Here is a 57,671-nt window from a genome sequence, read left to right as displayed (position 1 = left end):
CGGTCAGTTCCAGGCTGACGCTCCCCTTGGACTTCGTGCAGCTGCTCGTCGACTTCGACGTCAGCCCGGAGACGCCGATCACGGGCAGCCCAGGCAGGCCGATGTTCGCGTCGGCGACGGTGGCGGTCGACGTGGCGCTGCTCGGGCCGGTCCGGGTGGCGACCTTCGCGCAGAGCGCCTTGACGTCCAGGACGAGCGCGTCGACGCCCTTCACGCACTCCGGTCCCTCGGTCTCCGCGCCCGCCGCGCGGACGGGGCCGGTGTCCGGCGTCGGGTCGATGTTCACCGGGACCAGCGGGAGCGGGACCTCGGCGGAGAGGCCGTAGGAACGGCCCTCCACATGCTGGAGCTTGAGGTCCGCGTTGTCCTTGGACTTCCCGTACGAGCTGTCGCCCTTGAAGGTCGCGGTGAGCGGCACCTCGGCGTCGTCCGTCAGCTTCTGCCCGGTCACCGGGACCGGGCAGGAGGCCTTGCCCTTGGCGTCGGTCTTGTCCTTGCAGGTCTCGGCGGATTCACCCGTACCGAGCTTGAAGGACACCACGCGGTTCTTGACCGGCTTCTCCGACTTCTTGGTCTTCAGTACGGCGGAGAGCTTGGCGTCCGAGCCGTTGGAGATGCTCTTGTCCCCGGTGTACTCGAGGGTGGTGGCCTTCGGCTCGGGGCCTGGCTCACCCGGGTCGTCGCCGTCGCCGCCGCAGTTGGAGCTGACCAGTTCCTTCCGCTCGCTGTCGTTCGGGGGGTAGGGGTAGAGGTTCTTGCCTTCGAGGTGGACCTCCACGCCCTTGCCGTTGAGGCGCTGGTCGAAGTGGAGGTGCGCCAGCGGGGCATCTCCGGTGTTGCCCAGCGTGCCGATCCGGTCGCCCTGCTGGACCTTCGCGCCGTCCTTGACGGTCTGGCTCTGCAGGTGCAGATAGCGCGTCTGCCAGCCGCCGCCGTGGTCGATCTCCACGTACTTCCCGGCCTTGCTGTCTGTCGCGACGTTCACCTTGCCGCCGGCCGAGGCGAGGATCGGCTCGCCCAGGTCCGAGTTGCCCGAGCCCTTGTTGATGTCCAGTGCGCCTGTGTAGTCGTGCCCGCCGAAGTAGGTCCAGCCCTTCTCCTTGCACTGGTAGGGGGCCTTGAAGTCCGGGCGGTCGGCGAGCGGGTCCTGCGCGGCGGCCGTGGGTGCGCTGAGCGCGGCCGCTGCCAGGACCCCGCCCAGTAGCACAGCCATGCTTCTCTTCACTTGGTTTCCTCCCCGTTGTGGCATGCCACCTGGTGTGGCCATGACCAGTGGTGCCATTAGAGGAGACGGGTTGCGGCCACGGCCAGAAGGTTTGGCCCTGAGGCAAACGGACCTCCAGGCTCCGGCGAGGCTTCAGGAAGGATGTGCCGCCCCGCGCCCCGACAGTTCCGCGCCCACGGGGCGCGAAGTGCTGCACCTCGCCGCCGTGCCGGATGCTGGTGATCAGGCCCGCCTCCCGGAGCGCCGTCCGCGTGCCTGCCGGCCCTCGCCGCGGACAGCCCGATGTGCAGGGCGAGTTCGCCGCTTCGCCGGGATCGTCCACCAGCGCGCCACGTCGCGCCGCGGACGCTGCGCTCGGTCCTCGGGGGGACATGCGACAGCCCCCGGAGGACGGGCTCCGGGGGCGCACCTCCCCGGGCGATGTCCACAACAAGGGGAGGTAGCCAGGCCAGGACACGGATGACCTGAACCGGCCAGTGTGGGCTTCCGCTCCTCGGACGGGCCTTGTAGCTCTCTTTCCGGAGAGCCCGCAGGCGCCAGGGCTGCCGGTGCCGATGAGCGGAAGTCAACTCAGGTCAGCATTCGCCGCCCCACTGCGCATAGTTCAGGACCACACCCGTATAGGTCTTCTTGCTGTTCGGGGTGCTTCCGGGGTAGTGCAGACAGCCCGAGACCTCCTTTCCGCCAGGCTGGTAGGTGTACTTGTAGTAGATGTGGTCTGCGCCCGGGTAACGCGTTCCGTTGTTGAGGATGGAGATCCCGTCGGCCGAGAACACGTCCCTGTTCAGGTTGCCCTTCGACTTCCATTTCGGCTTTCCGGAGAACGAGTTGTTGTTCCACACGCACACGTACCCGTCGGGGCAGCTCGACTTGCCCTGAACTTCGAACCGGGCCGTGGTGTCGCTGTTGGTTGCCTGAGCAGCTGTGGCCATGCCGAGGGCCAGTAGGCCGGCAGCGGCTGTCACCAGTGTTTTCCTCATCAAGAAGATCCCTCCCGTTTGGTGGTTGTCGGCGGACTCGCCGGAACCGGACGTGTCAGGCGTTGGCGCTGACGGTCTTCCCGCAGCGGTCACCGTCCCCGCCGTTGTCCCGGCAGGCGAGGATCTGGACCTTGCGGCCCTCCTTCAAGTCGAAGTTCTTCCACCGGACATCGATGTTGCCCTCGTCCGGACCGGAGTCGTAGTTGTGCCACTTCGACCAGTCGCCACCGGAGCACCAGCGGATACTCCCGATGGTGCGGTTGCCGTCGGACAGGGAATCCACGATCTTGAGCCTGTCCCCGTGCTCGTACCAGGTTGCCTGTCCGGGGTGCGTGGGATTCTGGGCGTAGGCGGTCCACTTGTCGCCGTTGTTGATGTTGCCGACAAAGCAGTCCCGTTTCCCGGTCTGTGCTTCGGCCTGGGCCTTCGCTTCGGCCAAGGCTGCGGCCGGCCCGGTGTCGGCCGAGGCCGCCGGCGTACTGACGGCAAGTGCCCCGGCGGCCACGAGGGCGGCGGCTATGGACGGCAGGCTCGATAAGCGCACCATGTGCTCCCTGTCTGTTGATGTCAGCGCGTTTCTGGGTGAAATCGGTTTCCGGGGGTGAGCTCGTCGAGGACGATGTGGTCGAAGGTCCAGTACCAGGACGCTTTTTCTCTCTTCGCCGCACTCGGACCGTCGTCGGTTTCGGCTCGGTGGCCCTGTCGGCCTTCGCGAACTTCAGCGTTCCGAATCATCACGCCCCTCCCTTTGTCGCTCAGGGCATGACAACGCGAACGCTAGGGCTGCTCCCCGTGCTCTCGCCAGGTGTTTCGGCCAGCGTCGAAACTGCTGGCCGCAGCGCGCGTCGCAAAGGAAAGTTCCCCTGTCGGCCTCGGCATTGGGCGCGTGACGTGAAAAGGATCTGAGCGCCTTCCGCCCGCGGCCGACTCGGAACAGAAGGCGGTTGCCACCGCGGCGACAGCAGCGACAGCGATACGGAGGAAAACACATGAAAGCACGGCGGAATGTGACTGCCGCCGCTTGTCTCTTCCTGGTCGCTGGAGGTGGAATTACGGCCGGCACGGGGACTGCATTCGCCGGACAACAAGCCGAACAAGTCCGGATCGCGGTCGGCGCGTCCGCATCCTCGTCTCTCTCCGTGTCTCCGCCCGAATCGGCCGCAGCGTCACGCAAAAAGACGAAGTGCTACACGCAGGACCTGGCCGACATCAGCGCGGGGTGTTACACGACCAAGGAGAACCGCACCTTCGCCTGGTTCGAGCCGGACGGCGACAGCATCGGAATCCTGGACCACTACCGAAACGGCCACTCCACCAAGGTCCTGCTCAAGGTCGACGGATACAAGAAGCGGACGTACAGCAGCAAGGGCAAGAGCTACCGGACCATCGACGAGAACTTCAAGGAGAACCGCGAAGTCAAGATCAAGGTGTGTACGTCCTTCAGCAAGAAGGCCAAGTGCTCCGCCTGGAGCGAATCGGATCTCACGTAACGCCCTGAGGACTTGAGGAGAATCGGATCAGCCCATAGCGATCCAGCACGCCGAACACCGTTGGGGGGAACGGTTCATGGCACTGCGTATCCACTTCACTGCGGACGATCTGGCCCGCACTGTGGTGTCTGCCTCGCCCGATGTGATGTGGGAGCTGGTGAACAGCCTGCACATCCTTCAGTCACGTCGGCCTGCCGCCGTGTACGGGCCGTGGCTGCGGCACGTCCGGGCACGCCTCACCGCGAGCGATCACCGGCGCGTGGTGCGGCTGTTGACCACGCTGGTGCCGCCGCGCGGGGGCTTCCCCGACTTCCTGACCCCGGCGAATCCGGGACGCTTCGACGCCTCCCTCGACCTGGTCCGGTCCACTCCGGCGGGGAGGCTCAGACAGGACCTGGCCCAAGCCTTCGACCACCGTGCCGCACCGATGTGGGTGCGCCGGCTGGCCGACGGGGATCAGCCGGTCCAGCAGGAACTCGGACATGCCCTTGCCGTGTATCACGACGAGTTCCTCGCACCGCACTGGCCACGGGTCGATCAGTGTGTCCACGGCGAACGCGCCCGCCGCAGCCGCGACGTCCTCGACGGCGGGGTCGGACAGCTTCTGCAGAGCCTCGAGCTATGCGGCCGATGGACTGCCCCGACGCTTACCTGCAGCTACCCCCGCGACCGCGACCTGCACCTCAAGGGGCGGGGCATCACCCTGATCCCCTCGTACTTCTGCACCCGATTCCCCGTCACCTTCATCGACCCTGAACTGCCACCGATCCTGGTCTATCCGGCTACCCACCAGTCCCGACCGGCGAACACACCGCGCGCGGCCCTGAGCGCCCTGCTCGGGCGGACCCGCGCCACCGTCCTGTGCTCACTCGACACACCCTGCTCGACCAGCGAACTCGCCCTGCGCAGCGGAGTGTCCATCCCCTCCGCCAGTCAACACGCCAGCACGCTCCGCAACGCCGGACTGATCAGCAGCAGTCGGCAGCGCTCCGCCATGCTCCACACCCTCACGCGGCTCGGCCGAGAACTCGCCCACGGTCCTACCCCATAGCGGCGCCGGCCCCGTCCCGTCGGTGACGTGGGCACGGGAAAGACCACGTCGTCTCAGCTTGTTCCTTGTGGCCTGAGGTCGAAATGAGCCGCACACCTGGGCATTCGCCGGACGCTGGAGCGGCCTTCGTCTGCCTGACGCCGGTCCCGGAGAAGCGTTCGCGAAAGCGTCACGCCTCCGGGAGGACCTATTGGTGTTGGACGGCGACGGTGTGGGTTCCGTTCTTCGCATCCCCCGGCTCGTCCACAGCCAGCAGCGCGGCCTCCTCGCCATGGAAATGCTCGACGACGTATGCGCGCATGTGGCGTGAACACCACCGGCCACGGACAGGCGGCCGTGAACACTCCCGGCCCGGCCCCGCCCCCGCCCTGACGTCAGGCCCGCCCCCGCCCTCGGCAAGCCCCGCCCCTCCCCGCCCGGATCCGTAGTCGCAGACCGGTTGCGCAGCCCCCTGTGCCAGCACAAGCTGGCCGGTACCGGCGAGCCTGGGCGGGCCGGGTGATCTATCTCTCCACCGATTCGGCGCGGGCCGACGCATCGGACCGGTGCGGGCGAGGCATCACACACCCGTGCACCACCCCACCACGTTCCGCCACCGACGTTGAGGAGTCGGATGTTCACCAAAGTTCTCGTGGCCAACCGTGGCGAGATCGCGATCCGGGCGTTCCGGGCCGCGTTCGAGCTCGGTGTCTCCACGGTCGCGGTCTTCCCGCACGAAGACCGCAACTCGCTGCACCGGGCGAAGGCGGACGAGTCGTATCTGATCGGCGAGCGCGGCCACCCCGTACGGGCGTACCTGTCGGTCGACGAGGTGATCAAGGCCGCCCGGCAGGCCGACGCGGACGCGGTCTACCCGGGCTACGGCTTCCTCTCGGAGAACCCGCACCTGGCCGCGGCCTGCGCCGATGCGGGCATCACCTTCGTCGGCCCGCCCGCGGACGTCCTGAACCTGACCGGCAACAAGTCGCGCGCGGTCGCCGCCGCGCGCGAGGCCGGTGTGCCCGTGCTCGCCTCCTCGCCGCCGTCGACGGACGTCGAGGCGCTGCTCGCCGGTGCCGAGGACGTCGGGTTCCCGCTGTTCGTGAAGGCCGTCGCGGGCGGCGGCGGGCGCGGCATGCGCCGGGTCGCCACCTCCGGTGAGCTGCGCGACGCCATCGAGGCGGCGATGCGGGAGGCCGAGTCAGCCTTCGGCGACCCGACGGTCTTCCTGGAGCAGGCGGTCATCAACCCCCGCCACATCGAGGTGCAGATCCTCGCCGACGCCGAGGGCAACGTCGTCCACCTCTACGAGCGGGACTGTTCGGTGCAGCGCCGCCACCAGAAGGTCGTCGAGATCGCCCCCGCCCCGAATCTCGACCCGGGGCTGCGGGAGCGGATCTGCGCCGACGCGGTCGCCTTCGCCCGGCACATCGGGTACGTCAACGCGGGCACCGTCGAGTTCCTCGTGGACGAGCGCGGCCACCACGTCTTCATCGAGATGAACCCCCGTATCCAGGTCGAGCACACGGTGACCGAGCAGGTCACGGGGCGGGACCTGGTGATGGCGCAGCTGCGCATCGCCGCCGGGGCGACCCTGCCCGAACTCGGCCTGTCCCAGGCCGACATCGTGCTTTCCGGGGCCGCGCTGCAGTGCCGTATCACCACGGAGGACCCCACCAACGGCTTCCGTCCCGACACCGGCACGATCTCCGCGTACCGCTCGCCGGGCGGTCCCGGCGTCCGGCTCGACGGCGGCACCATGCACACCGGCGCGCAGGTCAGCGCCCACTTCGACTCCATGCTGGTGAAACTGACCTGCCACGGCCACGACTTCGCGACCGCCGCGGGCCGGGCGCGGCGGGCCATCGCCGAGTTCCGGATCCGCGGCGTCTCCACCAACCTGCCGTTCCTGGCCGCGCTCCTCGACGACCCGGACTTCCAGGCGGGCGACGTCACGACGAGCTTCATCGACGAGCGCCCGGAGCTGCTGCGGTCCCGCCCGCCGGCCGACCGGGGCAGCCGCATCCTGCACTACCTCGCCGAGACCACCGTCAACAAGCCGCACGGGCCGCGGCCCGCCGTCGTCGAACCCCGGGTCAAGCTCCCGGCCGTCGACCTCACCACCACCCCGCCGCCGGGCTCGCGCCAGCGCCTGGCCGAGCTCGGGCCCGAGGGGTTCGCGGCCGAGCTGCGTAGGCAGAGCGCGGTGTCGGTCACCGACACCACGTTCCGGGACGCGCACCAGTCGTTGCTCGCCACCCGTGTCCGCACCCGCGACCTGCTCGCCGTCGCCCCGCACGTCGCCCGCTCGGCGCCCGAGCTGCTGAGCCTGGAGTGCTGGGGCGGAGCGACGTACGACGTGGCGCTGCGGTTCCTCGCCGAGGACCCGTGGGAGCGGCTCGCGGCGCTGCGCGAGGAAGTGCCCAACATCTGTACGCAGATGCTGCTTCGCGGCCGCAACACCGTCGGCTACACCCCGTACCCGACCGAGGTGACCGACGCGTTCGTCGCCGAGGCCGCCGCGACCGGCATGGACATCTTCCGTATCTTCGACGCGCTCAATGACGTCGCGCAGATGCGTCCCGCGATCGACGCCGTACGGGCCACGGGCACCGCCGTCGCCGAGGTCGCCCTCTGCTACACCGGCGACCTCAGCGACCCCGGCGAGCAGCTCTACACCCTCGACTACTACCTGCGGCTCGCCGAGGAGATCGTCGAGGCAGGGGCGCACGTCCTCGCCGTCAAGGACATGGCCGGACTGCTCCGCCCGCCTGCCGCAAGGAAGCTCGTCACCGCGCTGCGGGAGCGCTTCGACCTGCCCGTGCACCTGCACACCCACGACACGGCGGGCGGCCAGCTCGCCACGCTCGTCGCGGCGATCGACGCGGGCGTGGACGCCGTCGACGCGGCCGTGGCGTCCATGGCGGGCACCACGAGCCAGCCCTCCCTGTCGGCTCTGGTCGCCGCCACCGACCACACCGAGCGCGCAACAGGCCTGTCCCTGCAGGCAGTCGGTGACCTGGAGCCGTACTGGGAGGCCGTCCGCAAGGTCTACGGGCCCTTCGAGTCAGGGCTCGCCTCGCCCACCGGGCGCGTGTACCACCACGAGATCCCCGGCGGCCAGCTGTCCAACCTGCGCCAGCAGGCCATCGCGCTCGGCCTCGGCGACCGCTTCGAACTGATCGAGGACTGCTACGCGCACGCCGACCGGATGCTCGGCCGCCTCGTGAAGGTCACCCCGTCCTCCAAGGTCGTCGGCGACCTCGCCCTGCACCTCGTCGGGGCCGGGGTGGAGGCGAGCGACTTCGAGACCGACCCGGCCAAGTTCGACCTGCCGGACTCGGTGATCGGCTTCCTCCGCGGCGAGCTCGGCGACCCGCCGGGCGGCTGGCCCGAGCCCTTCAGAACCCGCGCCCTCGAAGGCCGCCCCGCCCGCGCCGAGGCGGCCAGGCTCGCCGAGGACGACCGCGGCGGCCTCGCCAAGAACCGCCGCGCCACGCTCAACAGGCTGCTGTTCCCCGGCCCGACGAAGGAGTACGACACCCACCGCGAGGCCTACGGCGACACCTCGGTTCTCGACACCAAGGACTTCTTCTACGGCCTCGAACCCGAGACGGAGCACACCGTCACCCTCGGCCAGGGCGTGACCCTCCTCATCGAGCTGGAGGCGATCTCGGAGGCGGACGAGCGCGGCTACCGGACCGTACTGGCCACGCTCAACGGCCAGTTGAGGCCCGTGCCGGTACGCGACACCTCCATCGTCACCGATGTGAAGGTCGCCGAGAAGGCGGACCGGAACGACGACCGCCAGGTCGCGGCGCCCTTCGCGGGCGTGGTCACCCTGCAGGTGACGGAGGGCGACACGGTGGAGGCCGGGCAGACCGTCGCCACCATCGAGGCGATGAAGATGGAGGCCACCATCACCGCGACCCGCGGCGGCACCGTCGACCGCCTCGCGATCGGTGAGATCCAGCAGGTGGAGGCGGGCGACCTCCTGGTCCTGATCCGCTGATCCCCGCACCGGAAGTCGGGTGCCTGGAGGAGCAACTGCCCCTACAGGCACCCGACTTCACTTTTACGCCGCCCGCGGCGGGTTCCTGAAGAACCGGTGCCGCAGGGGCTCCAAAAAGATGAACATTGCTCTACTCTCTCGCGCATGTCCTGGACCCGCAGGTTCCTCGCCGTGCTCCTGGCGCTCGCCGCCGCGCTCCTCGCCGCAGCCCCGACGGCCCTGGCGCACGAGGAGCGGCCCGTCACCTTCCCCGACGGCTCGGGCAGCGTGCCCGAGTACCGCACGGGCAGACCGGACCTGCTCGTCTGCAAGACCGACCGGGCCGACTTCGAGCGCCGCACGTCCGCCTTCCCGAAGGGCCTGCGCGAGCGCAACCTGAAGCTCTTCGACCGCTGCCAGGACGAGGGCTACCGGCACCTCCAGGAAGCCGTCGACGCCGTCGACGAGCCGGGCATGAACATCGCGATCCTGCCCGGCCTGTACGAGGAGGAGCCCTCCCAGCCGAAGCCGAAGGGCGGCTGCGCACGTCTCAAGGCCCCCGATTCCGCACTCGGTTACCAGATCCTGTCGTACGCCCAGCAGCAGCGGTGCCCGCACAACCAGAACCTCGTCGCCGTCCTCGGCAAGAAGAACCTGCAGATCGAGGGCACCGGAGCGACCCGCTCGGACGTCGTCGTCGACGCCAAGTACCAGAAACTCAACGCGATCCGCGCGGACGGCAGCGACGGGATCTACTTCAGGAACTTCACCGCCCAGCGCACCACCTTCAACTCCCTCTACGTCCTCGCGGCCGACGGCTTCGTCATCGACGACGTACTGACCCGCTGGAACGACGAGTACGGCTTCCTCACCTTCGCCAGCGACCACGGCCTCTACAAGAACTGCGAGTCCTACGGCAACGGCGACTCCGGCATCTACCCGGGCAGCGCCTCGAACATCAACGACGGCCGCGGCTACGACGTGCCCCGCTACTCCATCGAGATCACCGGCTGCCGCAGCCACCACAACATGGTCGGCTACTCGGGCACGGCGGGCGACTCCGTGTGGGTCCACGACAACGAGTTCGACCACAACATGGGCGGCGCCTCCATGGACTCCGCCTTCCCCGGCCACCCCGGACTCCCGCAGAACCACGCCCGGTTCGAGCGCAACCGCATCCACGACAACAACGAGGACTACTACCGGAACGTCGCCGACGGCACCTGCGCCAAGCCGCCCGTCGAGCGCGGCTACGAGGACGGCGTGGTCTGCCCGCAGATCTCCATGCCGCCCGGCACCGGCATCATCACCGCGGGCGGCAACTGGAACCTCTACGAGAAGAACTGGGTGTACGGCCACGACCGCGCCGCGTTCTACCTGAACGCGGTGCCCGCATTCATCCGGGGCGAGGAGGCCTGGGCCAAGCAGACCGACACCTCGCACCACAACCGGTACGCCGCCAATGTGCTCGGCAAGGACCCGCAGGGCCGCTCCCGGCCCAACGCCGCCGACGTCTGGTGGGACGGCCAGGGCGAGGCGAACTGCTGGCAGGCCGACGCCGGCGCCTCCTCGCCGCGCACCCTGCCCGCCTGCGGCCCCCGCCGCGGGGACGTCTCCGGCGGCTCCGACCGCCTCGCCGGCGAGCCGGTCAAGCTTGCCCAACTCCTCGTCTGCGCCGACTACAACGTGCAGGCGCGCCGACTGCCCGCGGGCTGCGACTGGTACGGGGCGCGCGGCCTCGAACGCGTCGAGGTGCAGATCGCCCTGGCCGGCGCGGTGGTCCTGGCGCTCGTCGGGGGAGTGCTGTGGTGGCGCAGGCTCCGCCACGTCCGCCTCGCCACGGTGGCCTCGGCACTCGGCGCGGTGGGTCTCGCCCTGGACGTGGCGGGCGCGACGACGACGCTCTCCTCTTCGTACGTCCCCGCCCTCGCCCTCCTCTTCCTCGCGGCCTGGTGGACCGGGCTCGGCCTCGCTCTGCGGCGTACGCGCCCGGTGTTCGCCTGGACGACGGTCGCACTCGGCGCCCTGACGCTCCTCGACGCCTTCGACAAGGCCGTCGTGATGCTCCCGTGGATCCCGCTGGGTCCGGCCTGGATCCGTGGACTGCTCGGCGTGGTCTGGGTGTTGTGGGCGGTGATCGCGGCGGCCGGCCGGGGCGGTGCGGGCGCGGACGCCGACTCGTCGGAACGGGAACCTTCGCGGAGTGCGGGGGCGGTGGCGGACGCCGGGGCGGGGGCATCGGCATGACGACGACGTGCAGGCACACGCACACGCCCAGGTCCACGCACACGCCCAGATCCACGAGCGGTCGGGCGACCCGTCCCTCCGTGGTGCTGGTCGCCGCGGTACTCGCCCTCGTCCTCGGCGCGCTGGGCGGCTGCGGCGGGCGGCCCACCACCCACCACAAGCCGGGCACCAGCCATGAGCAGGCCTCGGGTTCGGCGGGCGAGCTGCTCGCCGCCAGGGACGACGACGGCCACCGCTTCCGGCAGGTCGACGACGAGGGCGCCCCCGAGGTCGCCCTCGCCGCACGCACCGACTCGGAGGACGGCTGGAACGTCCACCTCTCTCCACGGAACTTCCGCTTCACCCCGGACAGCGTGGGCGGCGCGGCCCTTCCGGGCCGTGGGCACGCCCACCTGTATCTGGACGACCGCAAGGTCGCCCGGGTCTACGGCAGTTGGTTCCACCTTCCGGGCAGCCTCGTACCGCGCGGCAGCCACCGGCTCACCGTCCGCCTGTACGCCGACGACCACACGGTGTGGGCGGTCGACGGCAAGCCGATCGAAGCCACCATCCGGCTCAGGGCGTCGAACGGAGGCGCAGGGCACGAGCACCCGGAGTGGAACGAGGGCTCCGACGGGAACGAGGGCTCGGGCAAGAGCGAGGGGCGGGACGGGAACGAGGGCTCGGACGCCGCCCGTACCGTCGCGATCGCCATCGCCGACGGAAGGGTCCAACCCCCGCCGGACCGCGTCGAGTTGAAGCGGGGTGAGCGCGTCCGCCTGAAGGTGACCAGCGACCGGGCCGACACCTTGCATGTGCACGGCTACGACAAGGAGGCCGAGCTCCCGGCGGGCAAGCCCGTCACCTTGACCTTCAGCGCCGACCGCACCGGCCTGTTCGAGGTCGAGACCCATGACTCGGGCCTGGTCCTGACCCAACTCGTCGTCCGATGACGAAACCGCTGCCGCTACCGACGCCACCCTCGGGCGTCGGCGAGCTCGCCCACCTGCCCGACGCCCCAGCCCCCCGCCCCGGGTTCCTTCAACTCGCCCACGGCATCGGCTCGCAGCATGATCTGCCCATCTCCCCCTTCTACGCCTTCGCAGGTGCGTTCGCCGCCCTCTTCGTCTCCTTCCTCGCGCTGGGTCTGCTCTGGTCGGCCTCCCGATTCCGGGGCGACCGCTCGGGTCTGGCCCTGCCCGCCGCCGTGCAGGCGCTCGCCGACGCCCACGTCACCCGTGCCGCCCTGCGTGGACTCGGCCTGGCCGCCGCCCTGTTCGTGGTCCTGCACCTCCTCCTCGGCCCGGACGACCCGGACCGCAATCCGGCCCCCGGCACCGTCTACGTCCTCTTCTGGGTGGGCCTCGTCCCCGCGTCCCTCCTCCTCGGTCCCGTATGGCGCATGCTCAACCCGCTGCGCACGGTGCACGCCCTGGCCTGCCGTGCCGTCCGCCGCGACCCCGCCGCCGGTCGCCCGCTGCCCGCGCGCCTGGGCATGTGGCCGGCCGCCGCAGGGCTGTTCGCCTTCACGTGGCTGGAACTCGCCGCCACGGAGCCCGCGTCCACCACCACCTTGCTGGTCTCCCTCGCCGTCTATGCCGCCGCCCAACTCGCCGCGGCCGCCCGCCACGGCGATCGCTGGTTCGCCGACGGTGACGCCTTCGAGGCGTACTCGACGCTCCTCGCCCGCCTCTCCCCGTTCGGCCGCCGCGTTGACGGCCGGCTCGTCCTGCGCAATCCCCTGCACGGTCTCGACGCGACCCCGGCCGCCCCCGGTCTCGTCGCCACCGTCTGCGTGCTGCTCGGCTCGACCGCCTACGACGGTTTCTCCGGCACGCCCTCCTGGATCGACACCGTCCAGACGTCACCCCTCGGCCGCACCCCCACGTCGACTCTCGGTCTGCTCGGCGCCGTCGCACTCGTCGCCGCGCTCTATGCCCTGTGCGCGGGCGCGACGCGCCTCATCTCGGGACAACTGCCGCACCCCCTCGCGGCGTTCGCCCACTCACTCGTCCCGATCGCCCTCGGCTATCTCATCGCCCACTACTTCACACTCCTCGTCGTCGAAGGGCCACGCACTGTCATAGTGGCATCCGGCACTGACAACGCGGCCGCGCCCGAACCCCCGCTGGATCCGGGCGGTCTCGCCGCCCTCCAGGTCCTCGCCATCGTGGCGGGACACGTCCTGGGCGTGATCGCCGCACACGACCGCTCGGTCCGCCTCTTGCCGCCGGGCCGGGCCGTGGCGGGCCAACTGCCGCTCCTGTGCCTGATGGTGGCGTACACCCTGGGCGGCCTGGCACTGCTCCTTGCCTGAGCCTGAGCCCGAGCAGCCTCCGGTGCACCTGCACCCGGCCAACTCGCCGAAGGGCGCGCCCAGTTAGCCGAAGCGGTCATGGAGACGGGCACAACCATTCAGATGTGTGGTGGGTCCTACCAAGTGCGAGCAGACCGCTCGAACTGCGATATGGGGGGAAATATGCGATTCAGCCGACCTGTCCTGACCGTCTCAGCCCTGGCGGCCCTGGCGATGGGAGGTTCGACGGCGCTGGCGACTCCCGCCTCCGCCGCGCCCAACACCACGCCGCAGAAGGTCTGCGGCAGCAGCTACAAGACCGTCAACTCGGCCCCGATCGGCACGCGGGGCACCGTGTACCTGACGTACAACGCGACGAACGGCAAGAACTGCGTCGTCACCATCCGCAGCAACCCGGGCACCGCGATGGACATGTCGTCCTGGATCTACGTCCCCGACACCGGCGAGTGGGCCGACGACTACGGGGCCTACACCTCGTACGCGGGCCCCGTCTACGTCTACGGCAAGGCCCACTGCGTCGACTGGGGCGGCAGCATCGGCAACGTGTACGTGCAGGTGACCGGCTCCAACTGCGCCGCGCTGAAGGAACAGCGGGTCACCACCGTCCGCTGACCACCGCACCTCGGAGGGCCGGGCAGCTCGCCTGGCCCTCTCGCGTGCGGCCGCGTACGGCGGCTCACGGCTCGGACGGCTCGTAGTCCACATACGGTTCGCAGGCCACGCCGTCGTCGTCCCGGTCGAGGTGCGGCGCGTACCCCGGCCGGCCTTCGAGCAGGGGCGCAGCGCCGTCGGACCGGGCGGCATCGCAGTTCGGGTAGTACGGGGACGGCGAGCCCGGCCCCGGCTCCGCGCCCGGCACCTCGTGCACGTCGGCCCCTACGATCACCCCGCCCCGTACGTCGTACGTCCCCTCGAACACCTTCACCGAGCCGTCCGTCTGCGTGGCCTCCAGCCTGATCGACACGGTCGAGCCGTCGGATCCGAGGATGCGGACGTCGTCGTGAGCGGTGGTGGCGAAGCCGTCGACGAAGGCGGTGTAGGACTCGGCGAGGTTCCTGCCGCCGAGGTCCCACGCGCGCCGGTAGTCCTGCACGTTGATCGCGGCGAAGTACGCGAGCACGACACCCTCCGAGTCGAGCGTCGGCTCGGCCGAGTGCGGTGGCGGCGGCTGAGGCGGCGGTGGAGGCGGAGGTGGCGCGGGTGTGGTGGGCTCCGGAGCCGAGGGTGCGGGGGTGGTGCGTTCCGGGGGCGACGGGCCTGCGTCGGGTGTCGTCGGCGCGGTTGTGACGGTTTCGGTCACGGTGGGCCGGGCGCCTTCGCCCGAGTCGCCGTCGCAGCCGGAGAGAGCGAGCACTCCGGCGACCGCCCCGGCCGTGAGCAGGGCCGGGATTCCCGTGCGAACAGTACGGCGACTCACGGGTACCACCTCAGAACCTGGCACTTCTCCTCTCAGGTTGCGTCCCGCGCGAGCACGCGTCCAATCGGGCGGGAACGGGGCGGCGCCCAGCGGGGCCGCAAGCCGGCCGGCCCAGACGGCTCACTTCGTCGAGGCCGGCCGCTCCGGCGGTGCGTCCGGGGCCGCGAAGAACTCCCAGATGGTGATCATGGCGAGGATCTGGGCGATCAGATACGCGACCTGGAGCGAGTAGTAGCGCATCTGGTAGATCGACAGGAGCAGGCCCAACCGGCTCTGCCAGTACCGGCGTTCACCGCGGAACGTGTCGAAGTCGGCGGCGATCCCCGTCACCGTGAGCACGAACAGCAGCGCCGTCACCGTCAGCGCGAGGTTGGCGGCGCTCTCGTCGGTCAACCGGAACACCAGCGCGTCGAGCGCCGGCGGCACCGCCAGGGCGAGCGTCACCGGCAGGGCCTTGGCCGGACCGCGCCGCCCCGGCAGCCGCCGCCACAGCGCACCGAGCACGAACGCGGAACTCGTGCACATCGCCACCTCCCCGACCAGCTGCAACGGCAGCGACGCCAGCCCGAACTGGTCGTGCAGCGTGGTCTGCCAGGCCTCGCCCCGCACGTTCCACACCCAGACGAGCAGCAACGCCACCGGCACGGCGGGGAGCAGCGCGAGACGGGCGCAACGGCTGCCGTTGGCCCACCATGTGTCCCTCGGCCCGAGCGCCAACGCCCCGTCCACGACCGACACTTGGGCAGGGAGCCGGTCCGAGCCGCCCGCCGACGGCCAGTTGTGCAGGGCGCTCAGGCGGTGCTCCAGATCGCTCCGCTTCGGCGGTACGTCACCGAACAACCCCTGGTCGAGACGGCGCAGTTCGGCATGCGTCTCGCGGTACGCGCGGGCCTTGCCGAGCAGTACGGCCCGCATGCCGGGCCCGGCGGACTCGGCGAGCGGCCGCCCCGAGTCCTCGAAGGGCTGGGCGAGCACGGACCGGCGCGCGAACGGCGCCACCACCCCGTACAGGCCGAGCATGGCGAGGAGCAGCCACACTCCGGTGAAGGCGTTGTCGGCCAGGAAATAGCCGCTGGTGGGTGCGGCCACGACCGTGAAGAACGTCAGGAAGAGCAGCCGGTCCGCCGGCTCGTCCAGCGGCGCCACCGACCCGGGCGCACGCCAGGTACGCAGCACGGCGAGTACGGCGACGCCGGTGAGCAGCCAGGTCTGCCAGGCGAGCCAGTCCTGCCCGTGGGGGACGGACCACAGGGCCTCCAGCACGACGTCCCTCGACCGCTCGATTTCGTACACCGGGTCCGCGCGGTCGCTCAACCACGTCACGCGCAGCCAGTTGCGGTGTTGCGCGAGCACGAAGCACACCCCGACGACCGTCACGAACAGCAGCACCGCAGGACCGGCGATGCGGAGTCTGAGCACCCGGTCGTGTCCGGCGTGCCGACGGCTCGGCGGCAGCAGCCCGCCGTCGACCGCGAGCCGCCAGGCCGTCGCCACGAAACCGAGCGCGAACAACGCCAACATGCACAAGGCGGCGGTTCCTTGAGCCGTGACCGCCAAATCCGACGCCTCATGCCCCGCGAAGCGCATTTTCTCCAGACCGAACCAGTTCGGCCCCATGGTCACCACGACCGGCGGCACGGCGAGCAGGGCTGTCGCAGCCCGCACGCGGTGGCCCGGCCGGGCCACGAGGAACAGTGCGGCCACGGCCGCCGCCTGGGCCACCACGGTCCCCATCGCGATCTGCTGCTCCTGCGCCGACCCGCCGCCGTACCGCTGCCCGTACCGTTGGAGCACATCGTCGACGGTGGTCGCCACGGCGACGAGGAAGAGCGCCACGGACCAGGTCCGCAGGTTGCGAAGTGTCCGTTCCTGTACGGGAGTCGGGGCAGTGGAACGCCTGCGGTACAGGGTCGCCGAGTACAGCAGGAGGACGGTGGTCGTCCCGGTCCAGAGCAGCGTCCCGGACCGGTCCACGACCACGGCCACGAGCCGGTCGCTCTGCGCGGCCTAGGAACGCTGCCAGGGCGGTTCGAGGGAAACGGTGAGGTCGCGAGGGGCCGTGGAGGCTTTCGCCTTCTTCCCCTCGGCCGGCGCGCCGGGACGCCACACAAGAGCCGTCGCGCCGTCCCCCTCGTCAGGGCGTGGCTTCGCCGACTGTGCGCCCGGCGTGCCGGGGTCCACCTCGATCTCGGTCCAGCGGGCCTTCTGCAGCGCGGCGGGCGGCACGAGTCGCAGCGTCCACCGCTCCGCGCCCGCGCGGACCCGCCAGAGGCCGACGTCGATGAACGAGCGGTAGACGTTCACCCAGGAGTGCGTCCGGTCGACGACCTTCACGCCGCCGCTCTTCGTGGACACCGCCGTCGGCCGGCCGCTGCGCCACTCCGACCAGCGCCGGTACTGCCCCGGCTCGGTGCGGGTCAGGCAGGACATGGCCACCGCGTACCGCCTGCTGTCCTCGCTCAGCAGCAGATCCTTCGCCAGCGGCCACGCCTCGGGCACCTCGACGCTGACTCCGCTGCGTATCCGGCTGTACGTGCTGCCGCCGTGCTCAAGGCGCACCCACGTACTCACCCGCGCCTTCGCGAGAGCGGCGGAACGGCAGACGTCCGACTCGGTGACCGGGGACGACTCGGTGACCGGGGACGGCGCGGCGACCGGGGGAGGCTCGGCGGCGTGGGCCGGGGTGCCGCCGCCCGAGAGCAGGAGGAGCAGCCCGAACACCCCGAGCAGCACGGACCGCAGACACCGCACACCCCGTGCACCCCGTACGCCCCCAGGCAAGCCGTGGTCGCCCAACAGATCCGCCTCCCCCTGGAATCCGAGAGCAACATCATGGCGCATGACGGGAGTTGGCTGTCGCAGCCTCCGAGGAGCCGAAGTCGCCGGACAGGAACCGTAGTTCAGTACTCGTCGAACGGATCCGACCACACGTCCATCGGCACGACCCCGACGCTCCGCCCCACCGGGTCGAGCAGCCGGCCCATCCGCTTCACGAACCGCAGCACCACCGCCCGGTCGAGGACGACGAGTCGGGGAAAGCGCTGCGCGAGCAGCTGCTCCAGGCGTTCCGCGTCGTCGAGCGAGCGCAGCCACGCGCTGTACGAGAGGTTGCCGCGGCTGCCCGTGAGCCCCAGGCACACCCGGGTCTCCGGCAGCTCCGCCAACTGCCGGGCGATCTCCTCGCGTTCGGCGCCCGGCACCTCCGCGAGCAGCCATGTCGCGATCGGCCAGCCGGACAGGGGCTGCGCCACCTCGCACCGCAACTCCAGATCCCCGCCCGCGGCCAGGGCGTGCAACCTCCGCCGCACGGTGCTGACGCTCACGCCGAGCTCCGCCGCGAGGTCGGTCAGCGGGGCCCGCCCGTCGGCGCACAGCAGCAGCATCAACTGCCGGTCCTGGTCGGTCAGCCGACGCGTCCCGGCCGTTGTGGCCCGCTCCGGGCCGTCCGTCGCGAGCTGCGCCCGCTGCTGTGGGTCGAGGGCGCGCGGCCGCCAGTCGCCGCCCTGCGCGTGCACGCTCGTCACCAGGTGGCTGCGCGTCTCCCGTACGCCCGGCAGCGCGCCGAGCGACTCGACCAGATACCGGGACAGTGTCGCGAGGCTCGGCAACGCCACCGTCACCAGGAGGTCACGGCTGCCCGTGGTGTGCTCCACCGTGAACGCGTGCGGCTGCCGTGCGAGCGTCGCAGCCACCTCCAGGGACCGGCCCGCCTCGCAGTGCACCTCCACCACCGCGGTGAACGCCCGCGCCGACTGCCCCTGCCCCATCTGCGGCGTCACCCACGCGAGCCCCGCGTCCGCCATCCGCGCCCAGCGGCGCGCCACCGTCACCGGGTCCAGGTCGAGGGCCGCGCCCACCTTGGTCCACGGGGCGCGCGGGTCGAGCTGCAAGGCGTGGACGAGGCTCAGATCGGTCTCGTCGATGCCCAGCGTGGTGAATGAATCCTGCGCGTCATCTGTCACGCAAGAAAAATAGCTGCAAATTCCTGAGCACAGTGCTTCGCCGGTCACGCTTTCCACCACCACCAGCACCGTGAACGGAAAGGAGCACCACGTGTCGGTACGTGACGACGCGGCCGAGGTGCACGACGAGCTCGTCCGGCTCCGCCGCGCCCTGCACGCCGAACCCGAGATCGGCCTCGACCTGCCCCGTACGCAGGAGAAGGTCCTCACCGCCCTCGACGGCCTCCCGCTGCACACCTCCACGGGCCGCGGCCTCAGCTCGGTCACCGGCGTGCTGCACGGCGCGCGGCCCGGCCCGACCGTGCTGCTGCGCGGCGACATGGACGCCCTGCCGCTCACCGAGGCCGTGCCCAGCGACCACCGCTCCCGCGTCGCGGGCCGAATGCACGCCTGCGGGCACGACCTGCACACCGCGATGCTCGTCGGCGCGGCCCGGCTGCTCGCCGCCCGGCGGGACTCGCTCGCCGGGCAGGTCGTCCTGATGTTCCAGCCGGGGGAGGAGGGCTACGACGGCGCCGGCCGGATGCTCGACGAGGGCCTCCTCGACGCGGCCGGCCCCGGCCCGGACGCCCGGCCGGTCGCCGCGTACGCGCTCCACGTCAACTCGGCGTCCCTGCCGCAGGGCGTGTTCCAGACCCGCCGCGGACCCGTGCTCGCCGCGTCCGACCAGCTCAGCGTGACGGTACGGGGAGCGGGCGGGCACGGCTCCGCCCCGCACCGCGCGAAGGACCCCGTCCCGGCGGCCTGCGAGATGGTGACCGCGCTGCAGACCTTCGTCACCCGCGCCTTCGACCCGTTCGACACGGTCGTCCTCAGCGTCGGCTCCTTCCACGCGGGGACACAGAGCAACGTCATCCCCGAGCAGGCCGTCTTCGAGGCGACCGTCCGCTCCTTCTCGCCCACCGCCCATGCCCGAGTCAAGGACGGCGCGGTCCGCGTCTGCCGCGGCATCGCCGCCGCCCACGGCCTCGACGTCGACATCGAGTACGCCGAGCAGTACCCGGTGACCGTCAACGACCACGCGGAGGCGGAGTTCGTCGCCCGTACCGTCGCCGAGGTGCACGGCGAGGAACGCTACGCGTGGGCCGAGCAGCCGGTCACCGCCTCCGAGGACTTCTCCCGCGTACTCGACGCCGTGCCCGGCGCGATGGTCATGCTCGGCGCCTGCCCGGCCGACCGCGACCCCGCGCACGCGCCGTACAACCACTCACCGCACGCCGAGTTCGACGACGCGGTACTCGGCGACGGCGCGGCCCTCTACGCCGAGCTGGCGCTGCGCCGCCTCGCAGCCGCCAACTGAACTTCCCTCCCCGCCAGTTCCCCCCCCCACGGCCCCGAACCCCCCGTCCCCTCCGGAGTCGCAGATGCCCCGCGAACCGCACGCCCAGCCGTCGACCGTCGTCCCCGACACCACGGCCGACGCCGGCGCCGCCGCACCACCCCCGTCCACCGCCGCGCCCGCCGACCGCGCGGCCCGCCGCCGCACCGTCTTCGGCACCGGCATCGGCAACGCCCTCGAGTGGTACGACTGGAACATCTACGCGGTGTTCACCCCGTTCTTCGCCCCGCAGTTCTTCCCCGAGTCCGACCCCGCGTCGGCCCTGATGGCCACCCTCGCGATCTTCGCCGTGGGCTTCCTGATGCGTCCGCTCGGCGGCCTGCTCTTCGGCCGGCTCAGCGACCGCAGGGGCCGCCGCCTCGCCATGATCGTGTCGGTCGGCCTCGCCTCGGCGGGCAGCCTCGTCATCGGCCTCGCGCCGACCCACGCGAGCATCGGCGTCGGCGCGTCACTCCTGCTCCTCGTCACCCGGCTCGTCCAGGGCCTCGCCCACGGCGGCGAACTGCCCGCAGCCCAGACGTACGTCTCCGAGATGGCCCCGCACGGTCGTCGCGGCCGCTGGTCCAGCCTGATCTACGTCTCCGGAACCTGCGGCATCGTCGTCGGCGAAGTCCTCGCAGCCGTCCTCGCCGGCACTCTCACGGACGCCCAACTCCACAACTGGGGCTGGCGCGTACCGTTCCTCGTCGGCGCCGCGATCGGCGCGTACGCCCTGGTCACACGCATGCGCCTGACCGAGACCGAGGCCTTCGAGAAGCAGCGCGAGTCCACCGGTGCGGGCGCCGCGCCGTCCCTCTGGCAGGACTTCCGCGCCAACCGCCGCGCCTGCCTGCGCGTCGTCGGCATCACCCTCGGCGGCACCGTCACCTACTACACCTGGGTCGTCTCGGCCCCCGCCCAGGCCATCGCCGTCAAACACTTCGACCCGGAGGCGGCGCTCTGGGCGGGCGTCCTCGCCAACCTCGTCTTCATCGCCGTACTGCCCCTCTTCGGCATCCTCTCCGACCGCATCGGCCGCAAGCCGGTCATGCTCCTGTCGTACGTCGGGATCCTGGCGCTCACGTTCCCGCTCGACCTGCTGATCCGCGACCAGGTGTGGCAGCTCGGCGTCGCCATGACCATCGCCATGCTGTTCATCGCCGCGAGCTCGGCGATCCTGCCGACGGTCTACGCGGAGATGTTCCCGACCGGCATGCGCACAGCCGGAGTCGCCGTCCCGTACGCCTTCTCCGTCGCGGCCTGCGGAGGCAGCGCGGCCTACCTGCAGACCTGGCTGAGCTCACACGGTCTCGGCGAGGTGTTCCTGCTCTACACGATGGCGCTGCTGCTCCTCGCCGTGGTCGTCATCTGGCGCATGCCGGAGACGAAGGACGTGGAACTGACCTGACAGGAGCAAGGCCCACGAGAGGCGCCAGACCGGCTGAGCGCGGGTCAGGCGCCTCCTCTCGTGCCCTGCTCGTGGCCTGCCCGCGGGCGGGGGTCTCGGGTGCGCGCCTCGGGTGCCTGGCTCGGGTGCCTGGCTCGGGTGCCTGGCTCGGGTTCCTGGCTGGGCAACGCCCCCTGCAGACAGCCGAGTTCAGGCTCGTGGCTCCTCGTAGAAGCCGATCCGGCCTACGGTCTGTGGGTCACCCAGAGCAGTTCCGCCGGCCAGCGGTGGGCCCAGTCGGGTGGGTCGGTCTCGTTGTAGCCGTTGGGTGTTCCGCGTTCGGGCCGTGGTTCGATGAGGTCGTCGATGACGAGACCCGCGCCGCGCAGGACCCTGACCCAGCCGCCGTACGTGAGCTGATAGCTGGTAGCGCCGTCGCCGTCGCCGTCGCCGTCGCCGTCGCCGTCGCCGTCGCCGTCGCCGTCGCCGTCGCCGTCGCCGTCGCCGTCGCCGTCGCCGTCGCTTTCGTCTTCGCCGTCGCCTTCGTCTTCGGCGATGGTGTTCAGTCCGAAGTAGTCCTTCTGCAGGGTCGTGGTCACGCGGCTGGCGGCCTCGTCGTAGCAGGTTTCGAACCAGGGGCTGGCGACGTTGAACACCAGGCGTCCGCCGCGGCGCAGGACACGTGCGGCCTGCGGGACGGCCAGGTGCGGAGGCGCCCAGCTGAGCCCACCGAAGTCGCAGAACACCAGGTCGAAGCTGCCGTCGGCGAACGGGAGTTGTTCGGCGGCGCCCTGCACCAGCGGGTAGCGGGCCGTTCCCATCGCCCTTGCTGCTGCGGCGAGTTGGGCTTCGGACAGGTCGAGCCCGACCACCTGGGCGCCCTCGGCGGCGAGCGCCCTGGACCACTGGCCGGCGCCGCAGCCGAGTTCGAGAACGCGCTTGCCGGTGACGTCGCCCAGGGCTTGCAGGTGCGCGTCGGGGATGGAGTACATGCCCCACAGCCGGGGTGCGGCGCCGATCTGCGGGTCGTGCTCGTGCTGGTAGGCGCTGCTGATCCGGTTCCAGAGCCGCCGGTTGGCGGGGATGCTGTCCACCCGCCGACTCCAGCACTGCCTGCCGGGGGCGGTCAACACGATCAGGGCGCTGCCCGGCCCTCGCCTCGGTCCGGCCCTGGTTCGGCCCGTGATCTGCCGTACTAGCCCTAGGTGTTGCTCCACCCGGCCGTGCTGGAATACGAGTCCAGCAGGTCCACCACGAAGATCAGGGTCGAGCCCGGCGGGATCAACGGCGAGGGTGACTGATTGCCGTAGCCGAGGCGCGGGGGAACGATGATCTCGCGCCGACCGCCGACCTTCATTCCTCTGACCCCGCGGTCCCAGCCCTTGATGACCCTGCCACTGCCCAGGGCGAACTTGAACGGCAGGCCCCGGTCCCAGGAGGCGTCGAACTCTTTCCCGGACTCGAAGGTCACCCCGACATAGTGGACCCTGACCACCATGCCCGGCTTCACCTCGGCCCCGTCCCCGATGACCAGATCCCGGACGGTCAACTCGGTGGGAGCGTCGCCCTCCGGAATGTCGACTTCGGGCTTCGTCGGTTCACTCATCGCAGCCTCATCACTCTCCGCCGGAACTCTCCGCCGGAACGCTCCGTCAGAAGCCCTCGCACGGACCAGTCGCGCGCATGGACACCCCATGCAGCCAACGGTCACGCTACCGAGAATCCCGATCCCGGAGCACACCAGTCGATCCAGCTGAAACGTTGGTCAGTTGAGCCTTCGGCCTTCGGCGCTAGCCGGTGAGGTCGGCCAGGCTGTTGAGTGCGGTGTCGATCTCTGCCGGCGTGTTGATGACGGCGGTGCCGATACGGGTGAAGGTCGAGGTGGACAGCCGTACGTTGTCGGCGGCGGCGTGGTCGACGACCTGCTGATGCGTGTGGCCCGCCACGCTGAAACAGGTGATCCCCGCCGACAGTTCCGGGTCGGCCGGAGTGTGCACGGTGACCCCGCGGATGCGGCTCAGGCCTTGTTTCACTCGGGTCGACAGCTGTGTGATGCGGGTGGCAACGCGGGCTCGGCCCAGCTGCTCATGCAGTGCCACCGCCACCGGCAGGGCGAAGGCATGCTCGAACGCCAGAAACCCGCCGGGTGACAGGGGCGCTGCCGCCGCGCCGCTGATGAAGCTCACGAACGTGGGCCGCAACTGTTCGAGGACGTCCGGCGCCACCCAGATCAGCCCCGTTCCCCTTGGGCCGAACAGCCACTTGTGCGTTCCGGCGATCACCACGTCCGCGCCCAGTCCTGCGGCGTCCTCGTCGACTGCCGCAAGGCCGTGCACGCCGTCCACGACCAGCAGGCACCGGTCGGCGGGACTGCGCCCTTCGTTGGCTCGGCGTACCACCTCGGCCACCGCACGCACCGGCATCCGAAGCCCCGTGCTGGACTGCACCCAGGTGATCCCCACAACTCTGGTGTTCGGGCGGATCACCTCGCCGACCGCAGCCGCGATGCCGTCCGCCGTCGCGGTGGCCGGATCAGAGAACCAAGACACCTGCCGCACCTTGTTGCCATGCTTTTCGGCGGCCAAGCGGGCGGCGGTGCGATGGGAGACGTGGTCGTGCTCGGTCAACAGGAACTCCTGCCCCGGCCGGGTTACGACGCCGTTGTAGACGACGCCGAGCCCGATACTCGTACTCGCCGTCATCGCGATGTCCTCGGCTCGGCCTCCCATATAGGCCGCGAGCGATTCGCGTACCCGGGGCCATCCGGTAGGACCGTCGGGCAGCGCCATCCCCGTGGGCACCGACAGAGGATTGGCGTCGGCTTGCGCCCGCAGATGATCCACCGCATCCCGCACCGCCTCGGGATGCGACGCCAGGTAGAACAGCGCGAGGTTCACCCACCCGCGCTCCAGCCGAAACTGCGCCCGCAAGGCGTCCCAGTCCACGCGCCCGTCTGCGGCGATGAGGGCGCGCTCGCGTGGTGTGTTCACCGTGGCCGCACAGGAGCTGGGCGCGAGGGTGAGCGCCACCGCCCCCGCAGACCTCGCCAGCAGGCCGCGCCGACTCGTCATCGACATCCAGCACCCCTTTGCAGTGCGCCCGGCAGAGCGGTGGCCGAATAGCTGTTGGTGCCCTTCTGGTGGTGAGGCTACGCGCGGTGGCGGCGGGTGCCGACAGCACCACCGCCATACGGCTTGCGAGGAGACGGGTTCAGGGCGTGTGGGGTCGGGCCGACATCATTGCGGGACCCGAACCGTCCTTGTGCTCAGGCACGGCAGCCTGTGGCGGTTTTGGCTTTGGATCGGGACGCCCTTGACCAGTGCCGAGGGCCCACGCGTCGATGTCCTGATAGCGCCGCAGGCCCGAGTGGCCTCTCACCGTGCTGCCGACCAGGTGGAGGCGTTCGGTCCGCCAGGGGCGTCCGGTGAAGCCGTCGAGGCGGGCGGCCGCGGCCGTCACGGACGTGTTGTCGTTGCGGCGAGCGCGGGCCAGCGTGAGGTGGGGACGCAGCGGACGCTCGACGAACGCGACGCCGCAGTGCCTGACCCGCGTACGTACGGCTTCGGCCAGCTCCTGCAGTCTGTCGAGATCGCCCTCGATGCCGCTCCACAGCACTCGCTCGTCGAAGTGTCCGCCACCGAGCAGTGCCAGCTCGAGAGCGGGGCGGGCGGCCGCCAGGTCGGCGAGGGGCGAACGAAGCCGCTGCACGGCCTGCACCGGCAGCTCGCCCAGGAAGGCCAGGGTGATGTGCCAGTCCTCGACGCGGTTCCAGCGCAGGTCGGGATAGGCGGCGTAGGCCGGGCTCAGCGCGTGGGCCAGCTCGTTCTTCGCGTCGTCGGGCGGCGCGAGGGCGATGAACGCGTACTGGGTGGCGGTCCGGGGCGGTTCGGTCACGGCTGTCTTCTTACCTCATGCGTCTACGGGGCCGAAGCCTGCCCGTCTGCCGCGCACGCCCGGCCGCCGTCCCGGTGGAAGCCCGTCGTTCAGTGTGGGTCGAGTTCGTGGGTCGACTTCGTCTGCGTGGTCAGGGGTGGTCGGCTGGTCGGGGCCGGGGGCTCGTAGTGGCCGACTGCCTCGGGGCGTACGTCATGAAGTTCACCAGCCGGCAGCGCTGACCTGCCGGTTAGAGCGACGCCACCCCTCTGGCCTAGCATCGCCGGCATGCCCGTCCGCCCCGCCCGGAGTCCCCGGCCCGCGCTCGCCACCTTCGTGGTCGGTGTGCTGCTGGCCTGCGCCTACCTGATGTGGGGTCCCGCGCACACCGCCATGGCCATGGCCGAGCCCATGCCCGGCATGACGGGTACGGGCATGACCGCCGAGGTGGTCCCCGCGGGGCCGGAGCAGCTCCTGCGTGCGGTGGCTCCGGTGCCCGACGAGTGCCCAGCCATGAGCATGGAGTGCCCGCTCACGACCGCGCACCCACCTCTGCCCGTCGCGTTCGCCGCCGCCCCCGACCTAGGTGTCCTCGCCGATCCGCAGGCACCCGCCGAGCCGCCGGCCGCGGTGGGCGACAACGGGTGTGCCTGGCCGCGGGCGCCCGATCCCGTCACTCTTCTCTGCGTCAGCCGGACCTGATCACTCCCGTACCCGCTCGCCTTTTCGGCTTGTCGGGTACTCCGTCATGTCCTGATCCGGCTATCCCACTCGGGAGAGTTCCTCCTCCATGGCCTCCACCACCACCCTGTTCGTCACCGGCCTGACCACCGGTCTCTTCGCCGGTGGCGCCTCCTGCGCCGCCGTCCAGGGCGGCCTGCTCGCCAGTGCCGTCGGCCGCCGCGCTACTGCCTGGAGCCCCGAAGCGTGGGAGCGCAGCGGCCTGTTCGCTCCCGTGGGCGCGTTCCTCGGCGCGAAGCTCGCCTCCCACACGCTCCTCGGCGCGGCCCTCGGCCTGGTCGGCGCCGCGATCCAGCCCGGCCCACGCGCCCGCGCCGTCCTCCTGATCGCCGGCGCGGTGCTGATGCTGCTGTTCGCCCTCGACATGCTCGGCGTCCGCGCCGTGCGCCGCTTCGTCCCCCGGCCGCCCGCCTCGTGGGGCCGGCTCGTACGTCGCTCGGCCAAGTCGACCGCCGTCACCACCCCTGCCGTACTCGGCTTCCTCACCGTCCTCATCCCCTGCGGCGTCACCCTCAGCGTCGAACTGATCGCCGTCACCGCCGGAACCCCGCTCGCCGGCGCCGCCGTCATGGCCGGGTTCGTCCTCGGCACCGGTCCGCTCTTCGCCGTACTGGGCTTCCTGCTGCGCTCCGCCGCCCGCCGCTGGCAGGGCCGCCTCAGCGTCGTCACCGCGGTGATCGTCCTCGCCGTCGCCGTGTGGACCGCCGGTTCCGGACTTCGCCTCGGCGGCTGGTGGCCCACTCCCGCGCCCGCGTCCGAGGCCGCCGCACAACAGCCACAGAAGACCGTGACCACGACCGACGGCGTCCAGACGATCACCGTCCAGGCCCGCACCAACTCCTACGCGCCGACCGCCATCACCGCGACGTCCGGTCTACCGACCGAGCTCGTCGTCGCCACCGACGACACCAGCGGCTGCGTACGCTCCTTCGTCGTCCCCGACAAGGGAGTCCAGGAGATCCTCCCGGTCACCGGCCGCACCCCCATCGACCTCGGCACCCCCGAGCCCGGCACCCTGAACTTCACCTGCGGCATGGGCATGTACGGCGGCGAGATCACCTTCCAGGAGCCCGCCGGCCCCCGCACCGCCACCCCGAAGGAGACCGCCCGATGACCCTCCGTCTCGAATTCGCCGTCACCGGCATGCACTGCAACAGCTGCGGACTTCTCATCGACGACGAGGTCGAAGAACTCCCCGGCGTCACCGCCAGCACCACCGACCTGCGCACCGAACGCACCGTCGTCGAGCTCGAACGACCGGTCCCGGCCCAGGAGATCGTCGCGGCCATCGCCACTGCCGGCTATACGGCCACCCTGACCGCGTGACCCTGCTGGGGGCCTCGAACTGAGGCCCCCAGCAGGCTGATTGCCCAACTCCACCTGGCCCGGCGCCCTGGAGACCTGGGCGTCGTGGGCGGGAGCGTGTCGTGCTGCCCGCCCCTCTTCTGCAGGGCCGTTGAGGGTGCCGAGTCGGGTGGGCCAGGGCCTCGTAGAGGTCAGACCTTCACGGGCTCGGGCTGGTTCGGATCGAATACGGGCGGTGGTACGAGGCGGCCGGTGCGGTGCAGCCCGTACAACGCGGTGGCGCAGGCGATGCCCAGGGCGATCAGCGTGAGCCACGGAATCGCGGCCATGCCCGCGGCCCGCGCGGAGTCGAGGGCCGCGCCGGTGCCGAGGTTGCCGAGGGTGATGCCGACGCCGCAGATGGTGTTGTACAGCCCGTAGTGGGTGGCGACGAGCCGGTCACCGGAGAGCCGGACGATGGTGTCCATCTCGAAGGGGTACGCGATCATCGTGCCCACGGCGAGGAGGAACGCGGCGAGCGTCGGCGGGGCGGCGGCGAGCAGCCACAGGCCCGTGCCGCTGTCCGGCACCGGGACGACGGTGGGCACGATCAGCGGCACGAACGCCAGGCCCATGATGAGCAGCCCCCGGCTCAGTGCCTGGCCCGGCTCCATGCGGGCCTTGCACCAGGCGGTCACCCTGGTCTGGAACAGGATGGTGCTCAGGCCGGAGACGGCGAACATCACCGCCACCGCCGCAGTCCCGAACTCCCCGTCCCCGCCGAGGCGTCGGACCTCGAGGGGCAGGGAGAGATAGACCTGGAACTGCAGGACGTAGAAGCCGATCATGGCCGCCGAGAACAGCAGGAACGGCCGGTTGGCCACGATTCCCCGCCACTGCGAAAGGACGCTCTCCCGCGCCCGCTTCGCGTGCCGCCCGCGCCTGGCGCGCCGGGTGAGCCTCGCGCTCCGCGCCGTCCGCGGGTTCGGTGACTTCTGCGTGTCGTCGGCTCTGCGGGCGGGCAGGGCACGCAACTGGACGATGCTCAGGACGGCGAAGATCCCGGCCGCGACCAGGCAGGTGACGCTGAAGTCGACGCCGGTCAGGAGCATGCCCACGAGCGGGCCGAGCAGGATGCCGGCTTGGTAGAAGACGTTGAACAGGGCGAACGCGTCGACCCGGCGTTCTCCCGTCTCCACCGACACGTACGCCCTCACGGCCGGGTTGAAGAGGGCTCCCGCAAGGCCGGTGGCGGAGGACGCGGCAAGGAGGGCGGGGATGGAGTCGACGAGCCCGAGGGTGGCGAAGCCGACGATACGCAGGACGAGCCCGGAGACGATCATGGGCTTGTAGCCGAGCCGGTCGGCGAGGGTGCCGCCGACGAGGAACATGCCCTGCTGGCTGAAGTTCCGTACCCCCAGGATGAGTCCGACCGTCCAGCCGGCGAGGCCCAGGGATCCGGACAGGTGCTGGGCCAGATACGGCATCAGCATGTAGAAGCCGAGGTTGATGGTGAACTGGTTCACCATCAGCAGCTGCACGCTGCGCGGGTAGGTGCGCACCTGCGCGAGGACGCCCTTCACTTGCTCTTCTCCTGCCCGCGGGAGCCGGTGGCCTTCTGCTCGGCGAGGCGTTGCGGGTCGACGACCTCGGTGCACCGGGTCCAGCGGCTGACCTGCTTCTCGTCCGGCCGTCCGAGCACGTCCGGTTCGGGGGCCGGCGGGAGGTCGAGCAGCCCGTGGGCGGCGCAGTAGTCGTCGTCGTAGACCGTGCCGAGGTAGCGCTGCGGGCCGTCGGGGAAGATCGCCGCGATCCGGGTGTCCGCGGGCAGGGTGCGGGCCAGCCAACCCGACACGAGCGCGACGGCGCCGACGCTCCAGCCACCGGTGGCGTAGTGCGATGCGGCCAGCTGACGGCAGGTCCACACGGCCTCGGCCGGGGCGACCCAGTGCACCTCGGAGAAGTTCTCGTACGCGACGTTGCGGGGGTGGATGCTGTTGCCGAGGCCGCGCATGAGGCGAGGCCCGGAACTCTGCCCGAAGAGCGTCGAGTTGACGGTGTCGACGCCGACCAGCTTCAGCTCCGGGTAGAGCTGCTTCAGGACCCGGGAGACTCCGGCCGAGTGTCCGCCGGTTCCGACGCTGCACACCAGGATGTCGATGTGGCCCAGTTCGGCGGCCAGTTCAAGGGCGAGCGGGGTGTACGCGGACACGTTGTCGGGGTTGCTGTACTGGTCCGGGCTCCACGAGTCGGGGTGCTGCTTGAGGAGTTGGGCCACGCGCTCGCGGCGGGCCTGCTGCCAGCCGCCGGTCGGGTGCGGCTCGGAGACCATGTTGATCTGCGCTCCGTACGCGGTGAGGAGCTGGGTCATGGACCGCTCGAGGCCCGGATCGGTGACGAGGGTGACGGGATGCCCGTAGACCATCCCGGCCAGTGCGAGGCCGAGTCCGAGGGTGCCGCTGGTGGACTCGATGATGCGGCCGCCCGGCTTCAACTCGCCACGGACGCGGGCCCGTTCGACCATGTGCAGGCCGGGTCGGTCCTTGATGCCGCCGGGGTTGAAGCCTTCGAGCTTCGCCCAGAATCCGCGGCCGGCCGGGGCCAGGGGTTCGGAGATGTGCAGTACGGGGGTGTTGCCGACGAGTCCGGTCATTCCTCGACCGCGCAGCTGGGGCGCGGGGGAGGCGGGGCCGGTGGCGGTCGATTCGGGGGAGACCGTGAGGGTCTGAGAGTGCATGGCTTCGCTTTCGCTCTACGGGCGGGGGGTTGAGGGTTCGCTCGATGCGTGCGGAAGTACGCGAGGAGCGGCCTAGATGAGCCACCGGCAGAGGCGGGATTGGGCTCTTCGGGCACCCAGCGGCATGCGGGAGTCATGGTTGGCGGGGGGCTGCGCATCGGTATGCGCGGGCGTGCCCGCCGGGGCGGCGAGCGGGAGTGCGGCGAGAGCCCACGACTGCGGGGCCGGCGTGCTCTGGCCGGCGTGCGGCAGGACCTCGCAGGCAGGCGCGTGGTGCGGGGACGACCCGTCCTGCGGCGATGCGACGTCGGCGGTCGCGGCCGGCATCTGCCGCGCGGGCGCTGCGTGTCCGCCGCGGTCACCGGGCAGGAGGCAGGCGGCGAGGACGAGCAGAAGCCCGCCGAGGAGAATGCACGGCCGGAAATGCGTATGCGTTGAAGGAGAGGTCTGGGTGCAGCCCTGTGTGTACGCCGAATTGCGTACCGATGGCTTTCCCAAAGGGAGTTGGGCAGGGGAGATGTACGTCACAGCGCTCCGTACGGCAAGCCGCGCATTCGGAGGTCGAAGCGAGCGGGCCGGGTGAGGTGGATCGGACGACAGGCGGAGTGCCGAAAAGGAATCGCACTGCTTACCGGCGCTTTATGGGCGCAGGCGATGCGGCATTTCGGTCACGCGGAGCAGGTCGCATGAGCCAGTGGCGGAGAATTGCCGCCTCAGAGCCGGCTGACGGTGGTCGACCTGCTTGTCGTGGATCGGCCTAGACCCGGAGGATCGCTGGATCTCTCCCCGCCGAGGACGAGCTGCCGGCGTCCACGGAGCGGGAGTTCGTGAGGGAGCCGACAGGCGCGGAATGGGCGGCACTGACCGGCGTTGAACACGGTTCCGGCAGGTCAACGCCCTGCTGCGGCTGGTTCGAGAGGCATTCCTCGGCCGCGTGTTCAGCGGACCCGCTGTCGTGCTCATCGGGGGAGACAGCATGCCCGTCCTGTGCGGCCGATGCCGTGGCTGTCGTGGAGGTCCCGGGTGCCACATGGTGCGCGGCTGTTTCGCTGCTCACCCCGTGCGTGTACAGCAGGCCCAGAATGAGTACGGCAAACCAGAACAGCCGCAGCGGGCCCGCCACTTGAGTGCGGGCCCGGCGCGGTGACGATGTCCGGGTGGCCGTGACCATGCCGTGATCGTAGCGGCAATTCATGGGTGCTGCGCAATCAACTCGGTTGAACAGCACGTGAATTGGCTGACATCAAGAGCGTCGCAGATCGGACGTTCGCGGCCATCTCGGATTGTGGAGGTCTGGAACCGGCCGAAACGTGACCGAATTTGGCGAGGGCCGGCAGTGGGCAATGTTCGGAATTCATGTACCGCGTGCGCGGTGCAGTCGGAATGGCCCAGCGGTCAGTGCTCGTCTGCTGACTCCACCGCGAGCCGCTTCGTGAACGACTTGCCGCCGTCCTTCGACTCGTGGACGCCGTTCTGGGTGGCGGCCAGGAGGTGGTCGGTGGTTACGGCAGTCAGGGCCTGGGGCTGACCGCCGGGCACGGTGCCGGCCTTCTTCCAGGTCGAGCCGCCGTCGCTGCTGCGGTGCAGGGCGCCGGTGGGGTCGATGCCGTACAAGGCGTCTTCCGCCGGCCAGGACAGGAAGGCCATCGTCGGCTGCTTGCCCTTGGCGAAGGTCTTGCCGCCGTCGGTGCTGCGGGCGATGCCGTCGGCGGTGGTGGCGAGGACGAGGTCGCGGTCCTCGGGGGACACCGCGATGTCGAGGGCCTGGAGTTCGGCGCCGTCCTTCCAGGTTGTGCCGTCCTTGCTGGTGCGCAGCAGGCCGTTGGTGGCGTCGTAGCCGTAGACGGTGTCGTGGGCGTACTCCAGGGCATGGAAGTCGGACTCGCCGGACAGGGAGAGGGACTTCCAGGTCTTGCCGCCGTCGGTGCTCTTGATGAGGCCCTTGTCTGCGTGGCCTCCGGCGTCCGGTGCGGGGTGGCCGCTGGCGTAGAAGGTGTTCTTCCGGGCGACGGTGAAGCCCATGAAGTCGTCCTTGCTGTCGCCCACCAGCTCGGGCTTGCCGTTGGTGTCCGGGGTGTAGACGCCTTCGTGGGTGGCGACGTACAGGCGCTGGTCGGACGGGTCGAGGCCGAGGCCGTGGATGTGGCTGATGGTCACGGCGGAGGAGCCCCCGTCACCGGACGCCCCGGACGCTGTCCGGTCGTTACCGGCGCAGGCGGCCAGGAGGAGGGCGAGGGGGAGTGCTGCGGCCGAGAGGGCAGCGTGGCGCTTGTTCATGGGTCCTTCGAGAGAGTGGAGGCCGAGTGCCCGGAGACCGCCGGGGCCCGCGCTGCCTGATGGGGCGGCGCGGGTCCCGGGCGGTCTGCCGGTAAGGGTGCGGGGCGAGGGTCAGATGCGGTCGAGGATCTTCTCGAACTGGTCGACCTCGGCGGACTGGCTCTTGACGATGGCGTCGGCCAACTTCTTCGCGTCCGCGTTCTTGCCGTTCTTCTTCTCGTCCTCGGCCATCTCGATCGCGCCGTTGTGGTGCTCGATCATCATCTCGGCGAAGGCGCGGTCGAACTTCGCGCCCTTGGCGGCCTCGAGGTCCTTCATGTCCTGCTCGGACATCATGCCGTCCATGTCGCCCATGTCGTGGTCCATGCCGGGCATGGACTCCATCTCGGTGGGCTTGCCCCAGGACTTCAGCCAGCTCTGAAGGGTCTTGATCTCCGGGCCCTGGGCCTTCTCGATCTGACCGGCGAGCTTCTTGATCTCCGGGTCGGAGGCCCGGGTCCCGGCCAGCTGGGACATCTCGATGGCCTGCTCGTGGTGCGGGATCATGCCCTGGGCGAAGGCGACGTCCGCGTCGTTGAAGTCGGCGGAAGCGCCCGCGTCCTTGCCCGGCTCCTCGGACGCTGCGGCTGTGGAGTCCGAACCGTGGTCCATGCCGTCCATGGCGTTGTCGTCGCCGTTGCCGCACGCGGCGAGCAGCAGGGATCCGGCGGCGACCCCGCCGACGAGCGCGATGCGGCGGCGGGCGGAACCGCGGGGAGTGTGCTTCATGGAGTTCATGTCGATACACCTCTGGTGTCGGTACTGGGGGTCTGTTTCGGCGTACGTCCGTATGCGCGGGGGCAGCGCGAAGCGTGCCCGCGCGGACGGTTCGGCCTAGATCCGCAGAACTGACAGCTGGGTGAGATCGGGTCTCGGCGGCGGAGCGTTGGGCCGAAGTGCGACGACGGTGCGCGCCAGGAGGTCGGCCGGCCAGGCCGGACGCCGGGTGAACGCCGCGTACAGCAGCGCCGCGAACGCCCAGACGCCGAGCACCGCGACGCACAGCGACGTCATGTCCATCGCCATACCGGAGAGGGGCGCATCCGCCGAGGCGTGCTGGGCGTTGGCGGCCTCATGCGCGACGGCCGCCGTCATGACGTCATCGGGCATGGCCATGTCGGGGGCGGTTGCCCCGTGCGAGGCGTGGGCACCGACGCTCATCGCGGCCCCGGAGGACTCGTCAGGGTGTCCGGCCGTGTGCATCACGAACACACCGAACGCGAGCGTGACGACCAGCAGCAGGTGCGCCAGGGCACCGCCTGCTCGTACGAGCTTGCTCACGTTCATCTCCGGACCTCCGCTGCCGAGATTACCGACGCGACTGCACGTGCGCGGCAGGGCCGGGCATCCGTCCGGTATGAGGCCCGGAGCGCGTGGATCCGGCCACTACGATGAGTGGCCGCTGGTGCGGGAGGGCGCCTGCGGTCGGGCTCGGGGAGCGAAAGGAACGGCGTTGCGTCAACTGGGTGAGCTGGAGGCGGAGATCATGAACCGCCTGTGGGCCTGGGGCCGGCCGGCGACCGCGCGCGACGTGCTGACCGACATCAACAAGAACCGCCCCGTCGCCTACAGCACGGTCAAGACCGTGGCCGAGATCCTCCACCGCAAGGGCATGCTGCGGCGCGAGAAGGAAGGCAGGGCCTGGGTGTACGAACCCACCTGCACTCGGCAGCAGTACACGGCCGGACTCATGCAGGAGGCCCTCGGCAGCAACCCGGACCCGGCCGGTGCCCTCCTGAGCTTCGTGGAGCAGATGTCTCCTGAGGAGGCGGATGCCCTCAGGGCCGCGCTGCGGGCGGCGAAACGGCGGCACGACTCATGATGACGGCCCTGACCTTGACCGGTTACGCGTTTCTGGTGGGTGCCGTGGTCCCGTACCTCCTGGCGCGGGCGCGCTGCCGCACCAGGCCCCGACCGTCGCGGTGCTCGCCTGGCTGGGCCTCATCGTGACGTTCGTCGTTGCCGCCTCCCTGGCCCTGAACCACGTGGTCCTGGCCGAGCGGCAGCATGTGCACAGCGGCCTCCTCGGGCTGCTCGGTGCGTGCGGTGTGGTGGCCGGGGCCGGCGTGGGTGAGATGGCCCCCGCGTTCAGCGACATCGCCGCGCTTCTCGGGCCGGCCGCCATCGTGCTGCTGCCTCTGGGGTGGCTGCTCCGTACGGGGTGGAAGGCGCGCCGGGCGCGGCAGCGCCAGCTCGACATGCTGGCCTTGGTCGGCAGCCCGGCCATGGAGTACGACGTGACGATCGTGGAGCACGACGCCCCGGCGGTCTACTGCCTACCGGGGCGTGCCTGCCGTGTGGTCGTCACCCAGGGCGCACTGGATGTGCTCTCCGGCCCGCAGCTGCGCGCTGTCCTCGCGCACGAGCGGGCGCACATCGAGGGTCGGCACCATCTGTTCCTCCTTGTGACGGAGGCGTTCGGCCGGGCCTTCCCCGGGCTGCCGCTCGCCCGGCACGCCAGGGAGCAGACCGCACTGCTCCTGGAGACGGCCGCCGACGACCACGCACTGCGCTTCCACGCGCGCGAGGAGCTGGCGACAGCGATGTGCGAGGTCGCCTCGGGGCACACGCCGCAGGCGGCCTTGGGGGCGGGCGGGCCCGGCGCGGTCATCCGGCTGCGCCGCGTCCTCACCCCGCAGGCGCGGCCTCGACGCGCGACCTGGATGACGGTCGTCGCCGCCTCGGTGTCAGCTCCGCTGCTCCCGCTGCTGTTCACGTGCGGGCACGCGGTCTGAGAGTTGCGCGCCGCTGAGGCGCGCCCCCCTCACGCTGCGCTCGTCGCTGCGGGGGACCGGTCCTGTTCCCGCTGCTTGCGCCATCCGTACCGGGTCCTGCCCTGGGGCTTGAACACGGACAGGGCTGTGGTCGTGAGCAGCACCAGGAGTGCGGCGGCCGCGTCCGCGACCAGCTGCACCTTCAGACCGTGCAGCTCGGCACCGGTCACCCCGGTGCCTGCCGCCAAGTCCGCCGCGTAGGAGATCGGTTGGGTGTGCACGAGCAGGAGAACCGTGGCTGCCACGGTCAGCGCCAGCTTCACCACGACCCAGTAGTGCCGCAGCAGCCCCCAGGGTGTGCCCAGTGACTGGACGACTCCGGTCAGCAGCGTCGCGAAGCTCAGCGGGACGATGACCGACCACGTGGTCACCTCCATCGCGATGTACACGGCACCCGCCAACTCGCCGTCCCTGCTGGTCAGTCCGGTGATCGCGAGGGCCAGGAAGACGGCGACCGAGCCCAGCCAGCCGACCGAGCACATGACGTGTGCGGTGAGAGCGGCCTTGCGCAGGCGCGGCACCATGGCCATCAGTGACCGCCGGAATGCATGCCGCTGCCGAAGCCGGTGCCGGTGAGGTGCAGGACGAGGAACACGAGGATCAGCGCGACCGCGACGGCCCCGGACACCTTCACCCAGCGCGGGGCGCCGGGGGCCGGCTCGCGACTGCCCTGAGGTGCGGGCGAATCAGGCATGGCGAACTCCTTCGTCGTACGCCGCTGTGAGGCCGGTAGCCGCCGGCGGCTGGCACTGCCAGATTTATCGAGACACTCTGTCTACGTCAAGTCATACTGTATCGAGGAGGTCGCCGCGTAGAGTGGGCGTGTGCCGAAGCTGTGGAACGAGACGATCGAGGCGCATCGCCGTGCGGTGCGCGACACGGTCCTGGACACCACGGCGACGCTGGTCGCGGAGCACGGCCTGCGGGGCGTGACGATGTCGAAGATCGCCGAGGAGTCGGGCATCGGCCGCGCGACGCTGTACAAGTACTTCTCCGACGTCGAGTCGATCCTGGCCGCCTGGCACGAGAACCAGATCCACGCCCATCTGCAGCAGCTCGGCGAACTCCGGGACGGGGCGGGCAGCGCGGAGGAACGGCTCGAAGCGGTGCTCACGGCCTACGCGCACATCCAGCGGCAACGCCACGGGCACGGCGCGGAACTCGGCGCCTTGCTGCACCAGGGTGAGCATGTCGCGCGGGCGCAGCAGCACCTGACGGGCTTCGTCCGGGACCTGCTGTCCGAGGGCGCGCGATCCGGCGACATCCGGGACGACGTCCCCGCGGGCGAACTCGCGAACTACTGCCTGCACGCCCTTGCGGCAGCCGGCGGGCTCAAGTCCAAGGCGGCGGTGCAGCGTCTGGTCGACGTGACGCTGGCCGGACTGCGCCCGGTGCGCTGACTGCGACCGCTTCCCTGCCCTTTCTCGTACGGAGCGTCGCTGTCGGTGCTTCGTCTCTGCTCGTGACAGTGGCCGCCGCCCGCGGGGAGCGGGGCGGCGGCCAAGTCTCGTGCGGTAGGCGGTGGTTCAGGCGGCCTTGGACAGGCTGGACCGGTCCCCGTTCGGGGCGTGAACGGCGGGCTTCACAGGCCTGGTTGCGGTGCCTCGTCCGTCGTGGCGCGGCCAGAGGACGAGGGCACCGAACGCCCCTGCCGCGGCGAGGACCGCGAGCACCGACCAGGCGGTGGTGAAGCCGGCGCTCGTGCCGAGCCATCCCGCGATCGGGTACGTGATCAGCCAGGCCAGGTGCGAGAGCGAGAACTGGGCGGCGAAGGCTTCGGGGATCGCGTTCCGCGTGACCGAGGCGCGCAGGACCTTCCCGGTCGGCGTGATGATCAGCGCCATGCCGATGCCGATCACGGTCCAGATGGCCGCCGTACCGGCCCAGGAAGCGAGGCCGGCGGCGGTGAGCGTCAGCGCGGCGGTCGTGCCGCCGACGAGGACTGCGGCGCCGGTCAGCATGACGGTGCGGGCGGCGATCCGGTCGAGGACCCGGGGCAGTACGAGGGCGGCCAGGAGGGTTCCGGTGCCGGAGGCGGCGAGCATCCACGCGACGCCCGACTGCGAGCCGCCGAGCTCGTCGCGTACGTGGTTGACGGTGTTGACGACGACGATCGAACCGGCCGACGCGACCACGAGGTTGAGCGCCATGACGCCGCGCAGCCGCGGTGTCCTGAGGAAGGTCCTGATGCCTGCGGCCGCCTTGTCCCATGCCTTGGTGTGGGCGCTGGGGCGGGCGTCGGGGATCCGCGTCCCCAGGATGAGCAGGCCGGAGAGGAGGAATCCGGCGGAGGTGCCCAGGAACAGCCGGTCGAAGCTCATGAACGTCAGGGCGACGGCGGCGAGTACGGGGCTGAGCAGGCTCTCCATGGTGGCGGCGACCTGGGATGCGGACAGGGCGCGGGTGTAGTCGGACTCGTCGGTGACGATGTCGGGGATGACGGCCTGGAACGTCGGGGTGAACGCGGCGGAGGCGGCCTGGAGGACGCCGATCAGGACGTAGATGTGCCAGACCTCGGTGACCAGCGGCAGTGCGAGGACCACCGAACCGCGGACCACGTCGAGGAGGACCAGCAGGGTTCTTCGGGGGAGCCGGTCGACGTACGCGGCGGCCAGCGGGGCTATGACCACGTACATGACCATCTTGATGGTGAGGGCGGTGCCGAGCACCAACCCGGCGTGCGGGCCGGCGAGTTCGTAGGCGAGCAGGCCGAGGGCGACCGTGGTCAGGCCGGTGCCGAAGAGGGCGATGACCTGGGCGCCGAACAGGCGGCGGTAGTCGCGGATGGCGAACAGACGCATGGCGGTGTCCTTGTGTGTGGGGCGGGGCGCGGCCCCGGGGTGGCGGCCGCGGCCCGCACGTACAGGCGGGGTGGGCCCTACGCACCGGTGACGGTCTCCGGTGTGAGGCCGGCGAGCAGATTGAAGGCGCCGGTGAGGATGTTGAGCGCGACGATCCCGACGACGTCGGCGATCGCGCGGTCGCTGTAGCCGTGCTCCCGCAGCGCGTCGATCTGTTCGTCGGTGATCGACGTCGGGTCGCGGTAGACCTGGAGGGCGAGGGCGATGATCGCGGCGATCGCGGGCTCGGTGGACGTGCCGGCGTGGGCCCGCTCGATCTCCTCCTCGTCGACTCCCAGGGCGCGGGCGGCAGTTACGTGGGCGTCGAGGCAGAGCCCGCAGCCCTGCTGGGCCTGTACGGCGATCGAGATCCGTTCGCTGATCCTGCGGTCGAGCTTGGCCCGGCCCATGGCCCGGCTGAGCTGGAGGTAGCCGCCGAGCACGGCCGGTGAGTGCGCCATCGTGGAGACCATGTCGCCGATCTCGCCGTGGCGGGCGACGAGGTCGCCGAGGAGGTCGCGGGAGGAGCCGACCGCGGTGTCGGGGGTGAGTCGGGTCAGGCGGGGCATGACGTTCCTTCCGGTGGGTCGGCCGATCAGTGGTGTGCGTGCTGCGCGTGGTGGCCGTGGTGGTGGCCGCTGTGTCCGTGGGCGGCCGGGGGAGTGGCCACGTCCGTGGTCCGCACGGTGAACTCGGCTGTCCTGACTGTGTCGTTGTGCTGGAAGTCCAGGAACAGGCGGTAGGTACCGGCGGATGGGGCGACCGCCAGGAAGGAGATCTCGGGACCCGGCTCGGTGGTTCCGTCGCCCGGTGCGCCCTCCGGGTGGACGTGGAGGTACCCGAGGTCGCCGACGCGCAGCGCGACCAGGTGTCCGTACGCGGCCAGGTAGGGCTGCAGGTCGGTGACGGGGCGGCCGTTGCGGCGGACGGTGAGCGTCAGCGCGCTCGCCTCGCCGGGGACGAGTCCGCCGTCGAGCGTGACGGTGTACTCGCCGATCCGTGCGGTCCCGGTGGCCTCGGGGAGCGGCTGCGGGTCGTACGGTCCGGACACCGCTACGTCGATGCCCAGCGTCATGCTCCCGTCGTGGGCGGCCGGGTGGACGTCGGTGAACAACCTCCAGTCCCCGGGTTCCAGGGCCAGTTCGACGCTCCAGGTGCCCTTCTCGTCCCGTACCGGGTGCACGTGCTGGAACCCGGCGGTGTCGCGCCGTACGGCGATGAAGTGCAGCTCCTTCTCGTGCTCGGGCACGAACTCGGTCACGGCCTGCCCGTCGGGACCGATCACCCGGAAGCTGACCGGCTGCACGCCGGCGGTGAGGACCGTCGAGTCGAGTTCCAGCGTGTACCCGTTCTCGGAGACCGAAAGACCGCCGGGGCGGGCCCCGCCATGACCGGTTTGGTTGCCGTGACCGGCGTGGTGGGTGTGGTCGTGGCCGGAGTGGTTCTTCATGACATCTCCCGTGGGTGCGATGCGCCGCTGGCGTTGTCCGCTCGCGGCGTTGCTCGAACTATATACCCCCTGGGGGTATATGCCCAGCACGGGGTGTGCCGGGATCTTGCGGGAGGGCTGCCGGGCCGGGCTTTCGCATGGGTGCACTCAACTGGCGCTCTGTTACGGCGAGTTGCAGACGTCGCTCGGGTGGTGTCGGCCGTTGAGGCAGCGGCCGGGGGCGTGTCGACGGTGCGGCGGAACGCGGCCAGGAAGGCGCTCGGTGCCCCGTATCCGACGGCGTGTGCGCCCCGGAGGCGGGCTGGTCCCAGGCGGGGAGCGGGAATGCGGCGCGCAGCCGTGCGTGGGTGCGCCGGCGGTCGAAGTTCATGCCGGTGTCGTGGACGAACAGTCCGGTGAGACAGAGCCCCGGAGCACTCCTGACGGCCGTACCGGGTTTGGCCTCAACGCGCCCTGAGGTCAACCCCGTTCACATGTCACGGGCAGTCCCGCACACCCTGGACCAGTGCGGCGATCTCGTCCTCGGTGTTGTAGTAGTGCACGAGGCGCCGTGCAGGTCGAGGACCGGGGGAGCGAGCCGATCGAGCACCTCCCGTCGTACGTAGAGGAGCCCCGTACCGCGCGGGCCGCGCAGGTTTTTGCGGCCCGTCGTCGACAGCATGTCGCAGCCGATCTCGTCGACGTCGACCTCGAGATGCCCCACGGACTGGCAGGCGTCGAGGAGTTAGAGCGCTCCGCAGGACCGGGCGACCTTGCCGATCTCCGCCGCCGGGTTGACCAGGCCGCCGTTGGTCGGCACGTGCGTCACCGAGATGACCCGCACCCGCTCGTCGACCGCCTCGCGCAGGGCGTCCACGGAGAGTCGGCCATGCTCGTCGTTGGGGACGACGTCGACCTGGACGCCGTACCGCTCGGCGATCTGCAGATACGCGATGAAGTTGCTGGCGTACTCCGCCATGCTCGTCAGCACTCGGTCGCCGCGGCGGAACGGGACGGCGTAGAAGGCCATGTCCCAGGCGCGGGTGGCGTTGTCGAGCACGGCGATCTCGTCGCGAGCACAGCCCAGGAGCCTGGCCGCCGAGTCGTACACCGCCTCGATCCGGTCGGCGGCGAGAGCTGCCGCCTCGTAGCCGCCGGTGTCGGCCTCCAGGTGTACGTGGTCCACGGTGGCGTCGATGACGGGCTGGGGCATGAGGGCGGCACCCGCGTTGTTGAAGTGCGTCACCTTCGTACATCCCGGAGTGTCCGCCCGCGCTCGGGCGATCTCGGTGGGCCCGAAGCCCGGGGTGTCCGGTCCTGCGTCCCGTGTGCTGTGCGCCGTGGTCAACTCGCACGCTCCCATCCGTCGCGTACCTCTGGTTTCGGACCTGATGGTGGCCCGCCGGGGTCGTCATGGGCCACCAGGCGCAGGAAGGACTGGGCTCGGGGGTGGTTCGGGTGGGCTTGACGGCTGCCCCTCAGCTTTGGAGCTAATCTGCTTAGCGGTTGAGCTCTGGCCTCAGTTCTTCGTGGCCTGTCGGTCACCCACCCGGGGTGGCGGCGGAGTAGAGGGAGTTGCCCCGTGGCGTCACACCGCCGTCCCAAGCAGCCGAGCCGGGCGTACGCGACGATGGTCGGCGCAACTGCCGCAACTGCGGCGGCCGTTGTCGTCTCCGCGCCGTCGGCCCAGGCCGACCGCCTGCCGGACCCCACCAAGAAGGGAGTCAAGGCGCAGGTCGACCGTCTCTACGAAGGGGCCACGCAGGCCACCGAGAAGTACAACGGGGTGAACGAGAAGCGGGAGAAGCTGCAGGAGGAGATCAGCGACCTGCAGGACGTCGTGGCCCGTGGCCGCGAAGAGCTCAACGAACTCCAGCGGGGACTCGGCTCGATAGCGGCCGCACAGTACCGGGGCGGCGGGATCGACCCGTCGGTGCAGCTGTTCCTGTCCTCCGACCCGGACGGCTATCTGGACAAGGCGGCCGCCCTCGACCGGATCGGCAGCAAGCAGTCCGCCACCCTGAAGCGTGCCCAGGCCAAGCAGCGCACCCTCGACCAGCAGCGCGAACTGGCCGCCGAGAAGCTGGAAGACCTCGCCGGCACCCAGAAGGAGCTGCGCGAGAAGAAGAAGGAGATCCAGGGCAAGCTGGCCAAGGCCCAGAAGCTCCTGAACACGCTGACCGCGGAAGAGCGGGCCAAGATCGCCGCCGAGGAGGAGCGCGCCAACCGTGCCAGCGAGCGGGCCGAACTCGGCAGCGAGGCAAGCGCCACGGAGCGCACCGCAGCGGCGTTCAGCGCCGCGAAGAGCCGGGTCGGCATGCCGTACGTCTGGGGCGCCTCAGGGCCCAGCTCCTTCGACTGCTCCGGCCTGACCTCCTGGGCTTTCAACCAGGCCGGGGTCTCCATACCTCGCACATCGCAGGCCCAGGCCGATATCGGCACCCGGATCAACTCCCTGAGCGAGCTCAAGCCGGGCGACCTCATCCTCATGCGGGACGACCTGAGCCACGTCGGCTTCTACGCCGGCAACGGCCAGATCCTCCACGCGCCCAAGCCCGGAGCGCAGGTGCGCTACGAGCCGATCAGCACCAGCGGCATGCCGTTCATGTGGGGCGTACGTGTGAGCTGAGCACTGCGTGCGGCGACGGGGGCCGGCCTACCGCTGCGTGAAGCCGGCCACTCCCGCTCGGCGAGCCGCCACCGGGCTCCGCCGACCGGGAACAGCCATCAAGGGTGCCGGTCACGGCGTCGCCCGCGGTCACGTCCACCGGGACGGACTCGCCGGTGCGCCTGGAGGCGTCGACGGCCGAGGAACTCTCGACCACGGTGCCGTCCGTGACGATCTTCTCGCCGGGCCGTACGACGAAGCGGTCGCCCACCGCCAACTGCCCTACGGGTATGCGGACTTCCTTGCCGTCGCGCAGCACCGCGACGTCCTTCGCGCCCAGCTCCATCAGCGCCCGCATCGCCGCGCCCGCCTTGCGCTTGGACTCCGCCTCCAGATTGCGCCCGGCCAGGATGAACGTGGTCACCCCGGCCGCCGCCTCCAGGTAGACCAGGGGGCGGCCAGGGGCAGCGTCTTCTCGGGTGCCGTGCTGGTCATGTACGTATCTCCTGAGGCGGGCCGGGGCGTTAGGCGTCCGTATCGGCGGAGCGATACGCCCCGGCGCAATGAGGATTTCGCTCGAGGGCAGGACGTGTGCTTCGGCCTTCGGTCTTCGGACTTGGGGGATGGCTCTGCCCGGTTGTTGCAATTGCGTGATTCAGCCGAGGTCCGGACGCCGTTCCGTCCGGGCGAGCTTCCCCCGGGACTGCACATCGCGCACGGCCTGAACTCTCCCTCCTCTCCCGCCTGTTGATCTAGGCCGCTCGTTCTGCGGCGCCCGCGTTCCCGCACGGGAAGACGCGTGTCCGCACTCGGCCCATCGACGGCACCGCTGAGAAGAGGACAACCCATGAACAGCAGCAACCGCCGCTCCGTCCTGCTGGCCGGGCTGGGTGCCGCAGGCGCCGGTGCGCTCGCTGCGTGCAGCAACGATTCCGCCGGTACGCCGACCCTGGTCAGCCCGAGCGGTGAGGTCGCGTCGGCCGAAGGCAAGGATGCGAGCGGCGCGGCGCTGGTCCGCACGGGTTCCGGCGGCAGGCCCAAGCCCACCGTCCGTCCGGCCGAGTTGAACGGCGTGATCATGACCGCCTCCCAGCTGAAGGCGGCGGACGACGTGCGGCTCGACTCGAAGAAGCCCGACCGGGTCCACCGCATCGAGCTGACCGGCGGCATGGACAAGTACAACTGGGGCGGCAACCGCAAGCGGTTCGACATGAACGACCCGACCGCGAACCCCATCCTGGTCGAAGAAGGGTAGCGGGTCCGCCGACTTCGTCAACAAGACCGAGATGTGGCACCCGATGCACCTGCACGGACACACCTACCAACTGGGCGCCGGCGGGCCGCGCAAGGACACCTCGATCGTCCTCCCGAAGGAGAAGCTCTCGGTCTGCTTCGACGCGGACAATCCCGGCCAATGGATGCTGCACTGCCACAACGCGTACCACGGTGAGGTGGGGATGATGGCGCTGGTGGCCTACCAGGCGTAGCGGGCGGGGAAGTGCAGCCGGAGCCTGGCGAGAAGCAGAGGGGTGGGGGCTGCGGCAGCCCCCACCCGGATCGAGGTCAGGTCCTGCCGAGGAAGCCGTATCCGGCCTCGTCCACCGTTTCGGCGATGAGGGTGTCGTCGGGTTCGGCGCCGATGTGTTGACGGTACTCGACGCGACGAACGAACCCCCTCTTTCCCCTCCTGCGATCGAGAGAGGAAAGAGGGGCGCAGCACAGCCAGGCGCCGCAACCCACCACGTATCGGCGTGAGTCCGTGGCGGCGGGCGCGGAACCCTACATGCCGGGGCGCGTGGCGCCGGGTGAAGTGCGGTAGCGCGCCAGGTACTTGGCGTCCATGCGGTACCGCAGCCGCAGCGGCCAGCTGCCGCCGACGACGGGCTTGCGGTTCCGGACGAAGACCGTCTGTCCGCCGACGTCGGGCATGGAGATCGCCGACATCCGTGTCACCTTGCGCCGGTCGAGTTCCGCGGCCGGCTCACCCCGCAGTGCTGCCACGGCGTTACGGGCTGCGGTCTCCGCCTGCAGGCGTGCCATGATCCAGGTCTTCGGGAGCTCTGTGTCCATGCCCTGCACATCACTGAAGTCACCGGCGGCGAAGACGTTTCGGGCAGTGGGCGCGGCGAGTGTGGGGTCCACCGTCAGCATGCCGCGCGAGTTCAGAAGGCGGCCCGGCAGGCCGAGGTCGGGTCCGCGCAGCGGGCTGGTCACGCAGATCAGGTCTGCGTGGACACTCCGCTCGGCGAGCAGCAGCTCACCATCGGCCACCTGCTCGATGCGCGCGTGCCTGATGCTCTCTATGCCCAGGGTCGCCGCCTGTCGCAGGATGCGTTCGGCGGCGCGCACTCCGAACTGGCGGTCCAGGGCGTCACCGTGCTCCACCACCGTGACGCGGATGCCGTCACGGCCCTTCGCCCGTGCGGCACGCGCCACCCACCCGGCGTATTCGAGCCCGGGGCCGATGCGCTCGCCGGTGAGCACGAACAGCACAGCGGCTTCGGACAGTTCGGCCAGGCGGTCGATCAACTCCTGGGCGCCGTCCGCATCGCAAGGGAAGATCGCGTGCTTCTCGGCTCCAGGGATGCGTTCGCGGTCCGCGGGCGCGCCCGGTGCCAGGATGAGCTGCTTGTACTCGACGATCGCGGACTCGGGTCCGACGGTGAGCCGCGAGGCCTCCGGGTCGACTCGCCTCACCTGGCCGTGCACCAGCGCGAATTCGTGCCGGCCGGCGATCTCGGACAGGGGCATCGTCATGTCGGTTGCGGAGGCGGCGCCTGCGGGCAGGTACACCAGCCAGGGCCGGTAGCGCAGGCTCCGGTCCGGGCTGATCAGTGCGACGGAGCTGTCTGGCTGCTGCTCCCGGACCGCGACCGCCGCATCCACACCCGCGGCTCCGCCTCCCACGACGGCGACATCGACGTTCATCAGCACATCCCCCTCTTGCCTGCAACAACGGCTGTTACGCAACGTGATCTGGCTTGACACCCGAACTACTGCGCACCACAGTACATGGCATCGGTATGGAACATACCCTCAGTTTCTACGGGGTGGTTCTCGACTGGGGCGGCGGTGGTGCCGAGCCGCCGCAGATTCGCTCGTACTTGCAACATCCGGATGCCATACGGGGGGTTATTCGATGCTGAGTGGACAGATCGCAGGGGCTGATGCATCAGCGTGTCGGAAAGGGGAGGGCTGCTCGCTGAGGGGAGGGAGGCGAGCCACCGTCCTCATCGAGCCGCATTCCATGACGCGGCGGGGGCTGCAGCACTTGCTTGAGGAAGCGCGTCCAGGGGCTGCTCTGACAGCGGTGGCGCACCCGGAGGAAGTTCCCTCAGCGCAGTTGGGGCGCGCGTGCACGGTGCTGCTGTCCATCCGCGCGCTCACGGAACGGGTCCGCCACCTCCGACCGCTCTGGTCGTGCTGCTGCACCCGGTTGGTGCTTCTCGCCGGATCCCGGGACCGTGACCGCCTGGACCGGGCCCGGCTGCAGGTCGCCGCGGAACTTCCCATCGACGCGGTCCTCCGCGAGGAGGACCTGTCCGACGGCTCCTTCGCGGAGACCCTGGACGCGCTGGGGCGAGGAACGGTCTCGGTCTCCCGCAACACCATGCGTGAGTTGTTCGCCCTCGCCGCTGACGCCGGACCGCAGGGCCCGCACACGCGCTTCGAGCTCACCGCCCGGGAGTTGACCGTGCTGGAGCTGATGATGCCGGGGCTGAGCAACCGGCAGATCGCCAAGACCTTGGGGATCACCGAACACGGCGTCAAGCGTCATGTGGCCAACATCCTGGTGAAACTCGGCTGTCAGAACCGCACGATGGCAGTGGCCAGCGGAATCCGACTGGGGCTCGTCAACCTGGAGTCCGTGCCGAGCGCGATGTGACAGCACGCAGGCCCTACCGGCCGACGCGCTCTCCGTACAGCGCGTCGGCCAGGAGGTCGCTGAACCCCGCCACATCGTCCAGATGGAAGAAGTGGCCTCCGGGCATCTCCGTGAGCCGGAAGGCGGCGCGGGTCTCCTCCTCCCACTTCCACAGGTCGGCCGCCGGCGCCTCGACGTCCTCCTCCCCGGCGAAGACGTGGACGGGGCAGCTCAGCCTGCGCCCCTCCCGGTAGGCGTACGTCTCGAAGACGGCGAAGTCCGCCCGGAGTGTGGGCAGGAGGAGAGCCTTGAGTTCGGGACTCTGCATCACACCCTCGGGGATCCCGTTCAGCTCCACGGCGCTGGCCCACAGGGCGTCGTCGCTCAACTCGCGCCGCTGCGGGAGCAGTTCGCGGCCGGGCGATCGGGGAGCCTGACAGCCCGAGACGACGAGCGCTTCCGCCCGCATCCCGAACCGGGCCTCCAGGACTCGCGCCAACTCGAAGGCGACGAAGCCGCCCATGCTGTGCCCCCACACGGCGAATCGACCACGCAGCTGCGGTACCAGCCGAGGCACGAGAGCCTTCACCACATCGCTCACGTTCTCGAACGCCCGCTCCCCGATGCGGGATTCACGACCCGGCAGGTGTACCGGGCGAAGGGCGACCTGAGGGGCCAGGGGGCGGGCGAACGGGCGGTAGATGCTCGGGCCCGCCCCGGCATGCGGTACGCACAGCAATGTCAGGGCCTGTGCGGATGCCGTCGGCGGCGGGGGGAGGAGCCAGGCGGGCTCGCCCGCGGGTTCCGTTCTCGACCCGTTCATCCCGTTCATTATGTTCATCACGTTCACGGCTGCTCTCCTCTGGCGCTTCCCTCTGACCTCCTCTCAGCGGACCGTGTGCAGGACTTCGAGTTCCCCCTGCTCGTACAGAGCTCGCGTCGCCCGCCGCTGCCGCTTGCCCGACGAGGTCTTCGGCAGGGTGCCGGGCTTGATGAACACGATCTCGTGGGGGGGGGCGTGCTCCGCGGAGCGGCGCAGGCTCTCCATGACGCGCTCGCCCATGTCCTGCAACACGCCGCCGGTACCGCGCCCTTCGGCCACCACAACCATGCGCTCCTGGCCCGGCAGGGAGAACGCGACGACGTTCCCGGCCCGTACCCCCCGGACCCGCTCGGTCACCACTTCGTAGTCCTCCGGGTAGAGGTTGCGCCCGCCGGCGATGACCATGTCCTTGATACGGCCGCAGATCACCAGCTCGCCGTCGTCGAGGAAACCGAGGTCGCCGGTGGCGAGGTAGCCGTCCCGCAGCAGGCCGTGCGAGTCGACGCGGCCGCCCGCACTCCAGTAACCAGGCGTCACGCCAGGCCCCTTGACCAGGACCTCCCCGACGGCGCCGGCGGGCAGCACGGAGCCGTCCTCGGACCGGATGACAACCTCCGTACCGGGAAGGGGAGCCCCACAACTCACCAGCCGGCGCTCCGGGCGGGCATCGCCCGGCGTGCCGGCGGCCTCGCCCGCAGCGAGCGGCTCGATGATCCGCGCCGGGGTCGCATGGTCGCTCCCCGAGACCGCCAGGGTTGCCTCGGCCAGGCCGTACATCGGGCACATGGCGGTGGCGCCGAAGCCCACACCGCCCAGGGCGCTCTGCACACCGGCGAGTGCCGACGGGTCGATCGTCTCGGCGCCGTTGATGGCCACGCGCAGCGGCGACAGATCGAGTGCCGCGGGCCGCAGGGACTGGACCTTGGCCGCGAGCCCGTACGCGAAGTTGGGTGCGGCGGTGACCGTACCGCCGTAGTCGCTGACCGTGCGCATCCAGCCGGCGGGCTGCTCCATGAACGCTTCGGTCGCCATCATCACGACGTCGCCACCACCGGCCGCCATTCCGGCGAGGGACACGATGCCCATGTCGTGGTAGAGGGGCAGCCAGCTGACGTAGACGTCGTACGCGCCGAAACCGCTGTGTTCGCCTGTCGCTGCGATGTTCGCGATGAGCTGCCCCTGCGTCACGGGTACGGCGCGGGACGCGGCCGTGGTGCCCGAGGTGAACTGCAGCAGTCCGATGCTGTCGGGCGACGGCATCGGCAGCGACTCCGTCGACGGCGAGGTGAGGTCGCGGAGCTGCCGAAGGCTGACCGTGCGAACCGGCAGACGGTCGGCGAACAGGGCGGCGGTGCTGTCCGTGGTGACGAACAGCGCGGGCGCCGCCGCCTTCACCCTGCGCCGCACCTCCTCGACGAACGCGTCCGCGTCCGCGCGTCGCGGCCGCGGCAGGACCACGGGGGCCGCGCCGAGCCGCCACACACCGAAAAGCGTGACGAGGAGGTCCTTGCTCGCCGGGGCCAGCAGACACACCCGGTCGCCCGCTGAAACACCTTGCGCGCGAAGGGACTTGGCCGCCGTCTCGGCCAGTCCTGCCAGCTCCCGGTACGGGATACGAGTGGGGGTCAGGTCGTTGTCGAGGACGGTGAGTCCCGCGGACGGTCGGGCCCGAAGCAGCCCCTCCGGGATGGAGAAGCCACCGGCTTCCGATGCGACGTACGACGGGTGACGAGCCTGGTCCGACGGCACCACAACCTCCTCGATCGACGATCAACGCCTCCGACGCTAGGTCGGCCCGGTGCGAAGGGGATGCCGAAGACGATCACCTCGAAGGGCTACCTCGACCGACCTGACGAGGTAGCCGATCGGTCACCCACCAAAGCCCTGTACCGACGGACGTTGTCGTCGAGCGGCCGTCCGGGGAGCGTCGGCCTCTGCATCAGTGCTGTGACGTCGAGGAGAACCCCATGAACACCGCGCCCACGCCCGCCTCCGGCCATGGCCTCGCAGACCCCGGCTTCCCCTCGACGTTGCTGGCGGAGAAGGACCGCGAGAGCCGATGTCGCCTGTTCGCCGAGGCCGTCCGGACGTTCCTCGTCACCACCGACACCCTCGACATCGACTCCGACATCCACGCGGCGGCCACTCTCGAGTCGCTCACCGCGGTGGAACTGAACGCCGTCCTCGACGCACGGTTCGGAATCGAGCTGGGCCTGTCGATGCTGCGCCGACCGGTGAGTGCCCGGGAACTCGCCGAGACCGCCCTCGACCTCATGGACGAGGCACCCCGCACATCGCGGCGCGAACACCTCGTTCCCGATGTGGTGGGCCGCGGTGAGCCGTTTGCGTTGACGGATCTGCAGCAGGCGTATCTGTTGGGGCGGGGTGGCTTCTTCGCGTTGGGGGATGTGCCGGCGGCGTTCTACGCGGAGATCGAGGCGGACGCCGTTGAGGTGTCGGCTCTGGAGGAGTCCTGGGGCGAGGTGGTGTCGCGGCACGGGATGCTGCGGACGGTGTTCACGGACGACGGTCTGCAGCGTGTGCTGGAGGAGGTGCCCGGTTACCGGTTCGCGGTGCATGACTTGCGCGCTCTGGAGGAGGAAGAGCGTCGTGAGCGGCTTTCGGCGCTGCGTGCGGAGATCTCCGGCCGGGTGCGGGACCCGGGGCAGTGGCCGCTGTTCGAGATCGCCGTCAGCCAGGTGGAAGGTGACCGCTGCGTCCTGCACGTCGCCGTCGACCTCCTGATAGCGGACGCGCCGAGCATTCGCCGGATCGTCGGCGAATGGCTGACCCTCAATGCGGGAGGGCAACTTGACCCGGCCCCTGAGGTCTCGTTCCGTGACTATGTGCGGGCGGTGGAGGGGGTCGAGGACTCCGCCGCTTTCGTCGCGGCGCGGGAGTACTGGCTGGAGCGGTTGCCGGAGCTGCCTGCGGCGCCGGAGCTGCCGTTGCGGATGGCCGTGGAATCGGTGACGTCTGCTCGGTTCTCGTCGCGGGTGTTCGGACTGGGAGCCGAGCAGTGGGCGCGGTTGCGGAAGGCGGCGCTGCGGCACGGACTCACACCCTCGATGGTGCTGTGCTGGGCGTATGCGGCGACGCTTCGGGCATGGTCGGCGACGGACGCGTTCACTCTGAACGTGACAGTGAACGACCGGCTTCCGGTCCACCCGGACATCGACCGCGTCGTCGGCGAATTCACCTCCCAGGTCCTGGTGGCCGTGGACGCGGATGCCGACACACCGGCTTGTGACCAGATCGCCACTCTCCAGGGCCGGTTCTGGGAGGGCTTCGAACACCGCGCGTTCAGTGGTGTTCAGGTCCTGCGCGAGCTCGCCCGGAGCGGCGACGGAAACCGCACGACCATGCCGTACGTGTTCGACGCCGTCCTCGGCCAGGACCTCGACGACGAGAACACGCCCGACTGGTTCCGAGGCCTCGCCCATGTGTCTGCCACGGCGCCGCAGGTCGCCGTCGAGTGCCAAGTGTTCGAGCTGGCCGGTGAGTTGCGGGTGCAGTGGGCCGTCGTGGAGGAGCTGTTCCCGGATGGGTTGATGGATGCGGCGTTCGGCGCGTTCACAACTCTGGTGGCACGCCTGGCCGATGACCAGGGCGTCTGGGATTCCGCTGCGCTGAAGCTGGTGCCGGCCTCGGATTTGGCGGCTCGGACGGAGGCGAACGCGACGGCCGCGCCGATGCCTGATGGTCTGTTGCATGGGCTGGGTGGTTTCTTGGCTGAGCGGGGTGATGCTCCTGCGGTGATCGCTCTTGGTCGGACGCTGAGTTATGGGGAGTGTGACCGGTTTGCGTCGCGTATTGGGCGGCGGTTGCGGGAGTTGGGGGCTTGCCCGAACGCCTTGGTGGGTGTGGTGATGGACAAGGGCTGGGAGCAGCCGGTTGCCGCGTTGGGCGTGTTGTATTCGGGGGCGGCGTATCTGCCTGTTGATGCCGGATGGCCGGGCGAGCGGGTGCGGCGGATTCTTGAGCGGGGGCAGTGCCGGATTGTGCTGACCCAGTCGCATCTGGCGGGCGAGATTGAATGGCCGGCGGGTGTGACGGTGCTGGCCGTGGATGACGAGCAGGTGTGGTCGGAGGTGGATGACGGTCGGCTGGAGCCTGTGGTGGGTCCGGGGGATCTGGCGTATGTGATCTTCACGTCGGGTTCGACGGGTGAGCCGAAGGGCGTGATGATCGACCATCGCGGTGCGGCCAACACGGTGGTGGACGTCAACGGCCGTTTCGGGGTGGGGAGTTCGGACCGGGTGTTGGCCCTGTCCTCGCTGAGTTTCGACCTGTCGGTGTGGGACATCTTCGGGATGTTCGCCGCTGGTGGCGCCGTGGTGGTGCCGGGTGCGGACGCTCACCGTGACCCTGCCGCCTGGTTGGACTTGGTGCATGAACACAGGGTTTCGGTGTGGAACTCAGTCCCGGCGTTGATGGAGATGTTCACGGATTACGCGGCCGCGAACAGTGAGGTGGTCGCGGGGCTGCGGTTGGTGCTGCTGAGCGGTGACTGGATCCCGTTGTCCCTGCCCGGACGTATCGACTCGGTGGTTCCCGAGGCTGGGGTCATCAGTCTGGGTGGTGCGACGGAGGCGTCGATCTGGTCCATTCACCACCGGATCGGTGAGGTGGATCCGGGGTGGCGGAGCATTCCGTACGGTCGTCCGCTGGCGAATCAGTCCTTCGCGGTGTTGGACGGGCGGTTGGAGCCTGTTCCGACGTGGGTTCCCGGCGAGTTGTTCATCGGCGGTATCGGGGTGGCGTGTGGTTACTGGGGTGATGCGGAGAAGACCGCGGAGCGGTTCATCACCCACCCTGTTACGGGTGAACGTCTTTATCGGACTGGTGACTTGGGTCGCTATCTGCCGGACGGGTCGATCGAGTTCCTGGGTCGTAATGACCATCAGGTGAAGATCAACGGGTATCGGATCGAGCTGGGCGAGATCGAGGCCCAGCTCAACACACACCCGGCGGTCAAGGACGCCATCGTCACCGCCAACCACAACCAACTCACCGCCTACCTCACCCCGAACCCCACCCCCACTCTCACCCCCACCACGCACGCCATGGACGACCCGGAAACACTCACCGTCTCCCTGCGGCAGCACCTCGCAGCCGTGCTGCCGGACTACATGCTGCCGCGCGCCTTCGTGATGCTCGACGCACTGCCGCTCACGGCCAACGGCAAGATCGACCGCGCTGCTCTGCCCGCACCGCAGCCCACGGCTTCGACAGCACCCACCGGCGTCCCGGAGGAGAACGGGGACGCGCCGCGCAACGACATCGAGCGGCGGCTCAAGAACATCTGGGAGCACGTCCTTCCCACCGGCAAGGTCGGAATCCACGATGTGTTCGGGGACCTGGGCGGTGATTCCCTGCTGGCCCTCCGGGTCATCAGCAAGGCCGCCGAAGCCGGACTCGCCCTGACACCACGGCAGTTCTTCGAGAACCCGACCATCGCTGGGCTCGCCCGGGTCGCCACATTGGCGGCTCCCAGCACGTCGGCGGCCCCGACCGAAGTGACGGGCCCCGCGCCGTTGCTTCCCTCCCAGTCGATGCTGCTGTCCGGACTGAGCGAAGAGGCTGCCCGACATCACAACTACGCCCTGTTCTTCGAACTGGCCGAGCCCATGGACAAGGTGGCGCTTCGCGTGGCGCTGCGCACGGTGATCGCTCGCCACGATGCGCTGCGTACCGGCTTCACCCTCCGGGATGGGAGCTGGCAGCAGGAGGTACGTGCCGGCAAGGAGCTGTCGACCGTCCCTGTGGAATGGTTCGACCTCGCCGGCCTGCCTGAGGAGGACCAGGACCGCGCCATCGAAGGATCTGCCGAGCAGGCTCAGCGGAGCTTCGATCTGGCCGAGCCGCCGCTCCTGCGTGTCCTGTACTTCGACCGCGGGAGCGACCGTCGGCCCGAACTCCTCCTGATCGCACACTGGTTGGCGGTGGACAACTTCTCCATGCGGCTCGTCCTCGACGAACTCCTCACTGCGCACGACCAGATCGCCGAGGAGGGAGAGGCCGAGCTTCCGCCGGTTTCCCTGCCGGCGGCGGTCTGGGCCCAGCAGCTGGCCGACCACATTTCGCGTTCGGAAGCCTCGACGGCCTCGACGGCCTCGACCGCCTCGGTGTCACGAGCCCTCGCGGGCACGGCTGGTGAGGCGGAGACGCTCATCGAAGTCGTGCCATCGGAAACCGTCGACCGGTTGAGGGAGTATGCGCAGGGAGCCGCGACGATCGGTGACGTTCTGCTGGCGGCGCTCGCCCGCGCCGCGCGCGCTTGCCGGTTCGGCGACGCCATCGACGTCGAGGTCGACGGGCACGGTCGTGCTTCCGCGCTGCCGGACACCGTCGGCGACCTCTCGCGCACGGTCGGCAGGCTCTCGGTCCGTTATCCCTTGCAGGTCCCGGCGGTCGGCGACGCCCGGCGGGGGACCGAGGCGGTGGTGGCGGCACGCTCCGCCCAGTCCAACGGCGGCCTGGACCACGCCCTGGCGGCTTACGGTACGGCCGCTCACGTGGACGGACGAGCAGGAGGGGCCGACTTCGCCTTCAACTACCTAGGAGCAGTCGATGAGTTGTACGCCCACCCGCGCCTGGCGCCGTCGACCCATCGCCCTGGGCCGCTACAGCACTCCGCCACACCACTGCGGCACCGGTTCGAGTTCCTCTGCGGCACCGTCGACGGCGCCCTGCTGGTCGGCATCACGTCCGCCGGCTCGGAGCGTGAGGCAACGGAAGAGCTGCTGAAGAGCTTCGTGTCGGAGCTGGAATCGTTCGACGGGCAGGGGCAGGGGCAGGGGCAGGGGCAGGGGCAGGGGCAGGGGCAGGGGCAGTCGCCCGGTGGTCGGTCGGCGGACGGCCGCGGTGCGGCTCTCGCGGACTCCTTCCGGCACTGGCTGTCTCCTGGGACAGTCGGCTAGTTGCCCCGTACCACTGCTGCGGCGTTCCTGGGTCATCACCAGGAACGCCGCAGCGCGTTGTGGCGTCGGAGAGCACCGGTACCATGCCGGAAATCGAGCGGAGGCGCAGCGTGTGGAATCTGGGGTCACTGGAAGCCGAGGTGATGGAACGGCTGTGGGCCGCCAGTCGGCCACTGCCGGTCCGTGACGTGGTCGACGCGATGAACGCGGAACGCCCCGCGGCGCTGGCGTACACCACCGTCATGTCGACGATGTCCAAGCTCAACAGGAAGGGCTGGCTCGATCGCACGCGGCACGGCAAGCAGTACCTGTACCACCCGCGGGAAACGCGCGAGGCCTGCACGGCCCGGCTCATGGCGGAGGCACTCAGCGGCAGTGGCGACCCTGAGTCGGTGATGCTCCACTTCGTCGAACGTGTCGCCGCCAGCGAATCACCGGATCTCCAGGCCGCCATCCGCCGTGCACTCGGCGACGAGGACGGCGCATGACGGGTGCAGCGTTCCAATCGGTGTACCTGCTGGTGACGGCAGTGCTCGCGCCCCGGCTGCTCGCGCGGGCGCGCTGGCCGATCCCCGCGCCCCGGCTGGCCATCGGTCTGTGGCTCGGCATGATCGTCTCGGTTCTGGCCTCGATCGTCTTCTTGGGGCTTGAGCTCGCAGGCACTGCCGTACACGCGCTGATCTGGCAGTGCTGCGTACGCTGGGTCGCCCATCTTTCTTCGGACGGCCTCAGGCTGCTCATCACCGTGGCGGGGGCCGCGATCGCAGTCGGAGTGCCGCTGAGGGTGAGCACGGTGCTGTTGCGCAACCACGTGCGTTGGCGCCGTCGTCAGCAGAACCACGTCGCCGCGGTGGACCTGCTGGGCCGCCGAGTCGGCCTGCGTGATGCTTCCGCCGTAGCCATCGACCACGCGTGCCCGGCCGCGTACTGTGTGGCGGCCCACGGCGGGCGCATTGTCCTGACGACAGCGGCCTTGAAGATGTTGTCGAAGGCCGAGCTGGCAGCGGTGATGGAACACGAGAGGGCCCACCTCCGTGGCCGCCACCACTACATCACCTGCTTCACCGGCTCCATGGCTCACGCACTGGCCTGGGTTCCCCTCTTCGCGGAGGCCAAGGGGGCCGTCGCCCGCCTTGTGGAGATGGCGGCGGACGACGCCGCCGCGCGACAAGTCCGGGCGGATGTCCTGGCCCGCGGACTCGCCAGGCTTGCCGCGGGCCGGGTCGAGAACGCTGCGGTGGCCGGAGCGGGGGCGTTGTACGCCTCTGGCGGGGACGTGGCCGAACGCATCAACCGGCTCCTCGACACGGGCACCGCCTACGGTTCCAAGTCGGCGTACGGAGCCGGGGCTTGCTGGATGCTCGGACTGGTGGCGACCCCGTCGGCAGTACTCGTCGCCACGGTGAGCCTCTGGTGCTGAGCGCCGCGATGCAGTGACGTGATGCAGTGCCGCGATGCAGCGAAGCGATGCAGCGCCGCGATGCAGTAGAAGAGGGCCGGCCCCCGGGGGCCGGCCCTCTGTCCGTTCAGCGCCTCGTAATGGGCTACTGCGTCACACGCTCGCGCGATTCGCTCACGGCGGGGGCGCCGCCGAGTTCACCGGAGGACGCCGTGTCCCGCTCCTCGTCGGCTGAGGGACCGTGGCTGAAGCCGATCTTGTCGTGCAGGCGTCGCAGGGGGCCCGGCGCCCACCAGTTCGCGCGGCCGGCCAGCCGCATGAACGCGGGAACGAGCAGGCCACGGATGACGATCGCGTCCATCAGGATGGCGAGGGCAGTGCCCAGGCCCAGCATCTTGACGTGCGTGACGCCGGCGCTGACGAGCGCCACGAAGAAGATGGCCAGCAGCGCCGCCGCCGCGGTGATCAGACGGCCGGTGCTCTCCAACCCCCGGGCCACCGCTGCCTCGTTGTCGCCGGTGCGGTCGAACTCCTCCTTGATGCGGGAGAGAAGGAAGACCTCGTAGTCCATCGACAGGCCGAAGATGACGCAGAACATCAGAATCGGCATCGTGACGTCGACATAGCCGGTGACGGTGAAGTCACCCGTGAGCCATTGCAGGTTGCCGTCCTGGAAGACGTACACCATGGCCCCGTATGTCGCGGTGAGGCTGAGCAGGTTCAGGACGATGGTCTTGAGCGGCATGATCACGCTGCCCGTGAACAGGAACAGCAGCGTGAAGGTCAGCATCGCGATGATCAGCACAGCCCAGGGCAGGGCGGACCAGAGGCTGTCCAGGGTGTCGGCATAGGTGGCCGCCGTGCCCGCGACGAGTGCCGCGGTGCCGGCGGGAGGCTGTGCGTCCCGCACCTCGCCGACCAGGTCCTTGCCGGCTTCCGAGTAGCCCTCCACATCGGTGGTCAGAGCCAGCCAGGCTCCGTCCGCTTCGGTGAACGTCTTCTCCGCGCCCGCTGCGGGCGGAGCGATCTGCTTCCCGTCCCGGAAGCTGCCGGTGGCCGTGTCCACACGCTCGACGTCCGCCACATCGGACAAGGCGGTCGCGTAGTCGGTGAGTTCGCTGTCGGACGGCCGTGCATCGGGAAGGACGACCTTCAGGTCCCGGCCGGTCGGCGTGGAGAACTCCGTACGCACGGCATCGCCCACCTGGGCGGCGGCCAGATCCTTGGGCAGCGCACGGTCGTCGGGCAGCCCGAACGACGCCTTGGTGAAGGGCATGACCACGATCGCCAGGACGACCAGGACAACGGCGAGCACGGGCAGCGGGCGTCGCATGACAGCCGTGGCGAGACGGTGCCAGAAACCCTCCTCCGGGCGCTTCTCCTTCTTCGGCCCCCGGCGGAGCTTCGCCATCAGGTCGAACTTGTCGATCCGGCCGCCCAGGGCAGCCAGCAACGCCGGCAGCAGCACCAGCGCTCCGAGCGTGGCGAAGAGCACCACACCGATGCCCGCGTAGGCGAAAGACCGCAGGAAGTACAGCGGGAACACCAGGAGCGCAGCCAGGGACAGCAGCACGGTGACGGCGGAGAAGACGACAGTCCGTCCCGCTGTACGAAGCGTCGCACGCAGCGCTGTGGCGGTCTCGGCCCCCTTCTTCAGCTCCTCCCGGTACCGGCTGATGATGAAGAGTGAGTAGTCGATGGCAAGCCCCAGGCCGAGCGCCGTGGAGAGGTTGGCCGCGAAGATCGATACGTCCGTCACCTCGTTGAGCAGCCGCAGCACGGCAAGCGAACCGACCACGGAGAAGCCCGCCACCGCGAGGGGCATGAGCGCGGCCATCCCCGATCCGAAGACCAGCACGAGCAGCAGGATGGTGATCGGGATCGCGATGCCTTCGGCCCGAGCGAGGTCGGTGGTGATGCGCTCCGAGCCCTGGCGGTTGAATTCCGCCCGGCCGCCCGACTTCACCGAGAGCACCCCCTGCTCGCCGGTGACGCGAGGAGCGAGGCGTTTCGCGGTCTTCAGCGCCTCGTCGTCGTCCCCGCTGAGGCGGGCGAGGATGAGGGCCGACCGCCCGTCCTCCGACCGCAGTTCGTCGGCCGCCGGTCCGCCCGTCCAGTACGAGGAGACCTCGGCGACGCCGTCCTGATCGGTGAGCTCACGGGTGAGATCGCGGCCGGCGGCCTCGGCTTCGCCGCTGTCGACCTGCCCCGGTGCCCGCGCCACGAGGATGAAGTTCGGTTCGCCCGTGTCGAAGCGCTCGCGCAGCACCTCCTCGGCGATCGACGACTCCGCCTTCGGATCCTCGAAACCGCCTGCCGAAAGAACCTTCATCGCCGGGGAAGCGATCGCTGCGGCGATCGCGAACCCCAGCACAGCGATCACGAAGACGAGGCGGCGCCGGCGCATGGCCAACGACGCGAGACGGACAAACATCTAACCCCCCGAAGGTTTCATTCTTAGAGATGGCAACATACCGAGAGTATGTAATAACCTGCGGTCATGACTGTCAAGACGCGTCGCCAGGAGTACGTCGAGGCCACCCGCACGGCACTGCTGGACTCGGCAGGGCGCCTGTTCACGGAGAAGGGCTTCGCCCACACGTCGCTGGACGAGGTCGCCGCTTCCGCGCGCGTCACCAAGGGGGCGCTGTACCACCACTTCTCCAGCAAGCAGGCACTCTTCGAGCACGTCCTGGAGGGCGTCAACGAGCGGATC

45 protein-coding genes and 5 pseudogenes (2 of these 50 running past the window's edge) are annotated in these 57,671 nt (G+C 70.1%); 22 read left to right on the top strand and 28 right to left on the bottom strand.

Going from position 1 to position 57,671, the window contains the following annotated elements; genetic code table 11:
• From QIS96_RS10190 to QIS96_RS10180, 3 genes are all read right to left on the bottom strand, one after another.
• Nucleotides 1–1,213: the 5' portion of a M23 family metallopeptidase gene (locus QIS96_RS10190; protein WP_282542139.1), read on the bottom strand. 203 nt of this gene lie to the left of the window's left edge; only the first 1,213 of its 1,416 coding nucleotides appear in the window; the start codon lies at nucleotides 1,211–1,213; the stop codon falls past the left edge of the window.
• 587 nt (nucleotides 1,214–1,800) lie between these two features.
• On the bottom strand, nucleotides 1,801–2,190 hold the full coding sequence (locus tag QIS96_RS10185; protein WP_282542138.1) for a peptidase inhibitor family I36 protein: 390 nt from the start codon (nucleotides 2,188–2,190) through the stop codon (nucleotides 1,801–1,803).
• 70 nt (nucleotides 2,191–2,260) lie between these two features.
• Nucleotides 2,261–2,752 (bottom strand): hypothetical protein, encoded by a 492-nt coding sequence (locus tag QIS96_RS10180; protein WP_282542137.1) that lies wholly within the window; start codon nucleotides 2,750–2,752, stop codon nucleotides 2,261–2,263.
• Between the two features lie 592 nt (nucleotides 2,753–3,344).
• On the opposite strand from QIS96_RS10180, the gene QIS96_RS10175 reads away from it, so the two are divergent.
• From QIS96_RS10175 to QIS96_RS10145, 7 genes are all read left to right on the top strand, one after another.
• Nucleotides 3,345–3,695 (top strand): hypothetical protein, encoded by a 351-nt coding sequence (locus QIS96_RS10175; RefSeq protein WP_282542136.1) that lies wholly within the window; start codon nucleotides 3,345–3,347, stop codon nucleotides 3,693–3,695.
• Nucleotides 3,696–3,771: 76 nt separating this feature from the next.
• Nucleotides 3,772–4,746 (top strand): transcriptional regulator, encoded by a 975-nt coding sequence (locus tag QIS96_RS10170; protein WP_282542135.1) that lies wholly within the window; start codon nucleotides 3,772–3,774, stop codon nucleotides 4,744–4,746.
• Nucleotides 4,747–5,359: 613 nt separating this feature from the next.
• A complete protein-coding gene (locus tag QIS96_RS10165) occupies nucleotides 5,360–8,737 on the top strand; it encodes a pyruvate carboxylase (protein WP_282542134.1) in 3,378 nt (1,125 codons plus the stop codon).
• Nucleotides 8,738–8,881: 144 nt separating this feature from the next.
• A complete protein-coding gene (locus QIS96_RS10160) occupies nucleotides 8,882–10,963 on the top strand; it encodes a right-handed parallel beta-helix repeat-containing protein (RefSeq protein ID WP_282542133.1) in 2,082 nt (693 codons plus the stop codon).
• Between the two features lie 80 nt (nucleotides 10,964–11,043).
• The gene (locus QIS96_RS10155) at nucleotides 11,044–11,895 is read left to right on the top strand and encodes a cupredoxin domain-containing protein (RefSeq protein ID WP_408907152.1); all 852 of its coding nucleotides are present in this window, start codon (nucleotides 11,044–11,046) and stop codon (nucleotides 11,893–11,895) included.
• Nucleotides 11,892–13,259, top strand: coding sequence for a hypothetical protein (locus QIS96_RS10150; protein WP_282542132.1), 1,368 nt, complete (start codon nucleotides 11,892–11,894; stop codon nucleotides 13,257–13,259). Before QIS96_RS10155 ends, QIS96_RS10150 begins: the two co-directional genes overlap by 4 nt.
• 162 nt (nucleotides 13,260–13,421) lie before the next feature.
• A complete protein-coding gene (locus QIS96_RS10145) occupies nucleotides 13,422–13,871 on the top strand; it encodes a spore-associated protein (RefSeq protein WP_282542131.1) in 450 nt (149 codons plus the stop codon).
• A gap of 64 nt (nucleotides 13,872–13,935) precedes the next feature.
• Here QIS96_RS10145 and QIS96_RS10140 read toward each other — a convergent pair whose 3' ends face one another.
• The 3 genes and pseudogenes from QIS96_RS10140 to QIS96_RS10130 all read right to left on the bottom strand — a co-directional run bounded on the left by QIS96_RS10140 (nucleotide 13,936) and on the right by QIS96_RS10130 (nucleotide 18,638).
• Complete coding sequence (locus QIS96_RS10140) at nucleotides 13,936–14,676, bottom strand: excalibur calcium-binding domain-containing protein (RefSeq protein ID WP_282542130.1); 741 nt, start codon at nucleotides 14,674–14,676, stop codon at nucleotides 13,936–13,938.
• A gap of 120 nt (nucleotides 14,677–14,796) precedes the next feature.
• Nucleotides 14,797–17,397: pseudogene (locus QIS96_RS10135) on the bottom strand (DUF6185 family protein).
• Between the two features lie 179 nt (nucleotides 17,398–17,576).
• On the bottom strand, nucleotides 17,577–18,638 hold the full coding sequence (locus QIS96_RS10130) for an Lrp/AsnC family transcriptional regulator (protein ID WP_282542129.1): 1,062 nt from the start codon (nucleotides 18,636–18,638) through the stop codon (nucleotides 17,577–17,579).
• Between the two features lie 91 nt (nucleotides 18,639–18,729).
• On the opposite strand from QIS96_RS10130, the gene QIS96_RS10125 reads away from it, so the two are divergent.
• On the top strand, nucleotides 18,730–19,938 hold the full coding sequence (locus tag QIS96_RS10125) for a M20 metallopeptidase family protein (protein ID WP_282542128.1): 1,209 nt from the start codon (nucleotides 18,730–18,732) through the stop codon (nucleotides 19,936–19,938).
• A gap of 64 nt (nucleotides 19,939–20,002) precedes the next feature.
• Nucleotides 20,003–21,364 (top strand): MFS transporter, encoded by a 1,362-nt coding sequence (locus QIS96_RS10120; RefSeq protein WP_282542127.1) that lies wholly within the window; start codon nucleotides 20,003–20,005, stop codon nucleotides 21,362–21,364.
• A gap of 224 nt (nucleotides 21,365–21,588) precedes the next feature.
• Here QIS96_RS10120 and QIS96_RS10115 read toward each other — a convergent pair whose 3' ends face one another.
• From QIS96_RS10115 to thpR, 4 genes are all read right to left on the bottom strand, one after another.
• Nucleotides 21,589–22,437: a class I SAM-dependent methyltransferase gene (locus QIS96_RS10115; RefSeq protein WP_282542126.1), complete on the bottom strand. Its 849-nt coding sequence runs from the start codon at nucleotides 22,435–22,437 to the stop codon at nucleotides 21,589–21,591.
• Between the two features lie 107 nt (nucleotides 22,438–22,544).
• Nucleotides 22,545–22,949 (bottom strand): FKBP-type peptidyl-prolyl cis-trans isomerase, encoded by a 405-nt coding sequence (locus QIS96_RS10110; protein WP_282542125.1) that lies wholly within the window; start codon nucleotides 22,947–22,949, stop codon nucleotides 22,545–22,547.
• Nucleotides 22,950–23,133: 184 nt separating this feature from the next.
• Nucleotides 23,134–24,420, bottom strand: coding sequence for an aminotransferase class V-fold PLP-dependent enzyme (locus tag QIS96_RS10105; RefSeq protein WP_282542124.1), 1,287 nt, complete (start codon nucleotides 24,418–24,420; stop codon nucleotides 23,134–23,136).
• Between the two features lie 133 nt (nucleotides 24,421–24,553).
• Nucleotides 24,554–25,237: an RNA 2',3'-cyclic phosphodiesterase gene (thpR, locus tag QIS96_RS10100; RefSeq protein WP_282542123.1), complete on the bottom strand. Its 684-nt coding sequence runs from the start codon at nucleotides 25,235–25,237 to the stop codon at nucleotides 24,554–24,556.
• Nucleotides 25,238–25,504: 267 nt separating this feature from the next.
• Between thpR and QIS96_RS10095 the strand changes: the two genes are divergently transcribed.
• From QIS96_RS10095 to QIS96_RS10085, 3 genes are all read left to right on the top strand, one after another.
• Nucleotides 25,505–25,918, top strand: coding sequence for a hypothetical protein (locus QIS96_RS10095; RefSeq protein WP_282542122.1), 414 nt, complete (start codon nucleotides 25,505–25,507; stop codon nucleotides 25,916–25,918).
• Between the two features lie 88 nt (nucleotides 25,919–26,006).
• Nucleotides 26,007–27,071: a sulfite exporter TauE/SafE family protein gene (locus QIS96_RS10090; RefSeq protein ID WP_282542121.1), complete on the top strand. Its 1,065-nt coding sequence runs from the start codon at nucleotides 26,007–26,009 to the stop codon at nucleotides 27,069–27,071.
• Nucleotides 27,068–27,283, top strand: coding sequence for a heavy-metal-associated domain-containing protein (locus QIS96_RS10085; protein ID WP_282542120.1), 216 nt, complete (start codon nucleotides 27,068–27,070; stop codon nucleotides 27,281–27,283). Before QIS96_RS10090 ends, QIS96_RS10085 begins: the two co-directional genes overlap by 4 nt.
• Nucleotides 27,284–27,453: 170 nt before the next feature.
• On the opposite strand, the gene QIS96_RS10080 is transcribed toward QIS96_RS10085, so the two are convergent.
• The 6 genes from QIS96_RS10080 to QIS96_RS10055 all read right to left on the bottom strand — a co-directional run bounded on the left by QIS96_RS10080 (nucleotide 27,454) and on the right by QIS96_RS10055 (nucleotide 33,581).
• Nucleotides 27,454–28,824 (bottom strand): MDR family MFS transporter, encoded by a 1,371-nt coding sequence (locus tag QIS96_RS10080; RefSeq protein ID WP_282542119.1) that lies wholly within the window; start codon nucleotides 28,822–28,824, stop codon nucleotides 27,454–27,456.
• Nucleotides 28,821–29,894: a PLP-dependent cysteine synthase family protein gene (locus tag QIS96_RS10075; protein WP_282542186.1), complete on the bottom strand. Its 1,074-nt coding sequence runs from the start codon at nucleotides 29,892–29,894 to the stop codon at nucleotides 28,821–28,823. Before QIS96_RS10075 ends, QIS96_RS10080 begins: the two co-directional genes overlap by 4 nt.
• 841 nt (nucleotides 29,895–30,735) lie before the next feature.
• Nucleotides 30,736–31,149 (bottom strand): DUF6153 family protein, encoded by a 414-nt coding sequence (locus tag QIS96_RS10070; protein ID WP_282542118.1) that lies wholly within the window; start codon nucleotides 31,147–31,149, stop codon nucleotides 30,736–30,738.
• Between the two features lie 224 nt (nucleotides 31,150–31,373).
• Entirely contained in the window at nucleotides 31,374–32,255 is an 882-nt protein-coding gene (locus QIS96_RS10065; RefSeq protein ID WP_282542117.1) for a F510_1955 family glycosylhydrolase, read from the bottom strand.
• 111 nt (nucleotides 32,256–32,366) lie between these two features.
• The gene (locus QIS96_RS10060; RefSeq protein ID WP_282542116.1) at nucleotides 32,367–33,032 is read right to left on the bottom strand and encodes a DUF305 domain-containing protein; all 666 of its coding nucleotides are present in this window, start codon (nucleotides 33,030–33,032) and stop codon (nucleotides 32,367–32,369) included.
• Between the two features lie 96 nt (nucleotides 33,033–33,128).
• Nucleotides 33,129–33,581, bottom strand: a complete 453-nt coding sequence (locus QIS96_RS10055; protein ID WP_282542115.1) for a DUF6153 family protein — start codon at nucleotides 33,579–33,581, stop codon at nucleotides 33,129–33,131.
• A gap of 166 nt (nucleotides 33,582–33,747) precedes the next feature.
• On the opposite strand from QIS96_RS10055, the gene QIS96_RS10050 reads away from it, so the two are divergent.
• Together QIS96_RS10050 and QIS96_RS10045 are read left to right on the top strand one after the other, a co-directional pair.
• Complete coding sequence (locus QIS96_RS10050) at nucleotides 33,748–34,116, top strand: BlaI/MecI/CopY family transcriptional regulator (RefSeq protein WP_282542114.1); 369 nt, start codon at nucleotides 33,748–33,750, stop codon at nucleotides 34,114–34,116.
• A gap of 100 nt (nucleotides 34,117–34,216) precedes the next feature.
• The gene (locus tag QIS96_RS10045; protein WP_282542113.1) at nucleotides 34,217–35,029 is read left to right on the top strand and encodes a M56 family metallopeptidase; all 813 of its coding nucleotides are present in this window, start codon (nucleotides 34,217–34,219) and stop codon (nucleotides 35,027–35,029) included.
• 29 nt (nucleotides 35,030–35,058) lie between these two features.
• Here the strand turns inward: QIS96_RS10045 and QIS96_RS10040 are convergent, their stop codons facing one another.
• Nucleotides 35,059–35,592 carry a hypothetical protein gene (locus QIS96_RS10040; RefSeq protein ID WP_282542112.1) on the bottom strand — a complete coding sequence of 178 codons (534 nt, stop codon included), beginning with the start codon at nucleotides 35,590–35,592 and terminating at the stop codon, nucleotides 35,059–35,061.
• A 5-nt stretch (nucleotides 35,593–35,597) separates the two neighbouring features.
• Nucleotides 35,598–35,762 (bottom strand): hypothetical protein, encoded by a 165-nt coding sequence (locus QIS96_RS10035; protein WP_282542111.1) that lies wholly within the window; start codon nucleotides 35,760–35,762, stop codon nucleotides 35,598–35,600.
• Between the two features lie 130 nt (nucleotides 35,763–35,892).
• On the opposite strand from QIS96_RS10035, the gene QIS96_RS10030 reads away from it, so the two are divergent.
• Complete coding sequence (locus QIS96_RS10030; protein ID WP_282542110.1) at nucleotides 35,893–36,468, top strand: TetR/AcrR family transcriptional regulator; 576 nt, start codon at nucleotides 35,893–35,895, stop codon at nucleotides 36,466–36,468.
• Nucleotides 36,469–36,594: 126 nt separating this feature from the next.
• On the opposite strand, the gene QIS96_RS10025 is transcribed toward QIS96_RS10030, so the two are convergent.
• From QIS96_RS10025 to QIS96_RS10005, 5 genes and pseudogenes are all read right to left on the bottom strand, one after another.
• Entirely contained in the window at nucleotides 36,595–37,869 is a 1,275-nt protein-coding gene (locus QIS96_RS10025) for an MFS transporter (RefSeq protein WP_282542109.1), read from the bottom strand.
• A gap of 77 nt (nucleotides 37,870–37,946) precedes the next feature.
• A complete protein-coding gene (locus tag QIS96_RS10020; protein ID WP_282542108.1) occupies nucleotides 37,947–38,477 on the bottom strand; it encodes a carboxymuconolactone decarboxylase family protein in 531 nt (176 codons plus the stop codon).
• A gap of 26 nt (nucleotides 38,478–38,503) precedes the next feature.
• Nucleotides 38,504–39,358 carry a hypothetical protein gene (locus QIS96_RS10015; protein ID WP_282542107.1) on the bottom strand — a complete coding sequence of 285 codons (855 nt, stop codon included), beginning with the start codon at nucleotides 39,356–39,358 and terminating at the stop codon, nucleotides 38,504–38,506.
• 215 nt (nucleotides 39,359–39,573) lie between these two features.
• A pseudogene (locus QIS96_RS10010) lies at nucleotides 39,574–39,758 on the bottom strand (AraC family transcriptional regulator); the annotation flags it as partial.
• A gap of 69 nt (nucleotides 39,759–39,827) precedes the next feature.
• Nucleotides 39,828–40,583 (bottom strand): annotated as a pseudogene (locus QIS96_RS10005) (aminotransferase class V-fold PLP-dependent enzyme).
• Nucleotides 40,584–40,919: 336 nt separating this feature from the next.
• Here QIS96_RS10005 and QIS96_RS10000 point away from each other — a divergent pair.
• A complete protein-coding gene (locus QIS96_RS10000) occupies nucleotides 40,920–41,966 on the top strand; it encodes an NlpC/P60 family protein (RefSeq protein WP_282542106.1) in 1,047 nt (348 codons plus the stop codon).
• Between the two features lie 106 nt (nucleotides 41,967–42,072).
• Here QIS96_RS10000 and QIS96_RS09995 read toward each other — a convergent pair.
• Nucleotides 42,073–42,396: pseudogene (locus QIS96_RS09995) on the bottom strand (P-type ATPase); the annotation flags it as partial.
• Nucleotides 42,397–42,915: 519 nt separating this feature from the next.
• On the opposite strand from QIS96_RS09995, the pseudogene QIS96_RS09990 reads away from it, so the two are divergent.
• Nucleotides 42,916–43,432: pseudogene (locus tag QIS96_RS09990) on the top strand (multicopper oxidase domain-containing protein); the annotation flags it as partial.
• Nucleotides 43,433–43,724: 292 nt separating this feature from the next.
• Here QIS96_RS09990 and QIS96_RS09985 read toward each other — a convergent pair.
• On the bottom strand, nucleotides 43,725–44,873 hold the full coding sequence (locus QIS96_RS09985; RefSeq protein ID WP_282542105.1) for an NAD(P)/FAD-dependent oxidoreductase: 1,149 nt from the start codon (nucleotides 44,871–44,873) through the stop codon (nucleotides 43,725–43,727).
• 433 nt (nucleotides 44,874–45,306) lie between these two features.
• Between QIS96_RS09985 and QIS96_RS09980 the strand changes: the two genes are divergently transcribed.
• A complete protein-coding gene (locus QIS96_RS09980) occupies nucleotides 45,307–45,831 on the top strand; it encodes a helix-turn-helix transcriptional regulator (protein WP_282542104.1) in 525 nt (174 codons plus the stop codon).
• Nucleotides 45,832–45,844: 13 nt separating this feature from the next.
• Here the strand turns inward: QIS96_RS09980 and QIS96_RS09975 are convergent, their stop codons facing one another.
• Together QIS96_RS09975 and QIS96_RS09970 are read right to left on the bottom strand one after the other, a co-directional pair.
• The gene (locus QIS96_RS09975) at nucleotides 45,845–46,633 is read right to left on the bottom strand and encodes a thioesterase II family protein (protein WP_282542103.1); all 789 of its coding nucleotides are present in this window, start codon (nucleotides 46,631–46,633) and stop codon (nucleotides 45,845–45,847) included.
• A 63-nt stretch (nucleotides 46,634–46,696) separates the two neighbouring features.
• Nucleotides 46,697–48,382 (bottom strand): AMP-binding protein, encoded by a 1,686-nt coding sequence (locus QIS96_RS09970; RefSeq protein ID WP_282542102.1) that lies wholly within the window; start codon nucleotides 48,380–48,382, stop codon nucleotides 46,697–46,699.
• Between the two features lie 218 nt (nucleotides 48,383–48,600).
• Here QIS96_RS09970 and QIS96_RS09965 point away from each other — a divergent pair, with 218 nt between their 5' ends.
• From QIS96_RS09965 to QIS96_RS09955, 3 genes are all read left to right on the top strand, one after another.
• Nucleotides 48,601–53,556: a non-ribosomal peptide synthetase gene (locus QIS96_RS09965; RefSeq protein ID WP_282542101.1), complete on the top strand. Its 4,956-nt coding sequence runs from the start codon at nucleotides 48,601–48,603 to the stop codon at nucleotides 53,554–53,556.
• Between the two features lie 83 nt (nucleotides 53,557–53,639).
• Complete coding sequence (locus QIS96_RS09960) at nucleotides 53,640–54,044, top strand: BlaI/MecI/CopY family transcriptional regulator (protein ID WP_282542100.1); 405 nt, start codon at nucleotides 53,640–53,642, stop codon at nucleotides 54,042–54,044.
• Entirely contained in the window at nucleotides 54,041–54,976 is a 936-nt protein-coding gene (locus QIS96_RS09955) for a M56 family metallopeptidase (protein WP_282542099.1), read from the top strand. The genes QIS96_RS09960 and QIS96_RS09955 overlap by 4 nt, the downstream gene beginning before the upstream one ends.
• Nucleotides 54,977–55,100: 124 nt before the next feature.
• On the opposite strand, the gene QIS96_RS09950 is transcribed toward QIS96_RS09955, so the two are convergent.
• Complete coding sequence (locus tag QIS96_RS09950; protein WP_282542098.1) at nucleotides 55,101–57,389, bottom strand: MMPL family transporter; 2,289 nt, start codon at nucleotides 57,387–57,389, stop codon at nucleotides 55,101–55,103.
• Nucleotides 57,390–57,455: 66 nt separating this feature from the next.
• Between QIS96_RS09950 and QIS96_RS09945 the strand changes: the two genes are divergently transcribed.
• Nucleotides 57,456–57,671, top strand: the beginning of a protein-coding gene (locus QIS96_RS09945) for a TetR/AcrR family transcriptional regulator (protein WP_282542097.1). 396 nt of this gene lie beyond the right edge of the window; the window shows 216 of its 612 coding nt (coding positions 1–216); its start codon is at nucleotides 57,456–57,458; the stop codon falls past the right edge of the window.

Source organism: Streptomyces cavernicola, assembly GCF_029968035.1.
Classification (GTDB): Bacteria; Actinomycetota; Actinomycetes; order Streptomycetales; family Streptomycetaceae; genus Streptomyces; species Streptomyces cavernicola.
This window is presented reverse-complemented; position numbering and strand designations above follow the sequence as displayed.

Excerpts from the sequence above, each read along its gene's own strand:
- QIS96_RS10180 (WP_282542137.1), bottom strand. The coding sequence starts at position 2,752 with ATGGTGCGCTTATCGAGCCTGCCGTCCATAGCCGCCGCCCTCGTGGCC.
- QIS96_RS10170 (WP_282542135.1), top strand. The coding sequence starts at position 3,772 with ATGGCACTGCGTATCCACTTCACTGCGGACGATCTGGCCCGCACTGTG.
- QIS96_RS10165 (WP_282542134.1), top strand. The coding sequence starts at position 5,360 with ATGTTCACCAAAGTTCTCGTGGCCAACCGTGGCGAGATCGCGATCCGG.
- QIS96_RS10160 (WP_282542133.1), top strand. The coding sequence starts at position 8,882 with ATGTCCTGGACCCGCAGGTTCCTCGCCGTGCTCCTGGCGCTCGCCGCC.
- QIS96_RS10150 (WP_282542132.1), top strand. The coding sequence starts at position 11,892 with ATGACGAAACCGCTGCCGCTACCGACGCCACCCTCGGGCGTCGGCGAG.
- QIS96_RS10145 (WP_282542131.1), top strand. The coding sequence starts at position 13,422 with ATGCGATTCAGCCGACCTGTCCTGACCGTCTCAGCCCTGGCGGCCCTG.
- QIS96_RS10120 (WP_282542127.1), top strand. The coding sequence starts at position 20,003 with ATGCCCCGCGAACCGCACGCCCAGCCGTCGACCGTCGTCCCCGACACC.
- QIS96_RS10110 (WP_282542125.1), bottom strand. The coding sequence starts at position 22,949 with ATGAGTGAACCGACGAAGCCCGAAGTCGACATTCCGGAGGGCGACGCT.
- QIS96_RS10105 (WP_282542124.1), bottom strand. The coding sequence starts at position 24,420 with ATGTCGATGACGAGTCGGCGCGGCCTGCTGGCGAGGTCTGCGGGGGCG.
- QIS96_RS10095 (WP_282542122.1), top strand. The coding sequence starts at position 25,505 with ATGCCCGTCCGCCCCGCCCGGAGTCCCCGGCCCGCGCTCGCCACCTTC.
- QIS96_RS10090 (WP_282542121.1), top strand. The coding sequence starts at position 26,007 with ATGGCCTCCACCACCACCCTGTTCGTCACCGGCCTGACCACCGGTCTC.
- QIS96_RS10085 (WP_282542120.1), top strand. The coding sequence starts at position 27,068 with ATGACCCTCCGTCTCGAATTCGCCGTCACCGGCATGCACTGCAACAGC.
- QIS96_RS10075 (WP_282542186.1), bottom strand. The coding sequence starts at position 29,894 with ATGACCGGACTCGTCGGCAACACCCCCGTACTGCACATCTCCGAACCC.
- QIS96_RS10070 (WP_282542118.1), bottom strand. The coding sequence starts at position 31,149 with ATGGTCACGGCCACCCGGACATCGTCACCGCGCCGGGCCCGCACTCAA.
- QIS96_RS10065 (WP_282542117.1), bottom strand. The coding sequence starts at position 32,255 with ATGAACAAGCGCCACGCTGCCCTCTCGGCCGCAGCACTCCCCCTCGCC.
- QIS96_RS10060 (WP_282542116.1), bottom strand. The coding sequence starts at position 33,032 with ATGAACTCCATGAAGCACACTCCCCGCGGTTCCGCCCGCCGCCGCATC.
- QIS96_RS10055 (WP_282542115.1), bottom strand. The coding sequence starts at position 33,581 with ATGAACGTGAGCAAGCTCGTACGAGCAGGCGGTGCCCTGGCGCACCTG.
- QIS96_RS10040 (WP_282542112.1), bottom strand. The coding sequence starts at position 35,592 with ATGGTGCCGCGCCTGCGCAAGGCCGCTCTCACCGCACACGTCATGTGC.
- QIS96_RS10035 (WP_282542111.1), bottom strand. The coding sequence starts at position 35,762 with ATGCCTGATTCGCCCGCACCTCAGGGCAGTCGCGAGCCGGCCCCCGGC.
- QIS96_RS10025 (WP_282542109.1), bottom strand. The coding sequence starts at position 37,869 with ATGCGTCTGTTCGCCATCCGCGACTACCGCCGCCTGTTCGGCGCCCAG.
- QIS96_RS10020 (WP_282542108.1), bottom strand. The coding sequence starts at position 38,477 with ATGCCCCGCCTGACCCGACTCACCCCCGACACCGCGGTCGGCTCCTCC.
- QIS96_RS10015 (WP_282542107.1), bottom strand. The coding sequence starts at position 39,358 with ATGAAGAACCACTCCGGCCACGACCACACCCACCACGCCGGTCACGGC.
- QIS96_RS09985 (WP_282542105.1), bottom strand. The coding sequence starts at position 44,873 with ATGAACGTCGATGTCGCCGTCGTGGGAGGCGGAGCCGCGGGTGTGGAT.
- QIS96_RS09975 (WP_282542103.1), bottom strand. The coding sequence starts at position 46,633 with ATGAACGGGTCGAGAACGGAACCCGCGGGCGAGCCCGCCTGGCTCCTC.
- QIS96_RS09965 (WP_282542101.1), top strand. The coding sequence starts at position 48,601 with ATGAACACCGCGCCCACGCCCGCCTCCGGCCATGGCCTCGCAGACCCC.
- QIS96_RS09960 (WP_282542100.1), top strand. The coding sequence starts at position 53,640 with ATGCCGGAAATCGAGCGGAGGCGCAGCGTGTGGAATCTGGGGTCACTG.
- QIS96_RS09955 (WP_282542099.1), top strand. The coding sequence starts at position 54,041 with ATGACGGGTGCAGCGTTCCAATCGGTGTACCTGCTGGTGACGGCAGTG.
- QIS96_RS09950 (WP_282542098.1), bottom strand. The coding sequence starts at position 57,389 with ATGTTTGTCCGTCTCGCGTCGTTGGCCATGCGCCGGCGCCGCCTCGTC.